Origin of the sequence: Blastococcus sp. KM273128, from assembly GCF_021698975.1 — a bacterium.
Lineage (GTDB): Bacteria > Actinomycetota > Actinomycetes > Mycobacteriales > Geodermatophilaceae > Blastococcus.
On the sequence record NZ_SSXA01000019.1, the window covers coordinates 1 to 51,285 of the forward strand.

45 protein-coding genes and 1 pseudogene are annotated in these 51,285 nt (G+C 75.1%); 20 read left to right on the forward strand and 26 right to left on the reverse strand.

Features of this window, described 5'->3' with window-relative positions:
• Positions 1–305 precede the first annotated feature (305 nt).
• Positions 306–872: pseudogene (locus E9529_RS07900) on the forward strand (hypothetical protein); the annotation flags it as partial.
• Here E9529_RS07900 and E9529_RS07905 read toward each other — a convergent pair.
• Entirely contained in the window at positions 873–1,430 is a 558-nt protein-coding gene (locus tag E9529_RS07905; protein ID WP_236830598.1) for a DUF421 domain-containing protein, read from the reverse strand.
• Positions 1,431–1,550: 120 nt separating this feature from the next.
• Positions 1,551–1,967: a MarR family winged helix-turn-helix transcriptional regulator gene (locus E9529_RS07910; RefSeq protein ID WP_236830599.1), complete on the reverse strand. Its 417-nt coding sequence runs from the start codon at positions 1,965–1,967 to the stop codon at positions 1,551–1,553.
• 62 nt (positions 1,968–2,029) lie between these two features.
• Between E9529_RS07910 and E9529_RS07915 the strand changes: the two genes are divergently transcribed.
• A complete protein-coding gene (locus tag E9529_RS07915) occupies positions 2,030–3,892 on the forward strand; it encodes an ABC transporter ATP-binding protein (RefSeq protein ID WP_308195263.1) in 1,863 nt (620 codons plus the stop codon).
• Between the two features lie 152 nt (positions 3,893–4,044).
• Here E9529_RS07915 and E9529_RS22650 read toward each other — a convergent pair whose 3' ends face one another.
• Positions 4,045–4,368: a nuclear transport factor 2 family protein gene (locus tag E9529_RS22650; protein ID WP_236830600.1), complete on the reverse strand. Its 324-nt coding sequence runs from the start codon at positions 4,366–4,368 to the stop codon at positions 4,045–4,047.
• Between the two features lie 261 nt (positions 4,369–4,629).
• Here E9529_RS22650 and E9529_RS07925 point away from each other — a divergent pair, with 261 nt between their 5' ends.
• Positions 4,630–5,712 carry an alkene reductase gene (locus E9529_RS07925; protein WP_236830601.1) on the forward strand — a complete coding sequence of 361 codons (1,083 nt, stop codon included), beginning with the start codon at positions 4,630–4,632 and terminating at the stop codon, positions 5,710–5,712.
• Positions 5,713–5,755: 43 nt separating this feature from the next.
• On the opposite strand, the gene E9529_RS07930 is transcribed toward E9529_RS07925, so the two are convergent.
• A complete protein-coding gene (locus tag E9529_RS07930; protein ID WP_236830602.1) occupies positions 5,756–6,964 on the reverse strand; it encodes a globin domain-containing protein in 1,209 nt (402 codons plus the stop codon).
• 161 nt (positions 6,965–7,125) lie between these two features.
• Here E9529_RS07930 and E9529_RS07935 point away from each other — a divergent pair, with 161 nt between their 5' ends.
• Together E9529_RS07935 and E9529_RS07940 are read left to right on the forward strand one after the other, a co-directional pair.
• A complete protein-coding gene (locus E9529_RS07935; protein ID WP_236830603.1) occupies positions 7,126–8,031 on the forward strand; it encodes a sensor domain-containing diguanylate cyclase in 906 nt (301 codons plus the stop codon).
• Between the two features lie 73 nt (positions 8,032–8,104).
• Entirely contained in the window at positions 8,105–8,728 is a 624-nt protein-coding gene (locus E9529_RS07940; RefSeq protein WP_236830604.1) for a dihydrofolate reductase family protein, read from the forward strand.
• A gap of 45 nt (positions 8,729–8,773) precedes the next feature.
• Here the strand turns inward: E9529_RS07940 and E9529_RS07945 are convergent, their stop codons facing one another.
• The 4 genes from E9529_RS07945 to E9529_RS22395 all read right to left on the reverse strand — a co-directional run bounded on the left by E9529_RS07945 (position 8,774) and on the right by E9529_RS22395 (position 13,673).
• Positions 8,774–9,415 carry an NAD(P)-dependent oxidoreductase gene (locus E9529_RS07945; protein WP_236830605.1) on the reverse strand — a complete coding sequence of 214 codons (642 nt, stop codon included), beginning with the start codon at positions 9,413–9,415 and terminating at the stop codon, positions 8,774–8,776.
• Positions 9,416–9,494: 79 nt separating this feature from the next.
• Positions 9,495–10,145, reverse strand: coding sequence for an ABC transporter ATP-binding protein (locus E9529_RS07950; protein ID WP_236830606.1), 651 nt, complete (start codon positions 10,143–10,145; stop codon positions 9,495–9,497).
• Positions 10,142–10,972: an ABC transporter ATP-binding protein gene (locus E9529_RS07955; protein WP_236830607.1), complete on the reverse strand. Its 831-nt coding sequence runs from the start codon at positions 10,970–10,972 to the stop codon at positions 10,142–10,144. Before E9529_RS07955 ends, E9529_RS07950 begins: the two co-directional genes overlap by 4 nt.
• On the reverse strand, positions 10,962–13,673 hold the full coding sequence (locus E9529_RS22395) for a hypothetical protein (protein ID WP_304505597.1): 2,712 nt from the start codon (positions 13,671–13,673) through the stop codon (positions 10,962–10,964). The genes E9529_RS07955 and E9529_RS22395 overlap by 11 nt, the downstream gene beginning before the upstream one ends.
• A 147-nt stretch (positions 13,674–13,820) precedes the next feature.
• Between E9529_RS22395 and E9529_RS07965 the strand changes: the two genes are divergently transcribed.
• Together E9529_RS07965 and E9529_RS07970 are read left to right on the forward strand one after the other, a co-directional pair.
• Positions 13,821–14,954 (forward strand): serine hydrolase, encoded by a 1,134-nt coding sequence (locus tag E9529_RS07965; protein WP_236830608.1) that lies wholly within the window; start codon positions 13,821–13,823, stop codon positions 14,952–14,954.
• Positions 14,954–15,508, forward strand: a complete 555-nt coding sequence (locus E9529_RS07970) for a hypothetical protein (RefSeq protein ID WP_236830609.1) — start codon at positions 14,954–14,956, stop codon at positions 15,506–15,508. Before E9529_RS07965 ends, E9529_RS07970 begins: the two co-directional genes overlap by 1 nt.
• A gap of 213 nt (positions 15,509–15,721) precedes the next feature.
• Here the strand turns inward: E9529_RS07970 and E9529_RS07975 are convergent, their stop codons facing one another.
• On the reverse strand, positions 15,722–16,189 hold the full coding sequence (locus E9529_RS07975) for a helix-turn-helix domain-containing protein (RefSeq protein ID WP_236830610.1): 468 nt from the start codon (positions 16,187–16,189) through the stop codon (positions 15,722–15,724).
• 87 nt (positions 16,190–16,276) lie between these two features.
• Between E9529_RS07975 and E9529_RS07980 the strand changes: the two genes are divergently transcribed.
• Positions 16,277–17,701 (forward strand): MFS transporter, encoded by a 1,425-nt coding sequence (locus E9529_RS07980; protein ID WP_236830646.1) that lies wholly within the window; start codon positions 16,277–16,279, stop codon positions 17,699–17,701.
• Positions 17,698–18,450, forward strand: coding sequence for a thioesterase family protein (locus tag E9529_RS07985; protein WP_236830611.1), 753 nt, complete (start codon positions 17,698–17,700; stop codon positions 18,448–18,450). Before E9529_RS07980 ends, E9529_RS07985 begins: the two co-directional genes overlap by 4 nt.
• Before the next feature lie 10 nt (positions 18,451–18,460).
• On the opposite strand, the gene E9529_RS07990 is transcribed toward E9529_RS07985, so the two are convergent.
• Positions 18,461–19,126: a hypothetical protein gene (locus E9529_RS07990; RefSeq protein ID WP_236830612.1), complete on the reverse strand. Its 666-nt coding sequence runs from the start codon at positions 19,124–19,126 to the stop codon at positions 18,461–18,463.
• Entirely contained in the window at positions 19,123–19,569 is a 447-nt protein-coding gene (locus E9529_RS07995; RefSeq protein ID WP_236830613.1) for a MarR family winged helix-turn-helix transcriptional regulator, read from the reverse strand. Before E9529_RS07995 ends, E9529_RS07990 begins: the two co-directional genes overlap by 4 nt.
• Before the next feature lie 358 nt (positions 19,570–19,927).
• On the opposite strand from E9529_RS07995, the gene E9529_RS08000 reads away from it, so the two are divergent.
• Positions 19,928–21,721, forward strand: coding sequence for an FAD-dependent monooxygenase (locus tag E9529_RS08000; RefSeq protein WP_236830614.1), 1,794 nt, complete (start codon positions 19,928–19,930; stop codon positions 21,719–21,721).
• Between the two features lie 55 nt (positions 21,722–21,776).
• Here the strand turns inward: E9529_RS08000 and E9529_RS08005 are convergent, their stop codons facing one another.
• The 6 genes from E9529_RS08005 to E9529_RS08030 form a co-directional block, all read right to left on the reverse strand.
• Positions 21,777–22,607, reverse strand: a complete 831-nt coding sequence (locus E9529_RS08005; RefSeq protein ID WP_236830615.1) for an SDR family oxidoreductase — start codon at positions 22,605–22,607, stop codon at positions 21,777–21,779.
• A 298-nt stretch (positions 22,608–22,905) separates the two neighbouring features.
• Entirely contained in the window at positions 22,906–23,577 is a 672-nt protein-coding gene (locus E9529_RS08010) for a CoxG family protein (protein ID WP_236830616.1), read from the reverse strand.
• The gene (gene cutA / locus E9529_RS08015; RefSeq protein WP_236830617.1) at positions 23,574–25,997 is read right to left on the reverse strand and encodes an aerobic carbon-monoxide dehydrogenase large subunit; all 2,424 of its coding nucleotides are present in this window, start codon (positions 25,995–25,997) and stop codon (positions 23,574–23,576) included. The genes E9529_RS08010 and cutA overlap by 4 nt, the downstream gene beginning before the upstream one ends.
• A gap of 103 nt (positions 25,998–26,100) precedes the next feature.
• Positions 26,101–26,616, reverse strand: a complete 516-nt coding sequence (locus tag E9529_RS08020; RefSeq protein WP_236830618.1) for a (2Fe-2S)-binding protein — start codon at positions 26,614–26,616, stop codon at positions 26,101–26,103.
• Positions 26,613–27,482 carry a xanthine dehydrogenase family protein subunit M gene (locus E9529_RS22655; protein WP_236830619.1) on the reverse strand — a complete coding sequence of 290 codons (870 nt, stop codon included), beginning with the start codon at positions 27,480–27,482 and terminating at the stop codon, positions 26,613–26,615. Before E9529_RS22655 ends, E9529_RS08020 begins: the two co-directional genes overlap by 4 nt.
• Before the next feature lie 192 nt (positions 27,483–27,674).
• Positions 27,675–29,150 carry a uracil-xanthine permease family protein gene (locus tag E9529_RS08030; protein ID WP_236830620.1) on the reverse strand — a complete coding sequence of 492 codons (1,476 nt, stop codon included), beginning with the start codon at positions 29,148–29,150 and terminating at the stop codon, positions 27,675–27,677.
• 182 nt (positions 29,151–29,332) lie between these two features.
• Between E9529_RS08030 and E9529_RS22400 the strand changes: the two genes are divergently transcribed.
• Together E9529_RS22400 and E9529_RS08040 are read left to right on the forward strand one after the other, a co-directional pair.
• Positions 29,333–30,838 (forward strand): FdrA family protein, encoded by a 1,506-nt coding sequence (locus E9529_RS22400; protein WP_304505598.1) that lies wholly within the window; start codon positions 29,333–29,335, stop codon positions 30,836–30,838.
• Entirely contained in the window at positions 30,835–32,253 is a 1,419-nt protein-coding gene (locus tag E9529_RS08040) for a DUF1116 domain-containing protein (RefSeq protein ID WP_236830621.1), read from the forward strand. The genes E9529_RS22400 and E9529_RS08040 overlap by 4 nt, the downstream gene beginning before the upstream one ends.
• An 84-nt stretch (positions 32,254–32,337) precedes the next feature.
• Here the strand turns inward: E9529_RS08040 and E9529_RS22660 are convergent, their stop codons facing one another.
• Both E9529_RS22660 and E9529_RS08050 read right to left on the reverse strand, forming a co-directional pair.
• A complete protein-coding gene (locus tag E9529_RS22660; RefSeq protein WP_236830622.1) occupies positions 32,338–33,060 on the reverse strand; it encodes a flagellar brake protein in 723 nt (240 codons plus the stop codon).
• Positions 33,061–33,200: 140 nt separating this feature from the next.
• A complete protein-coding gene (locus E9529_RS08050) occupies positions 33,201–33,956 on the reverse strand; it encodes a DUF2470 domain-containing protein (RefSeq protein WP_236830623.1) in 756 nt (251 codons plus the stop codon).
• 62 nt (positions 33,957–34,018) lie between these two features.
• On the opposite strand from E9529_RS08050, the gene rpsD reads away from it, so the two are divergent.
• The 3 genes from rpsD (at position 34,019) to E9529_RS08065 (ending at position 37,105) form a co-directional block, all read left to right on the forward strand.
• Entirely contained in the window at positions 34,019–34,621 is a 603-nt protein-coding gene (gene rpsD, locus E9529_RS08055; RefSeq protein WP_236830624.1) for a 30S ribosomal protein S4, read from the forward strand.
• A gap of 130 nt (positions 34,622–34,751) precedes the next feature.
• Entirely contained in the window at positions 34,752–36,491 is a 1,740-nt protein-coding gene (locus tag E9529_RS08060) for a SpoIIE family protein phosphatase (RefSeq protein WP_236830625.1), read from the forward strand.
• 17 nt (positions 36,492–36,508) lie between these two features.
• Complete coding sequence (locus E9529_RS08065) at positions 36,509–37,105, forward strand: RNA 2'-phosphotransferase (protein WP_236830626.1); 597 nt, start codon at positions 36,509–36,511, stop codon at positions 37,103–37,105.
• Here the strand turns inward: E9529_RS08065 and E9529_RS08070 are convergent.
• From E9529_RS08070 to E9529_RS08080, 3 genes are all read right to left on the reverse strand, one after another.
• The gene (locus E9529_RS08070; RefSeq protein WP_236830627.1) at positions 37,062–38,027 is read right to left on the reverse strand and encodes a tripartite tricarboxylate transporter substrate binding protein; all 966 of its coding nucleotides are present in this window, start codon (positions 38,025–38,027) and stop codon (positions 37,062–37,064) included. The genes E9529_RS08065 and E9529_RS08070 overlap by 44 nt on opposite strands.
• A 102-nt stretch (positions 38,028–38,129) precedes the next feature.
• Positions 38,130–39,221 carry a PP2C family protein-serine/threonine phosphatase gene (locus E9529_RS08075; protein ID WP_236830628.1) on the reverse strand — a complete coding sequence of 364 codons (1,092 nt, stop codon included), beginning with the start codon at positions 39,219–39,221 and terminating at the stop codon, positions 38,130–38,132.
• An 89-nt stretch (positions 39,222–39,310) separates the two neighbouring features.
• Positions 39,311–40,561 carry a Cache 3/Cache 2 fusion domain-containing protein gene (locus E9529_RS08080; protein WP_236830629.1) on the reverse strand — a complete coding sequence of 417 codons (1,251 nt, stop codon included), beginning with the start codon at positions 40,559–40,561 and terminating at the stop codon, positions 39,311–39,313.
• A gap of 315 nt (positions 40,562–40,876) precedes the next feature.
• Between E9529_RS08080 and E9529_RS08085 the strand changes: the two genes are divergently transcribed.
• Positions 40,877–41,281: a hypothetical protein gene (locus E9529_RS08085; RefSeq protein WP_236830630.1), complete on the forward strand. Its 405-nt coding sequence runs from the start codon at positions 40,877–40,879 to the stop codon at positions 41,279–41,281.
• 63 nt (positions 41,282–41,344) lie between these two features.
• Positions 41,345–43,039, forward strand: coding sequence for a signal peptidase I (locus E9529_RS08090; protein ID WP_236830631.1), 1,695 nt, complete (start codon positions 41,345–41,347; stop codon positions 43,037–43,039).
• Between the two features lie 83 nt (positions 43,040–43,122).
• Here E9529_RS08090 and E9529_RS08095 read toward each other — a convergent pair whose 3' ends face one another.
• Genes E9529_RS08095 through E9529_RS08105 form a run of 3 tightly spaced genes read right to left on the reverse strand, consistent with a single transcriptional unit; the run spans position 43,123 to position 45,779 of the window.
• A complete protein-coding gene (locus tag E9529_RS08095) occupies positions 43,123–44,226 on the reverse strand; it encodes a ring-opening amidohydrolase (RefSeq protein WP_236830632.1) in 1,104 nt (367 codons plus the stop codon).
• An 11-nt stretch (positions 44,227–44,237) separates the two neighbouring features.
• The gene (locus E9529_RS08100; RefSeq protein WP_236830633.1) at positions 44,238–45,191 is read right to left on the reverse strand and encodes a carbamate kinase; all 954 of its coding nucleotides are present in this window, start codon (positions 45,189–45,191) and stop codon (positions 44,238–44,240) included.
• 54 nt (positions 45,192–45,245) lie between these two features.
• Positions 45,246–45,779, reverse strand: a complete 534-nt coding sequence (locus E9529_RS08105; protein WP_236830634.1) for a GNAT family N-acetyltransferase — start codon at positions 45,777–45,779, stop codon at positions 45,246–45,248.
• A gap of 94 nt (positions 45,780–45,873) precedes the next feature.
• On the opposite strand from E9529_RS08105, the gene E9529_RS08110 reads away from it, so the two are divergent.
• Positions 45,874–47,043 carry a benzoate/H(+) symporter BenE family transporter gene (locus E9529_RS08110; RefSeq protein ID WP_236830635.1) on the forward strand — a complete coding sequence of 390 codons (1,170 nt, stop codon included), beginning with the start codon at positions 45,874–45,876 and terminating at the stop codon, positions 47,041–47,043.
• Positions 47,044–47,046: 3 nt separating this feature from the next.
• Here E9529_RS08110 and E9529_RS08115 read toward each other — a convergent pair whose 3' ends face one another.
• Positions 47,047–47,868 (reverse strand): PHP domain-containing protein, encoded by an 822-nt coding sequence (locus E9529_RS08115; RefSeq protein ID WP_236830636.1) that lies wholly within the window; start codon positions 47,866–47,868, stop codon positions 47,047–47,049.
• Positions 47,869–47,972: 104 nt separating this feature from the next.
• Here E9529_RS08115 and E9529_RS08120 point away from each other — a divergent pair, with 104 nt between their 5' ends.
• On the forward strand, positions 47,973–50,195 hold the full coding sequence (locus E9529_RS08120) for a RecQ family ATP-dependent DNA helicase (protein WP_236830638.1): 2,223 nt from the start codon (positions 47,973–47,975) through the stop codon (positions 50,193–50,195).
• A 128-nt stretch (positions 50,196–50,323) separates the two neighbouring features.
• Complete coding sequence (locus E9529_RS08125; RefSeq protein WP_236830640.1) at positions 50,324–50,953, forward strand: alpha-ketoglutarate-dependent dioxygenase AlkB; 630 nt, start codon at positions 50,324–50,326, stop codon at positions 50,951–50,953.
• Positions 50,954–51,285 lie beyond the last annotated feature (332 nt).

Below are 51,285 nucleotides of genomic sequence, written 5' to 3' on the forward strand. Positions count from 1 at the left end.
GACCCCCGGGGCGGCGGCCGGGGGTGGTCTGCTGCTCAGCGGGGGTGGTCACGTCGGCTTCCTGCTTCTCGTCGTCGGTGGTTCTCCTCGATTCAACGACCGCGCTGCCGTCGACCTGAGCCTTTTCCCTGTGACTCCCGGCACGACCGGGCCGCACGGGGGGTGAGTTCGGCCACCCGGCGCCGCCCCGGGGGTCTGTCTACCGTGGGCCGATGGACACCGCCGACCTGCTCGCGCTGCGGTCCGACGACCGCGCGGCCCTGCTGCTGATAGGTCTGCGGGGGGACTGGTAGCCGTACTGCTGCGCCCAGGCGGTCCGCCTGGCCCCGTCCCTGCCCCGTCTCGCCACCGCCGGCACCGAGGTGGTGCTCGCCTCGGTGGACCCGCCCGAGGTCCAGCTGGCGTTCGACCGCACCTGGCGCGTGCCCTACCGCTGGGTGAGCGATCCCGACGGCTCCCGGCTGGCGAAGCCGCTGGGCGCCTGGGACGAGGAGGCCTCGATCTTCCGGCCGGTCGTCGTCGCCGTGGCCCCCGACGGCCGCGAGGTCTTCCACGAGCTCTCCCGCGACTTCACCGACCGCATCGACGACGAGCCCTTCCTCACCGCGCTGGAGGGGCTGGGCCTGTCCGCGCTGCCCGAGCCCGGGCCGTGGGCGCCCGAGGGGGTCGAGCCGCGGCCGTCGAAGCGCGCCTTCACGCCCGGCTCGTTCATCCCCTACTTCCGCGCCATCAAGTTCAACACCATGGCGCTGGCCGACCGGATGCGCGACGACCGGGACCGGGAGGAGGTGCTCACCGAGAACCGGATGGCCGCCTCGTTCCTGGAGGCGTTCGACGGCTGGCGGGCCGAGCACCCGCCTGACCGGCAGTAGTCAGCCCGACGCCGGGCCGGGTGCCTCCGCCGCGGGGAGGCGCCCGGCACCGGGCACGTCGGAGAACAGCCACGGGTCCAGCCGCTCGGACCGGCGCACCACGCTGACCGCCCCGGTGCGCTCGAGCACGACGCAGCCCACCTCGGCGAGGTCGCGGATGCCGGCCAGCCGCAGCTTCTGCCGCAGCTCGTCCTCGCCGACGTGCGCCGCGCGCATGTTCTCCGGCAGCGGCACGCCCCCGGCCATGAGCAGCACGGGTGGCCGGTTCAGCAGCCGGTCGACCCAGCGGCTGCGCCGGACCCGCACCAGCACGATCTGCGTGGCGAAGAGCGTGACGATCGCGACGACCCCGGTGAGCAGCGTGGGGTCGAGCAGCAGCGCGGTCCGGCCGATGACGGCGCCGAGCGCGATCGCGCACCCCAGGTCGAAGCTGGACATCGTGGCGAGGCTGCGCTGGCCGACGAGCCGGACGCAGAGGACCAGCACCAGGTACATGGACACGGTGGTCAGGACGACGAAGCCGGCCGTCTGCCAGTCGATCCCCAGCTGGTCCCTCATCGGGCCTCCCCGGACGGCGGTGTGGGTCAGCCCCATTCTCGGGGGCGTCCGCCGCCGCGGCTGTGCGCTTCCCGGGCCCACGGGGCGGGGTGCGGCCCCGTCAGGTGCACAGCGGAGCGCTCAGTCGGCGAGGGAGCGCAGGATGCGGGCCAGCGCGGCGCGGTCCTCGGGTCCCAGGCGGGCGAAGAGCTCCGCGGAGTCGGCGTCGCGCGCCCGCCCGATCTCGCCGCGCACCCGGCGGCCCTCGTCCGTGGGTCGCAGCAGCACCGCCCGGCGGTCGGCGGGGTCGGGCGTCCGCTCGGCCAGCCCGCGCTCCTGCAGCCCGTCGGCCACCTCGGTCGCCGACCGGGGTGCGATGTGCAGCGCCTCCGCCAGGTCGCTGAGCCGGACGCCCTCGCGCTCGCACACCACCCGCAGCGCCCGGGCCTGGTGCGGGGAGAGGTCCCAGGGCGCCAGCGCCTCGCGCCAGCGGCGGCGCTGGGTGCGGGCCACTCGCATGAGCAGGTCGCCCAGCTCGCCGGTCCGGTCCTCCGCCACGGGGGAATGGTAACGGTGTTGCTCCGGTTACCGGACAGTGAGGTAACCTCAGCAACCTGGAGGTGGGCGGGATCGACGAGATGATGACCGGCGGCGGGGGCCGTGGTGGCGGTGGCGGGGGGAGCTCCGGCCGCCGGCCCGACCCGGCCGACCTCGCCCAGCTGGCGCGCTCCCCGGTGCGCTGGAGTCGCGTGGCCGCGTTGTTCCGGCCGCACCGCACCCAGCTCGCCGTCGTGGTGGCGCTCATCGTGGCGTCCTCGGTGGTCGCGCTGGCCACCCCGTTCCTCATCCGCCTGGTCATCGACGAGGCGATCCCCGGGGAGGACGTGCCGCTGCTGCTGTGGGCGGTCGGCGGGATGCTCGCCGTCACCGTGGTCACGGCGGTCTTCGGCGTCGTCCAGACCTGGCTGTCCACCACCGTCGGCCAGCGGGTCATGCACGGTCTGCGGACGGCGGTCTTCACCCACCTGCAGCGCCAGTCGCTGGGCTTCTTCACCCGCACCAGGGGCGGTGAGGTGCAGTCGCGGCTGGTGAACGACATCGGCGGGATGCAGTCGGTGGTGACCTCGACCGCCACCTCGTTCGCGGCGAGCGCCACCACCGTCGTCGGCACCGTCGTCGCCATGGTGGTGCTGAGCTGGCGCCTCTCGCTGCTCTCGCTGGTCGTGCTGCCGCCGGCGATCTGGCTGACCCGCCGGGTGGCCCGCATGCGCCGCGCGATCACCGCCCAGCGGCAGCGGCACCTCTCCGACCTGCACTCCCAGGTCGAGGAGGGGCTCAGCGTCAGCGGCGTGCTGCTCGGCAAGACCCTCGGCGCGGGTCCCGCGCAGTCGCAGCGCTTCGCCGGCACCTCGGAGTTCCTGGTCGACCTCGAGGTGCGCTCGCAGCTGGCCGGGCGCTGGCGGATGGCCACGATGAGCGTCCTGTTCGCCGGCATCCCGGCGCTCGTCTACCTGGCCGCGGGGCTGCCCGCGACGTCGGGCGGGATGACGATCGGCACGCTGGTCGCCTTCACCACGCTGCAGGGTGCGCTGTTCCGCCCGCTGATGCAGCTGCTGGACATCGGCGTCTCGCTCACCGCCTCGATGGCGCTGTTCAGCCGGGTGTTCGAGTACCTGGACCTGCCCGTCGACATCGACGACCCCGCCTCCCCCGTGCCGCTGGACCCGGCGGCGGTGCGCGGCGAGGTGCGCTTCGAGCACGTCGGCTTCCGCTACCCCGACGGCGTGCGCCCCGCGCTCGACGACGTCGACGTCACCGTGCCCGCGGGCTCGACCCTGGCGCTGGTGGGCGAGACCGGCTCGGGCAAGAGCACGCTCGCCTCGCTGGTGGCCCGGCTGAACGACCCCACCAGCGGCCGGGTGCTGGTCGACGGCGTCGACGTCCGCGACGTGCGGCTGGCCGACCTCGCGCGGCTGGTCGGCGTCGTCTCCCAGGAGACCTACCTGCTGCACGGCACGGTGCGGGAGAACCTGCTGCACGCCAAGCCCGACGCGACCGACGCCGAGCTGGTGGACGCCGCCCGCCGGGCCCAGGTGCACCACGTCATCGCGGCGCTGCCCGACGGCTACGACACGGTGGTCGGGGCGCGCGGGCACCGCTTCTCGGGCGGGGAGAAGCAGCGGCTGGCGATCGCCCGCACGCTGCTGCGCGACCCGCGCGTGCTGGTGCTCGACGAGGCGACCAGCGCCCTGGACAACGAGACCGAGCGGGCGGTGCAGGCCGCGCTGGACGAGGCCGCCCGCGGCCGCACCACGATCACCATCGCGCACCGGCTCTCCACCGTCCGCGGCGCGGACCGCATCGTCGTCCTCGACGCCGGCCGGGTCGCGGAGGAGGGGACCCACGAGGAGCTCATGGCGCTCGGCGGCCGGTACGCCCGGCTGGCCGGGCTCGCCCAGCGGGACGCCGCCCTCGCCGGCTGAAGAAGGACCCCGCTGCCCCCCGCCACTCGCGAGCTCGCGGCGGGACCCTGCAGCGGGGCCGTTCCAGGGCGGGCGCTGTCCCCCCGATGCGCACGGCTGCGGTTCTGGCGCGCGCAATACCGCAGCCGTGCGCACGGGGGCGGGATCGTCGGTCAGCCGGCCACCGGCTGCGCGGTCGCCGGGACGGGCTCGCCCCAGAACTCGTCGACGGCGTACTGGTCGCGGCTGTGCAGCCAGGACTCCGCGATCCGCCCGTCGCGCAGCCGGGCCACGTGGGCCAGGTTGTTCTCCAGCGGCCGGTCGCGGTCGGGCCGGGTGGCCGTGTAGGTGGCCAGCGCCACGCCCCACTCGCCGTCGTCCAGCACGCGGTGGACCGTGAGCTGCAGCGTGCCGCCGGTGACCTCGGCGGCGTGCCCGACGAACGCCAGGACGGCGTCGCGGCTGGTCGACGCCGCGGTCACCGACCACGTGGCCACGCTCGACCGGCTGCTCGCCGACCTCCCGGGCGCCGACCGACCCGGGTTCACCGCCGCGCTGGCCGCGGTGGAGCGCAACGCCGCCGGCTGAAGAAGGACCCCGTCGTCCCCCGGCACTCGCTCCGCTCGCGCCGGGTCCCTACGACGGGGCCGTTCCAGCACGTCACCTGCTCGCGGCGGGACCCTGCAGCGGGGCCGTTCCAGCCGTGACGAACGACGCATCGCGGAATCCTGGTCGCGCGGCGGGCGGTTGCGCCCGGCATGGACCTGTTCTCCCCCGTGCGGCTGGGCGATCTCGAGCTCGCCAACCGCGTCGTCATGGCCCCGCTCACCCGCATGCGCTCCGGGCGGGCCGCCGTCCCCCGCGACGTCGTCGTCGAGCACTACGAGCAGCGCGCCGGCGTGGGCCTGATCATCACCGAGGGCACCTTCCCGAACGACGAGTCGCGGGCCTTCGCCGGCCAGCCGGGCATCGTCACCGACGAGCAGGCCGCCGGCTGGCGGCGGGTCGCCGACGCCGTGCACGCCCGCGGCGGCCGCATCGTCATGCAGGTGATGCACGGCGGGCGGGTCTCCCACCCCGAGCTGACCGGCACGCGGGTCGTCGGCCCGAGCGCGATCGCCATCGACGGCGAGGTGCACGTCGGCGGCGGGGTGAAGAAGCCCTTCCCGGTGCCGCACGCGCTCACCACCGAGGAGGTGCGGGCCACGGTCGCCGACTTCGTCGCCGCCTCGCGCCGTGCCGTCGACGCCGGCCTGGACGGCGTGGAGCTGCACGGTGCCAACGGCTACCTGCTGCACGAGTTCCTCTCCCCGGCGTCCAACCGGCGCGAGGACGTCTACGGCGGCAGCCCGGAGAACCGGGCCCGGCTCCTGCTGGAGGTCGCCACCGCCGTCGCCGCGGAGATCGGTGCCGGGCGGGTCGGGCTGCGCATCTCCCCGGAGCACAACATCCAGGGCGCGCTGGAGACCGACCGCGCCGACGTGCTGGCCACCTACGGCGCGCTCGTGGACGGGCTGCGCCCGCTGGGCCTGGCCTACCTCAGCGTGCTGCACGTCGAGCCGGCCGGTGACCTGGTGCAGGAGCTGCGCCGCCGCTTCGGCGGGCCGCTGATCGCCAACAGCGGCTTCGGGACGGTCACCACCCGCGCGGAGGCGGTGCAGCTGATCGAGGACGCGCACGCCGAGGCCGTCGCCGTCGGCCGGCCGGTGCTGGCCAACCCGGACCTGGTCGAGCGGTGGGCCGGCGAGCACCCGGAGAACGAGGCCGACCCGCGCACCTTCTACACGTCGGGGTCCGAGGGCTACACCGACTACCCGACGCTGGCGGCCGCGGGGCGCTGAGCGGTGAGGGGGCCGGGCGGGACGCCGCCCGGCCCCCTCACCGTCAGTCCAGGTCCGCCTGCCAGAGGTCGGGGCCGAACACCTCGTACTGGATGTCCTTCGGCGGGACGCCGCGGTCGATGAGCCGGCTGCGCAGCGCCTGCATGAACGGCAACGGCCCGCACAGGTAGTACAGCGCGCCCCACGGGAGCTCGACCTCGTCGAGGTCCACCTGCCCGGCGTGCAGGCCGTCGACCGGCAGCGAGCACTCGCCGCCGTGCTCGAACCAGACGTCGATCCGCCCGTTGGGCAGCTTGCGGATGTCGTCGAGCACCTGCTGGCGCAGCGCCCACGAGGGCTCGTCGAGCGCCGCGTGCCACAGCCGGATGTCCAGGTGCGAGCCGGCGTTGACCAGGTGCGACAGCATCCCGGCCATCGGGGTGATGCCGATGCCGGCGCTGGCGAAGACCACCGGCCGGCCCGAGTCGTCGAGGACGACGTCGCCGAAGGGCAGGGACATCTCGATCCGGTCGCCCACCTGGACCCGGTCGTGCAGCAGGTTGGACACCTCGCCGTCGGGCTTGCCGCCGCCGTGCACCCGCTTGACCGCGAACTGGCGGTGCTCCCCGTCGTCGGCGGCGGTGAGGCTGTACTGCCGCGGCTGGCGGACGCCGTCGGGCATCACCGGGCGCACGGTCACGTACTGGCCGGGCAGCGAGGTCTTCACCAGCCGGTCGTCGACCCGCTTGACCTTGAAGGTGAGGACGTCGTCGGTCTCGCGGATCTTGTCCGTGACCTCCCACTCCCGCCAGACCGTCTCGGGCCGCACGCCGCGGGCGCTGTAGAGACCGCGCTCCTGGTTGATCAGCGCGTTGGCCATCAGCCAGTAGACCTCGTCCCAGGCGGCGGCCACCTCGGGCGTGACCGCGTCGCCCAGGACGTCGGCGATCGCCCAGAACAGGTTGTCGTGCACGACCTGGTACTGCGCCGGCGTGATGCCCAGCGAGGCGTGCTTGTGCGCGATCCGGCTCATGAGCTGCTCGGGCAACCGGTCGGGGTGGTTGACCAGCGCGCTGGCGAAGAACGCCACGGAGCCGGCGAGCGCCACCTGCTGGGTGCCCTCGGCCTGGTTGCCCCGGTTGAACGTGCCGTCGAGCAACCCGGGGTGCTCGCCGAACAGGTGCGCGTAGAACCGCCGGGCGATCTCCTGGATGTTGTCGGCGACCACCGGCAGCGTGGCCTGGATGACGGGTGCAGTCCTCTCGGAGAGCATGCGGAATCCCTTCCCCCTCGATTTCTCTTACCACGGCCACGTTAGGCAACACGGGGTGCGGGGGCAGTCCGGACCGGTCGCCGCGGGGGCCTCCCGCCGTACGGTCACCGCCCCGGGCGCGGGAACCGGTCCGTCCGACGAGCAGCGGGGGTGGGTGCGCGATGGCTGCGCGGGAAGGAGGGGCGTGCGGCGATGCGGCCGACGGGCTCCCGGACGCCCACCTGGCGTGCGCCTTCGTCCAGGCGGTCGACGCGCTGCTGTGCATCATCGACGCCGAGGGCAGGATCGTGCTCGCCAACCCGGCGCTGCAGCGGTTCACCGGCCTCGGGCGGGACGAACTGCTCGGCCGGCGGTTCGTCGACGTGTGGGTCATCCCGAGCGACGTCCCCTACGCCGAGGACGCCGTGCGGCTGGCCATCGCGAGCGGGACGGCCCACCCGCTGGAGGCCGACTGGGTCGACGGGCGCGGCGAGCTGCGGCGGATCACCCTGCGCAACACCGTGCTCCGGGACGAGGCGGGCCGGCCGTACGCGATCGCCTGCGCGGGGCTCGACGTCACCGAGGAGCGGGCCCGCGAGGCGTGGCTGCACGAGCAGACCCGCACCGACCCCCTGACCCGCATCGCCAACCGGGGGGCGCTGTTCGACGTGCTGGGGCTGCGGCTGGAGATGACCGGCTGCGGGCTGCTGTTCTGCGACCTGGACGACTTCAAGGAGGTCAACGACCGGTACGGGCACGGGGTGGGCGACCGCCTGCTCGCCGAGGTGGCCACCCGCCTCGTCGAGGTCGCCGGCGCGGAGCACCTGGTGGCGCGCTTCGGCGGCGACGAGTTCGTGATCGTCTGCCCCGTCGGGAGCGAGACCGAGCTGGCCGACCTCTCGCGTCGCGTCCTCGCCCGGATGGGTCTGCCCTTCCCCGGGCCCGACGGGCCCCTGTCGATCGGGGTGAGCGTCGGGGCGACCGTCGGGCGTCCGGGGGAGCCGGCGGACGACGTCATCGCCCGCGCCGACCGGGCGATGTACGGCGCCAAGAGCACCCAGCGACGGCGGGCGCGGCGCCTGCCCTGACCCTCCGGCGATGAGTTCCGGGGCGGTCGGTCGTCTACCCCGGCGACCGACCCTCCCAGGCAAGGAGCACCCCATGCGCCCGCTCGTCGTCACCACGTTCCTGACCCTCGACGGGGTCATGCAGGCCCCCGGCGGCCCGAAGGAGGACACCGCGGGCGGCTTCCGCTGGGGCGGCTGGCTCGTGCCGCACTTCGACGACGCCATGGGTGCGCAGATGGAGCGGTGGTTCGCCCCGGCCGGGGACTTCCTCCTGGGCCGCGGCACCTACGAGATCTTCGCCGCCCACTGGCCGAAGGTGCCGACCGAGGGCGACCCGGTGGGCACGGCGCTCAACACGCTGACCAAGCACGTGGCGTCGCGGACGCTCACCGCGCCGCTGGAGTGGGAGACCGCGCGGCTGATCGAGGGCGACGTGCCCGCGGCGGTGCGCGAGCTCAAGGCGCGGGACGGCGGCGAGCTGCAGGTGCACGGCTCGGCCGGGCTGGTCCACACGCTGCTGCGCGAGGACCTCGTCGACGAGCTGCGGCTGATCACCTTCCCGGTGGTCGTGGGTGCGGGCAAGCGGCTGTTCGCCGACGACGCGGCGCCGCGGTCGTGGCGGCTGACCTCGTCGGAGGTGACGTCGACGGGCGCGGTCATGGCGGCCTACCAGCGGGTCGGCGAGCTGGAGACCGGGGACCTCACGCTGCCGGAGTGAGCCCGCGGCGGAGGGTTCCACGTGGAACCCTCCGCCCCGGCCGGGTCAGTAGGCGACGGTGAAGTGGGCCCGCCGGTGGGCCGGCTGCTCGATCTCGTCGACCAGCGCGCGCGCGAAGTCGGCGCCGCTGATGAACGAGCCGCCCTCGTCGTCGGTCAGCAGGACCTCGCCGCCGACGCGGTAGGTGCCCCGGGCCTCCCCGGGGGCGTAGGCGCCGAAGCCGGCCGGCGGGCTGACGTAGAACCAGTCGAGGGCCCCCGTCGCCCGCAGCTCGGCCAGGGCGCCGGCCATCTCGACGCTCTCCGGGCGGTACTCGGCCGGGAAGTCGGGGGTGTCGTACACCAGCGGGCCGTCCTCGCTGACGCGGAGCGAACCGGTGCCCCCGACCACACCCAGCCGGACGCCGGCCCGCTCCGCCTCCCGGGCGAGCCCGGCGACGCCTCCGCGCACCTCGCCGGCCATGTCCCCGCGGGGCGCCACGGCGACGACCACGACGTCGACCGCCCCGACCGCCGCGGCACGGGTACCCGGGTCGAGCAGCGAGCCCTGCTCGTAGCGGACGCCGTCGGCCCGCTGATCGGGGAGCGACCGGCTCCAGGACGTCACCTCGTGGCCCCGGCGGGCCGCCTCGGCCACCAGGTGGCCACCTGCGTACCCCGTGCCGCCGAACACGCCGATCCGTGCCATGTCGTCTCCTCGCCGCCTCGACCGGTTGCCGTCGGACGCAGGAACTCGCGCCGGCGGCCGGGCATTCCACTCCTCCGCGTCACGCGGCGGCGACAACCGCGCCGTCGTGCAGCCGCACCAGCCGGTCGGCCGACGCGATCACCGCCGGGTCGTGGCTGGCCAGCAGGACGCCGGTGCCCCAGGCGGCGCACTGCTCGCGCAGGGTGGCCAGGACGTGCGCCGTGAGCTCCTCGTCCAGCCGGCCGGTCGGCTCGTCGGCGACGAGGAACGACGGGCGGACGACGAGCGCGCGGGCCAGCGCCGTGCGCTGTTGCTCGCCGAGGGAGACCTCCTCGGGGAGCCGGCTCGAGAGGTGGCCCAGGCGCACGGCCTCCAGCGCGCCGTGCGCCGCCGCGAGAGGGTCCGGCTGCCCGGCGAGCCGGGCGGGGAGGGCCACGTTGTCGGCGAGGGTCAGCTCCTCCAGCAGTCCGAAGCGCTGCGGCACGACCGCGACGGTCGTCCAGGGAGCCTGCTCCGGCGCTTCCACCCCCGGCACCCGCACCTCGCCGGCGTCGGGCGTCTCCCACCCCAGCAGGCAGTTGAGCAGGGTCGTCTTGCCCGAGCCGGAGCGACCCAGCAGCGCCACGGTCTCGCCCGGGTGCACCTCGATGCCGACCCCGCGGAGCGCGTGCACCCGTTCGCGGCCGCGGCGGTAGCTCTTGTGCAGGCCCGACGCCTGCAGCGCGGTCACGACGGCTCCCGGAGCACGACGCCGTCCGCGGTGAGGTCGATGAGCACGCGGCGAGCGGCGAACCGGGCCAGCGCCTCCTCGGGCAGCTGGACGCGGCCGTCGCCGTCGATGACGGCCAGCCGCCGCCCGGCGACCTCCTCGTGGGCGACCGCCCCGGAGCGCAGGTGGACGACCTGGTCGGCGGCCCCCGCGGCCAGCGGGTCGTGCGTGGCCATGACCACGGTGGTGCCGGTGCGGGTGAGCTCGTGCACGGCGGCGAGCAGGTCGCCGGTGGTGGCGCTGTCGAGCTCGCTCGTCGGCTCGTCGGCGACCACGAGCGCGGGGCGGCCGATGAGGGCCTGCGCGAACGCCAGCCGCTGCTGCTCGCCGCCGGAGAGCTGCCCGGGCAGGTGGTCCGCGCGGTCGGCGATCCCCAGCAGGTCGAGCAGCTCGGCGCCGTGCCGCTGCGCCTCGTCGCGGCCGACGCCCCGGAAACGGGCGGCCAGGGCCAGGTGCTCGCGCCCGGTGAGGTGGGGCAGCAGGTTCTGCGGTGGCCGGGCGAAGACGTAGCCGATGTGCCGCCGGCGCAGCGCCCGCAGCCGGCGCGCGGACAGACCGGTGAGCGCGTGCCCGGCGACCTCGGCCCGCCCGGCCGTGGGCCGGTCCTGCGCGGCGAGGATGCGCAGCAGCGAGCTCTTCCCGGAGCCGGAGGGGCCGGTGATCGCGGTCAGCCGCCCGGCCGGAACGACGACGTCGACGCCCTTGAGCGCGTGCACCTCGCCGCTGGGCGACCAGTAGATGCGGACCAGCCCCTCGCAGGCGGCCGCGGGCCCGCCGTCACGTCGCATCGCGCATCACCTGGCCCCCGGTGGCCCGCCGGGCGGTGCGGCCGACCAGCCACGACCCGACGGCGGTCACGAGCACGACGCCGCCCGCCACGACGGCGAGGGCGGCCCTGGGCACGGCGAACACGGCCCCCGGCTGCAGCGCGGGCAACGGGTCCAGCACCCGCAGCACCAGCGCCGAGGCGGGGAGGGCGACCAGGACGGCGACGAGCGCGGCGAGCCCGGCGAGCAGGCCGATCTCCGCTCCGGAGGCCGCGTCGGATGCCCGGCGGTCCAGGCCCATCCGCCGGAGCAGGAGCGCCGCCACCGTGCGGCGGCGCTGCTGGGCGACGGCGTGCATGGCCAGCCCGACCAGCCCCAGCACGCCCGCGGCCAGCGCGACCGCGCGCAGGTAGGCCAGCGACCACGTCTGCGCCGCCAGCTCGGGCCGGGCGGCGAACTCGGCGGCCGTCCGCACCGCGCGGGCCGGGTCGGCCTGGTACCCCGCCGCGGCGAGGGAGTCGAGGGCCGCGCCGGGGGTGCCCCGGACCCAGGCCTCGCGCGCCAGCACGAGCGCCGGGTCGCGGCCCGCCGTCTCGAGCGCGGCGACGTAGGCGTCCCAGTCGGCGACGGCGAGCGGCTCGCTGGACCCCTGGCCGGGGAAGGCGGCGGTGCGGCCGACCACCTGCACCGGCAGCGAGTAGTAGTCGAAGTCCAGGGTGAGCTCCCCGCCGGTGGCCTCGAGCAGGCTGTCGGGGACGGGGCCGGCCAGCAGCACCGGCACCCGGTCACCCCGGTAGGCGGCCAGGTCGGCCATGAGCTCGTCCAGCGGGCGGTCGGCCAGCCCGTCGTCCCACCGGACCACGCCGGCGACCTCCTCCGGCCGGACCACCAGCACGTCGGTCCCGGTGTCCCCGGGCAGCAGCGCGGCGTCGTTCTCGGTACCCACCACGGCCGTGCCGTCCGGCGGTCGCAGCCCGGTGGCACCCTGCCCGCCCAGCGGGACCACGACGTCGCTGCCGGTGGCCACGGCCGCCTTGACCTCGACGGTGCGGGCGGTCGAGCTGGCCAGCGCCCCGGCGTAGACGACCAGCGCCAGCGACAGCGCCGTCGTCACCACCACCACGCGGGCGGCGCCCTGACCGGCGAGCACGCGGCGGACCGCGAGGAACGCGCCGACCGGCAGCCCGCGCAGCCGGCCGCCGGCGGCCACGGCCAGCCGGGGGAGCACGGCGGTGAGGGCGCCGGCCACGACGACGGTGACCAGCAGCGGGACGACCAGCGCCAGGACGTCGATCCGGCCGGCCCGATCGGCCGGGTCCCCGACGACGAGGGGGACGGCGGCGACGACGGTGACCACAGCCGTCACCGCCAGCCACGGCACCCGGCCCAGCAGGTGCGCCGCCGCGCCGCTGCCGATCGAGTCCAGGCGGGCGGTCAGCCCCGCGGTCACCAGGGCCACGACGGCCAGCGCGGCCGCGCCACCGGCGGCGAGGAACGCGAGGGCCTGCGGCAGGGCGCCGGAGGGCAGGGTCGTCGACGGGCCCAGCTCGCGCACCAGCGCCCACCCGGCCAGGCCCCCGGCCGCGAGACCCGCGGCCACGGGGAGGGCCGCCTCCGCGGCGGCGTGCAGGGCGGCGCGGGCGGGGGAGAGGCCGCGGACGACCAGCGACCGGAGCTCGTCGTCCCGGCGCCGCACCCGGTGGGCCGCCCAGGCGCCGACCAGGACCAGCGCCGCCGCCCCGCCGCCGATGCCGACGGCGCGGACCGGGGGCTCGAGCAGCGCGCGGGTGGTGTCCACGCGGTCGAGGACCGTGGGCAGCCCGGACCGGGCCACCGGGGCCTGGTACCCCTCCTCGTCCAGCAGCTGGGCGACGGCGGAGTCGGGCGAGGCCATCGTCACCTGGAGCCGCTCGACGGCGCCGACCGCGGTGCGGACGCGGGCGACCGGCAGCCCCGGCTGCAGCGGGAGGAACCACTCCAGGAAGAGGTCGCGGTCCAGCGTCGCGGCGGTCGAGACGGCGAGGTCGAGCGGCGCGATCACCACCGGCGGCGGGTACTCGAGGTTCCCGCTCTGCGGGTTCCACACGGGGCGGTGGAGGTAGCCGTAGGGCGCCCAGAAACCGGGGTAGGGCGCCTGCGGTGCGGCGTAGACCCCGCTCACCCGCAGCTCCGGGGAGTCCGGCGAGCCCTCCGCGGCAACGGTGAGCCCGTCACCGGGCCCGACACCGGCGGCGGCCGCCAGTTCCTCGGGCACGAGCACGCCGGTGCCGTCTGCGGCGCCCGCGACGACCTCCACGTGCTCCGCGGCGCCGGTGAGGGACACCAGCTCGACCGGGCCCGCGCCGCCAGGTGCGAACCAGGCCATCGGGTCCATCAGCCGGGTGAAGGTGGTGGGGGCGCCGAGCCCGTCCCGCCCCACGCCCGCCTGGCGGGCCGCGGCGGTGACCGCGTCGGCGAAGTCGGTGGCCCGGGAGACGGGGGCGTCCCCGGGGCGCAGCCGGCGGGCCTGCGTCGAGCTGCCCAGCGTGGCGCCGACGACGGTCTCGCCGAGCCGCTCGCGCTCCTGCTCCCAGGCGCCCTGCTCGGCGCCGGCCACCATGAGCGGCGCGGACACCAGCGTCGCGGCCAGCACGACGACCAGCAGGGCCAGGCCGAGGGCCTGCGCCGGCACCGGCACCAGCCGGAGCCGCAGGCGGCGCAGCGCCGGTCGCAGGGTGGTCATCGCGGGAAACCTAGCGGTGCCGGATGACCGTTCCCAGCCCCGCGGCCGCGAGACCCGGACGGGTGGCGCGCCGCGGCCGGGCCGGGGAGTGTGTCCATGATCGGTTCCGGGCGCGACGACGAGGTCGCGGGCGAGCGAGGAGGTCCCATGGCGGAGGTCCACGGCAGGTGCGACGAGCGGTTCGCGGGGGTGCGCGAGGCGCTGGCGCAGCAGCTGGACGGCGAGGAGCTCGGTGCGTCGGTCGCCGTGGACCTCGACGGCGAGACCGTCGTCGACCTCTGGGGCGGCTACCGCGACGAGGCGCGCACCCTCCCGTGGTCCGAGCACACGATCGTCAACGTCTGGTCGACGACGAAGTGCGTGCTGGCGCTGGCCGCCCTGGTGCTGGCCGACAGCGGCGAGCTGGACCTCGACGCACCGGTGGGCGACTACTGGCCGGAGTTCTGCGCCAAGGGCAAGAAGGACGTGCGGGTGCGGCAGCTGCTCTCGCACACCTCCGGCGTCTCGGGCTGGGAGCAGCCCTTCTCCATCCGCGACATGTACGACTGGCCCTCGGCCACCGAGCGGCTGGCCCAGCAGCGGCCCTGGTGGGAGCCGGGGACGGCGTCGGGCTACCACGCCAACAACCAGGGCCACCTGGTCGGCGAGGTGATCCGGCGCATCACCGGCACGACGTTCAAGAAGTTCGTCGCCGACCGGATCGCCGACCCGCTGGGCGCGGACTTCCAGATCGGGGCCCGCGAGTCCGAGGTGTCGCGCATCGCGCCGGTGGTGCCCCCGCCCCGCCCGGACGTCGACCCCCGCACGCTGGACCCCGAGTCGGTGTCGGTGAAGACCTTCACCGGCCCGCTGGCCTCGGCCAAGGCCGCCAACAGCCCCGCGTGGCGGGCCGCCGACCTCGGCGCCCTCAACGGGCACTCCAACGCCCGCGGCGTCATGCGGGTGCTGCGCACGCTCGCGCTGGGCGGCGAGGCCGGCGGGGTGCGGCTGCTGCGGCCGGCCACCGTGGAGCAGGTCCTCGAGGTGCAGGCCGACGGGGTCGACCTCGTGCTGGGCGCGCCGTTCCGGTGGGGGACGGGCTTCTGCCTCGGCTCGCCGACGGTGCCCTACGTGCCGGCGGGCCGGACCTTCTTCTGGGGCGGCTGGGGCGGCTCGCTGGCGGTGGTGGACCTCGACCGGCGGCTGACGATCACCTACATGATGAACAAGATGGGCGGTGGGCTGATCGGCTCGCCGCGCAGCGAGGCCTACGTGCGGGCCGTCTACGACGCGCTGGGCTGATGGACCTCGACGACGTCCTGCCCCGGCCGGAGCACGTCACCCGGCAGGCGCGCTGGATCGCGGCGGAGCCGGCCGCCGTCTGGGATGCCCTGCACGCGGTCCGGCTCTCCGAGCTGCCGGTGACGCTGGTGCTCGGCGCGGCCCGGTTCCTGCCGGTGGTGCTCTCCGGCCGCGGGTCCGGGCAGCTGCACGACCGGCCGTTCCTCGACGCGCTGCCGGTGCCGCTGCTGGGCGCCGAGGCGCCGTCGTCGGTGGTCTTCGGCGGCCCGCTGCAGGCCTGGCGCCTGGACGGCGGCGAGGACGGGCCGGTGCTCGACGCGCAGGGTTTCCGCCGGTTCACCCAGCGCGGCTGGGTCAAGGCGGCGATCGACTTCCGGCTGACCCGCCACGGCGGCGGGACCGAGCTGAGCTCGGAGACCCGCGTGGCCTCGACCGACGAGGTGACCCGGCGCCGGTTCGACCGCTACTGGCGGCTGATCCGGCCGGGCAGCTCGGCGGTCCGCTGGGAGGTGCTGACGGCGGTCGAGCTCAAGGCCACCGGCCGCCTGCCCTGACCCCCGTACGGGTGCGCAGGCGCCGGGTCCTGGGGCCTGGAGGTGCCGCCCGCCTGCCCCGCCCGCCTGATCCGCCCGCCGACATCCGGGAAATCGGGGCCAGGCTGCCGGCTGGAAGCCCGATTTCCCGGAAGTCGGTCACTTCCCGGGGTCAGCCCCCGGAGCCGGCCCGCCTGGTCGACCTCGGGCGGTCCCGGAGGCCGGTAGCGCGGGTCAGCGGGGGAGCGGGCCGTGCCCGGGTTCGCTGCCGTCGGGGACGTGCCGCTCGGTGCCCCGCCCGACCCGCTCCCCGCAGACGTCGCACACCCACGAGGCGCTGATGCGGTGCCCGTGGTGGTGCAGCTCGACCGGGGGCGTGTCCGCCACGTGGCGGTCGCCCCACTGCATGAGCGCCTGCAGCACCGGCAGCAGGTCCAGGCCCGCCCGCGTGAGGTGGTAGTCCGCACGGGGCGGGGTGCGGCTGTACTCGCGCCGCTCCAGCACCCCGGCGTCGACGAGGGCGGCCAGCCGGGCGGCCAGCCGCTCCCGCGGGGCGCCGGTGCCGCGCAGGATGTCGCTGAACCGGTGCGCCCCCAGCGACACCTCGCGCACGATCAGCAGCGCCCACCGGTCGCCGACGACGTCGAGCGCGCCGGCGATGGAGCAGCGCCGGCCCGGGAGCTCGTCCAGCCGCGTCGTCATGCCTACAGGTTCGCAGATCGAACCGGGTCGTGTAGCGTCCGGCGCATCCGGTTCGGAAACCGAACCAATGAGGACGCAGGGGTGCCCATGCGCACGACGGCGGAACGGCAGGCGTCCCGGGCGACCCGGCCGGGGCTGGTGCTCCTGGTCGTGTCGGCGGCGGTGTTCCTCGCCGCCCTCGACCTGTTCATCGTCAACGTGGCGTTCCCCGCGCTGAGCCGGTCGCTGGACGCCTCGACCACGGCGCTGTCCTGGGTGCTCAACGGCTACACGATCGGCTTCGCCGCGCTGCTCGCCCCGGCGGGCCGGGTCGCCGACCGCATCGGCCGGCGGCGGGTCTTCCTCGCCGGCCTCGCCACCTTCGGCGCAGGCTCGCTGGGCTGCGCGCTGGCGTGGGACGTCGGCAGCCTGGTCGCGTTCCGCGTCGTCCAGTCCACCGGTGCCGCCCTGGTGACGGCGACGTCGCTGGCGCTGCTGCTGCACACCTTCCCACCGGTCCGGCGGGCGCAGGCGATCGCGGTCTGGTCGGCCGTCGGCGGGGTCGCCGCCGCGCTGGGGCCACCGATCGGCGGGCTGCTGGTCGAGGCGTCGTGGCGGTGGGTGTTCCTGGTCAACCTGCCGGTGGTCGTGGCCGCCCTGGTCGTGGGCCTGCGGGTGCTGCCCGAGTCATGGGACGAGGCCGAGACCCGCCGTCCCGACGTCGTCGGCACCGCCCTGCTCGTGCTGGCCGTCGGTGCGCTGGCGTACGCGCTGGTCGACGCCCCCGAGCGGGGCTGGGCCGACGCGGTCGTCCTCGGCTCCTTCGCCGTCGCTGCGCTCGCGGGTGGGCTGGTCGTCGCCCGGGCGGCGCGCGCCCCGCGCGGGACGGTGCCCGTGCTGCCCCTGCCGCTGTTCCGCGCCCGGGCGTTCGCGCTGGCCTGCCTGTCCATCGCGGCGTTCATGGCCGCGTTCGCCGCGATGCTGCTGGGCAACGTGCTGTGGCTGACCGGCGGCTGGGGCTACACGGCCGTCGAGGCCGGCTTCGCGCTGGTGCCCGGGCCGCTGCTGGCCGCGCTCGCCGCGGTGCCCGCCGGCCGGCTGGGTGCGCGGGTCGGCTGCGGCGTCGTGGCCGCGGCGGGGACGGCGCTGTTCGCCCTCGGCGGGCTGTGGTGGCTCACCCGGGTCGGCGCCGAGCCGGGCTACCTGGCCGACTTCCTGCCCGGGCAGCTGCTCACCGGCCTCGGCGTGGGGCTCACCCTCACCAACCTGTCGGCGGCGGCGTCCTCCGCGCTGCCCCCGGGCGCCCTGGCCACCGGAACCGCCACCTTCGGGGCGTCCCGGCAGCTGGGCGCAACGCTCGGCGTGGCGCTGCTGCTGGCCGCCGTCGCCCGCAGCGGCGGGGAGCTCCCCGGTTCCGACCGGGGGTGGCTGCTCGTCGTCGTCCTCGCCGCCGCGGCCAGCGCGCTGTCGCTGGCGATCGGCCGCGCCCGGCACCCCGACCTCACCCCCGTCGCGCGAGAGGGAGCACCGTGACCACCACGACCACCACCGGACGCCGGCTCACCTTCGACCCGACCTGGCGCTCGTTCACCGCGACGCAGGGCGGGCTGGTCGTCGGCCACCTGCTCGACGCCGCCGCCGCGCTGGCGGGCGCGCCGCCGCGGGCGGGCACCGCGCACCTGCTCGGCGGGGTGGCCGCCGGCGTCGAGGCGGAGGTGACCGCCGCGGCGGACCGGACCGGCCGCACCGGCAGCGTGCGCAGCGAGCTCCGGCAGGACGGCGAGCTGCGAGCCGTGGCCCAGGTGCTCACCCTGGCGCGCCCGGCGTCGGCTGGCGTCGAGCACGGGGCGCCGGTGGAGCGGCCGCGGGTGGCCGACGGCGTGCCGTTCGAGCTGCCGCGCGAGTACGTGCCGGTCGCCGAGCACACCGAGATCCGGGCCCTGGGCACGTCGCGGCCGCTGGCCGGGGGCAGCGAGCCGCGGCTGCACGCCTGGGTGCGCGTCCGGGGTGCGGAGCTCCCGCCGCTGGTGCAGCTGGGGGTGCTGCTCGACGCGCTGCCGCCGTCGCTGTTCGCCGTCCGCACCACCCCGGCGGCGATGCCGACGGTCGAGCTGACCGCGCACCTCGCCGGGCCGGTGCCGGCGACGGGGGCGTGGGTGCGGGTGGACCAGCGGACCGTCTGGTGCGACGACGACGTCGCCGTCGACGACGTCGAGCTCCGGGCGGAGGACGGCGCACTGGTCGCCCGCGGCCGGCAGACGCGGCGGCTCCTCGCCGGCTGACCGGCAGCGCTCAGCGGGCGGGCGCCTGCACGTCGGCCGACGGCGGCTGGGTGAACTGGCGGACCGCCGCCAGGAACGCCGCCGGGTCGTCGGCGAACAGCCCGACCCGGCGCACCACCGCCTCGCCCTCGGGGAGGCGGACGGCGACCGGCCGGTCGAGCTCGATCTCCACGTTGGTCCGGTCCTGCATCCAGAGGTCGAGGGACCCGGCGCCCCGGTCCAGCCGGGGGGCCTTCTCCTCCCGGGTGCGGAGCCGTCGGGAAACGGCGTCGACCGCGTCCCAGGGGAGGTCGACGTCGACGTCTGCCGTGAAGCGGGCGCGGATGCCGTCGGGACCCACGGCGTGCGGCCGGGTGACGTGGGCGGCGAGGAACCCGATCATCCAGGTGAGCCCCCAGATGCCCAGGACCAGCAGCGGGATGCGCACGGCCGGCCAGCGGTGCACGAGCACGTCGACGACGACCAGCTCGATCGCCGACACGACGATGAAGGTGATGATCACCGGCAGCACCGACCGGTGGTAGGTGAACGCGGCCGCGCCGGCCGGTACCCGGGGGCGGCGGAAGGTCCACCGGTACAGGCTCTGCCAGATGCCGACCTCCATCCGCACCGCGCGGACGGCCAGGTGGCGGGCGAGCTGCCCGGTGGTGCGGCGGCCGGGGTCGGTGGTGGTCACGGTCGGACCTCCGGGTCCATCAGCTCGTGCAAGCGGGCGGCGACGGCGTCCAGGTCGGCGCGGAACCGCTCCAGCCGGTCGGGGTCGAAGCCGTCGACCAGGTGTGCGGCGATGCGGCGGTGGTCGTCGTCCATCTGCGCCGTCGTCCGGACCCCGAGGTCGGTGAGGGTGACGAGCGTGATCCGCCGGTCGCTCGGGTGCGGCGCACGGCGGACGTAGCCGCGCTCCTCCAGGGCGTCCACCAGGCCGGTGACGTTCCGCGGGGTGACGTCGAGGGCGGTGGCGAGCGCGCGCTGGCTGGAGGGGCCGCGCCGGTGGACCTCCCACAGCAGGTGGGTGCGGGCCGGGGTCAGCCCCGAGGGCTCGAGCTCCCGGGCCATGTCGGCCTGCACGAGCAGCGCGATCTCGAGCAACCGGTCGAAGACCGCCACGTCGGAGGGCACGACCGTGAAGGTACTACATGGTTACCGACGTTCCCGACTCGCCGCTCGCGGCGGGCGGCGGGATCGGCCGTGCGCCGCTCGCCCCACGCGAAGCGGGTCTCGCAGACCCGGTCCTCCAGGTGGTCGGTTAGGCGCTCGGCCACCGGCCGCGGTGCGGCCCGGTCGAACCCCTCCCACGACGGGCTGCTCAGCACCTCGCAGAACTCGTCGCCTCGCCGTCCAGCGGGCGGGGTCGGCCGGGACCCGGGCTTGCTCGCACCCGGTGACGTGGACCACAATCCGGGGAGGCTGGTTGAACATTCCACTACCTCGGCCGGTCCTGTGCCAGGGCCTCGGCCGCTCCGTCGAAGGGATCCCGATGACCGCTCTCCCCACGGACGCCGCCGAGCCGGAAGCCTCCGTCACCACCGACGTCCTGGTCGTGGGGTCCGGCCCGGCGGGGGCGTCGGCCGCGCTGTTCCTCGCCTCGTACGGCACGTCGACCCTGCTGATCACCAAGTACGGCCGGCTGTCGGACACGCCCCGTGCCCACATCACCAACCAGCGGACGATGGAGGCGATGCGCGACATGGGGCTCGAGGAGCGCCTCATGCGCGAGGCGACGCCCTGGGAGTCCATGGGCAACACCACCTTCTGCACCAGCCTGGCGGGCGAGGAGCTGGGCCGGATCCCGTCCTGGGGCACCGACACCGTCCGGCACGCGGACTACGAGCTGCAGAGCCCGTGCACGATGCTGGACGCGCCGCAGACGATCACCGAGCCGGTCCTGGTGCAGGCCGCCCAGGAGCGCGGCGCGCGGGTGCGGTTCGACACGGACTACCTCGGTCACGTCCAGGACGCCGACGGCGTCACCACGACCGTCCGCGACCGGCTCACCGGCGCGGAGTTCACGATCCGGTCGAAGTACCTCGTCGGGGCCGATGGCGCGCGCAGCAAGGTCGCCGCCGACCTCGGCCTGCCCTTCGAGGGACCCGGTGCGGTCGCCGGGGCGCTGAGCATCGTCTTCGAGGCCGACCTCTCCCGGTTCGTCGCCCACCGCCCGTCGGTCCTCTACTGGATGCTGCAGCCCGGCGCGGAGAAGGAGGGGGTCGGGCTCGGCGTGCTCCGCATGATCAAGCCCTGGGACGAGTGGATGCTCATGTGGGGTTACGAGGTCGCGGCCGGGCCCCCGGAGCTCACCGACGACGTCGTCCGGGAGCTGGCGGTGAAGCTCGTCGGCACCGACGACTTCGAGATGCGGGTGAAGTCGCGCTCGCCGTGGACGGTCAACCACCACTTCGCGACGACGCTCGCCCGCGGGCGGGTCTTCTGCGCCGGCGACGCCGTCCACCGGCACCCGCCGACGAACGGGCTGGGGTCCAACACCTCCATCCAGGACTCCTACAACCTCGCCTGGAAGCTCGCCCACGTCGTCGCCGGGACCGCCTCCCCGGCCCTGCTGGACAGCTACGACGCGGAGCGGGCCCCCGTCGCCCGGCAGATCGTCGAGCGGGCCAACCAGAGCATCGCCGACACCTGGAAGATTCTCACCGCCCTCGACCTGGAGCACACCGAGGCCGACGCGCTCGAGCGCCAGCTGACGCTGTGGAAGTCGCCCGGGCCGGAGGGGGAGAAGATCCGGACGGCGCTGCGCGAGGCGATCGCCTACAAGGCCTACGAGTTCGACGCGCACGGGGTCGAGCACAACCAGCGTTACGCCTCCTCGGCCGTCGTCCCCGACGGGACCCCGATGCCGGAGTACCGCCGGGACCCGGAGCTCTACGCGCAGCCCACGACGTGGCCGGGCGCGAAGCTCCCGCACACCTGGGTGACCCGCGACGGCCACCGGGTCTCCACGCTCGACCTCGTCGGGCACGGGCGGTTCAGCGTCGTCACCGGCATCGGCGGCGAGGCGTGGGTGGACGCGGCGCGGGCGCTCGGCGGGGAGTGGGGCCTGGCGATCACGACGGTCCCGATCGGCCCAGGGCAGGAGTTCGAGGACCCCTACGGCACCTGGGCCGAGCTCCGGGAGATCGAGGACGGCGGCGTGCTGCTGGTGCGGCCGGATGAGTACGTCGCGGCGCGGCACGCGTCCGCGCCGTCCTCGCCGGAGCAGGCCGCCGGCTGGCTCCGGGACGCGCTCGGCGCGGTCCTGGGCCGCGCCTCCGGCTGATCGCCCGCCGGTGCGGCAGGGGCCCTCCCCGGTGGCGGGAGGGGCCCTGCCCGCGTCAGCGCTCCCGGCCGTGCGCGGCGACGGACAGCGGCTCCCAGGCGCGCCACTCGGCCAGCCGGGACTCGTAGTCGCGGGTGGCGATCGCCAGGGGGCCGTCGCCGAAGAAGATCCGCAGCGGCGGATCCGCCGCGTCGACCAGCTGCAGCACCGCCTCGCGGGTGGCGAGCGGGTCACCGGGGTTGCCGGCGCGGGCCTTGCGCGCTTCCGCGGCCTTCACCCGGAAGTCGTCGTAGGCGGGGTTCGCCGCTGCGTGCTTGGCCGAGGCACCGCCCCAGTCGGTGGAGTAGGCGCCGGGCTCGATGATCGTGACCTTGATGCCGAAGTCGGCGACCTCCGCGGCCAGCGACTGGCTGAACCCCTCCAGGGCCCACTTCGAGGCGTTGTAGATGCCGATGTTCGGGAACGCGCTGATCCCGCCGATGCTGCTCACCTGCAGGATGTGACCGGAACCCTGGGCGCGCAGGTGGGGCAGCGCGGCCTGGGTGACGAACAGCGCGCCGAAGACGTTGGTGTCGAACTGGGCACGGGCCTCGGCCTCGCTGATCTCCTCCACCATGCCGAACTGGCCGTAGCCGGCGTTGTTGACGACGACGTCGAGGCGGCCGAACCGGTCGTGGGCCCGGTCCACCGCGGCGACGACGGCGTCGCGGTCGGTCACGTCGAGCCGGAGCGGCAGCACCCGGTCGCCGAACCGCTGCACCAGGTCGTCGAGGCTCGCGGTGTCCCGGGCGGTGGCGGCGACGGTGTCACCGCGCTCGAGGGCGGCGATCGACCACTCGCGGCCGAAGCCGCGGGATGCGCCGGTGATGAACCAGGTCCTGGCCATGCGGGGGTCTCCTTCGTCGGGCGTCCGCCGTCGTCGGCGTCCGTCCACCGTCCTGCCCCACCGCGGGCGTGCCGGAAACCGGCGCACGTTCCCGCGGATCGCTGCGACGCCGGCCGCCTGGCGTCCCGCGGGAACGCCCAGGCGGTGCCCGGCGCCGCTCGACCCCGATCCGGCGGGCAGTCGACCTCTGCCCACGCACGCGGGCCAGAGGCCGACTGCGCCCGGACGCGCCTCGGTCAGGGTCGGCGAGGCGCGGGGGTGAGCCCGGTGCGGGGCTCCCGTGGCCCGGTGCCGGTGCTCAGCGGCGGCCGAGCCGGTAGCCGACGAGCACGCCGATCAGGGTCAGGGCAGCACCGCCGAGAGCACCCAGCGCGAGGGTCTGCACGTCGCCGGACGGCCCCGCGGGAACGCCGGCGCGGCCGGTGAAGACCTGCGGCGCGCCCTCGGGAGCGGGGGCGGCGCGCGTGCCGGCCGGCTCCGCGTCCATCGAGCTCACGGCGGCGGCGGACGGGACGGCCACCGGCACCGCGGTCCCGGTCAGCTCGGCGTCGATCGCCTTGAAGAACTGGCCGGCCATCCGCTTTGCGACGCCGGTGATCATCCGCTGACCCACGCCGGCCACCGGCCCGCCGATCACGGCGTCGGCCGAGTAGCTCAGGTTCGTCTTCCCGTCCCCGGCGTCGTCCAGGCCGATCGTCACCGTCGCCCGCGCGTTGCCCGGCGCACCGGCGCCCGACGCGTGCATGACGTACGACTTCGGGTGCTCCTTGTCCGACAGGCGCACCTCGCCGGCGTAGGTCCCCTTGATCGCGCCGACGCCGACGGAGACGTTCATCTTGTACTCGTCGTCGCCGACCTGCTCCAGCGACTCGCAGCCGGGGATCGTCCGCGCGAGCACCGCCGGGTCGGTGATCACGGCCCACACCTTCTCGGGGTCGCCGTGCAGCACCGCAGAGCCGTCGAGCTTCACGCCATCACTCCAGTCCCCGCGCGGCGCCCGGCCGTCGCGGTCATCTCCGAATCAGGGGAACGCACCAGGTCGTACAGCTCGGTCGGCGAGATCGGCATCGACGCGATCCGCCGCCCCACCGCGTCCTCGATCGCCGAGGCCAGCGCCGCCGTCCCCGGGATCACGCCGGCCTCGCCGGCGCCCTTGATCCCGAGCGGGTTCAGCGGCGAGGGGGTCTGCTGGTGGTCGATGTCGATGTCGGGCACCTCGGAGGCGTACGGCATCAGGAAGTCCATGAACGAGGCGTTCTGCAGCTGCCCGTCGGCGTCGTAGGCCATCCGCTCGTACAGCGCCCCGCCGACGCCCTGGGCGACCCCGCCGTGCACCTGGCCCTCGACGATCATCGGGTTCACCACGTTGCCGCAGTCGTGCACGACGGCGTACTTCACGACATCGATCTCCCACGTCGCCGGGTCGATCTCCACGATCGCCGCGTGCGCGCCCGAGGCGAACGTCGAGCGGATCGGCGAGTAGTAGTCGCGGTGCTCCAGCCCCGGGGCGTCGCCCTCGGCCACCGGCGGCTTGTCGTCGTCGCCGGGCTTGGCGAACTGCGTCGCCTGCTTGGCCGCCTCGTCGAACGCGTAGCGCAGCGGGTTGGACAGCACCGCGACGGTGCGCAGCGGGATCGACGTCCCCGGCACGCCCTTCACCTGCACCAGGCCCGCGTCGATCTCCAGGTCCTCGGGCGAGGCCTCCAGCACGTCGGCGGCGATCCGCAGCGCCTTCTCCCGCACGCCGCGGGCGGCCAGCGCGATCGCGTTGCCGCTCATCACCGCGGCCCGCGAGGCGAACGTGCCGACGGCGTACCCGAAGCGGCGGGTGTCGCCGGTGGTCACCTCGACGTCCTCGATCGGCACCCCGAGCTCGCTGGCCACGATCTGCGCGAACGCCGTCTCGTGGCCCTGGCCCTGCGAGGTCAGGCCGGTCGAGACCAGCACCTTGCCGCTGCCGAGCACCTGCACGTGCCCGCCCTCGTACGGCCCGGGCCCGGTGCCCTCCACGTACAGCGCCATGCCGACGCCGAGCAGCTTCCCGCGCTCCGCGGCCTCGGTGCGCAGCTTCTCCGCCTCGTCCCAGCCGACCAGCGCGCGGAGCTTGTCCAGCAGCCCCGGGTAGTCCCCGGAGTCGTAGATGACCGGCCGGCCGTCCTGGAACGTCAGGTGGTGGTCGTACGGGAACTGGTCGGGCTGGATCAGGTTCCGCTCGCGGACGACGGACCGGTCCAGGCCCAGCTCGTCGGCGATGCGGTCCATCGTCCGCTCCATCGCGTAGCAGCCCTGCGGCCGCCCGGCGCCGCGGTACGGCGTCACGATGACGGTGTTCGTGAACACGGACTCCACGACGACCCGGTACACCGGGATCGCGTACGGCCCGACCAGCTGGGTCGCCGTCACGATCGGCACGATGATCCCGTAGGGCGTGTAGGCGCCGTTGTCGTGCCAGACGTGCACGTCCAGGGCGGTGATCCGGCCGTCGTCGTCGTACCCGACGGTGATCTCCTGCCGCTGCTGGCGCTCGTGCGCGGAGCCGATGAAGTGCTCGCGCCGGTCCTCGGTCCACTTCACCTCGTGGCCGAGGGCGATCGCGGCCATCGGCACCAGCAGCTCCTCGGGCCACGGGTGCACGATCTTCACGCCGAAGCCGCCGCCGACGTCCGGCGCGATGACCTCGACCTTGTCCAGGGAGAGGTCCAGCTTCGCCGCGATCGCCGCGCGCACCGACGTCGACGCCTGGGTGCTCGTGTACACCCGCAGCGAGCCGTCGTCCGGGTCGAAGCGGGCGTGCACGCCCTTGCCCTCCATCGGCATGCAGGCGCTGCGCTCGATGTACTGGGTGAAGCTCAGCGTGCGCGGCGAGGCGGCGAGCACCGGCTCGACGTCCCCGGTCTCCTGGTGGTGCCGGGCCGCGACGTTGTCCGGGATCTCCTCGTGGACCGTGTGCTGGGCCTCGCGGGCGGCGTCCACCCCGACGACGACCGGCAGCTCCTCGTAGGTGACGACGATGCGGTCGCAGACGTCCTCGGCGACGTACCGGTCGGTCGCGATGACCATGACGACCGGCTCGCCGACGTGGTTCACCTCGCCGTTGGCAAGTGGGAACCCGGTGCGCGGCGCGTGCAGCTGCGGGTGGGGGATGAGCACCGGCAGCGGCTCGGCCATCGGGCCGGTGAGGTCCTCGTAGGTGTAGATCGCGACGAGGCCCTCGACGTCGAGCGCCTCGTCGACGTCGATCGACACGATCCGGGCGTGAGCGTGCGGGGAGCGCACGAACGCCGCAGCCAGCGCCTTCGACCCGATGTCGTCCAGGTAGCGGCCCCGGCCGGTGATCAGCCGCTGGTCCTCCCGCCGGCGGACCGGCTCACCGAACAGCTTCGTCGTCACGCCCGACCCCCCTCCTGTGCGTTTTGTGCACATAACGCCGCCCGCGGGACGCGCGGCGGGCGACAGAGTGCGGCGTTATGTGCACAAAACGCCGTCGGAGCCGTCACGCGTCGTCCTTCATCGCGGCCGCCGCGTGGTGCACGGCCTTCTTGATGTTGGCGTAACCGGTGCACCGGCAGAGGTTGCCGCCGACCATGTCGTCGACCTCCTCCTCGGTGAGCTCGACGGAGTTGTCGCGCCCCTCGAGCCCCGCCGCGATCGTCATGAGGAAGCCCGGCGTGCAGAAGCCGCACTGCAGCGCGTGGCACTCGCGGAAGGCCTCCTGCACCGGGTGCAGCACCTGCCCGCCCTGGTGGTCCTCGCGCGCCAGCCCCTCGACGGTGCGCACCTCGGCGCCGTCCACCTGCACGGCGAGCATCAGGCACGACCGCACCGGTGCGCCGTCCACGACCACCGTGCAGGCGCCGCAGACGCCGTGCTCGCAGCCGACGTGGGTGCCGGTCAGCCCCAGGTCGTGGCGCAGCGCGTCGGAGAGCAGCCGGCGCACCGGCACCGTGGCTTCACGTGGAACACCGTTCACGGTGACGGTGATGGTGCGCTCGCTGTCGATGCTGGTCATGCGGCCCTCCCGGCTGCCTCGGCGGCGGCGTCCGCCAGCGTCCGCTCGGTCAGCACCCCCACCAGCAGCCGGCGGTAGTCGGCGCTGGCGTGGATGTCGGTGTCGGGGTCGACCAGGGTGCGCGCGAGCGCCCCGGCGGCGGCCCAGTCGGCCTTCTCCACCGGCGAACCGGCGACGGCCTCGGTCAGGTCGTGCACCTCGGGGGTCAGGCCCACCGAGACGTAGGAGGCCAGCACCCGCTCGACCTGCCGGTCCTCGGACAGGGTGACGACGACGCCGGCGCCGCAGACCGCGTAGTCGCCCTTGCGCCGGGCGACCTCGGCGAACGCGGTGCCCGAGCGCGGCGGCAGGGCCGGGAACGTGGCGGCGGTGACGACGGCGCCCGCGGGGATCGACGTCTCCAGCGGGCCGACGAAGAAGTCCCGCCAGCCGACGACCTCGCTGCCGGCCGTCGTCGCCACGGTGACCGTGCCGTCGGTGAGCGCGAGCACCGAGGTCATCTCGCCCGACGGGTCGGCGTGCGCGATCGAGCCCACGGTGGTGCCGCGGTTGCGGATCGCCGGGTGGGCGACGTTCGCGGTCGCCCGGCCCAGCAGCGGCTGCACCTCGGCCGCGCCCTCGTGCCGCAGCAGCGCGTCGTGCCGGACCAGCGCGCCCACGGTCACGGCGTCCCCGGTGACCTCGACGGCGTCCAGGCCGGGGATGCGGTTGATGTCGACCAGCGTGGCCGGCGCGGCCAGGCGCATGGAGAGCAGGGGCAGCAGGGACTGGCCGCCGGCGAGCACCTTGGCGCCCTCGTCGGACAGGACCGCCAAGGCCTCTCCCAGGGTGCTGGGATCGGCGTAGCGGAAGGGGGCGGGCTTCACCGGCTCCGGTCACCTCCGTGCTCGCTGCGAGAGGTCACTCTGTCACCGGCGGGAGGGTCGGCGAAAGTACCTCACCGCTAAAACTTCGTCGGGTGTCCGTGGAGCGCTGCTGACCGGCCGCCGTCCCGGACGCACGCCGCCCCCGGCGCCCGGACGCAGCGGTCCGGGTGCCGGGGGCGGCGGGGGAGCGGATCAGCGGTTGCGCGTGTCCGTCCCGGGGGTCTTGCCACCGAGCACACCGGGGCGGCCCACCTCGTCGACCGAGGACGGGTCGGGGCTGACGTCGTCGCCCGCGTCGTGCCCGAAGGTGCTGCCCGCGGCCGGGTGCGCGCCCTCGCGGAGCAGTGCCGCCTTCATGTCGGCCGGGGCCAGTGCCCGCGCGATGTGCCAGGCCGCGACCGCGACAATCGAGCCCAGCGCGATGCCGTTGAGCACGAACTCGTCGGAGAAGACCAGGGTCACGTTGCCGATGCCGATGATGATCCCGGCGGCCAGCGGCACCAGGTTGATCGGGTTGGCGAAGTCGACCCGGTTCTCCTTCCAGATCTTGGCGCCGAGCAGGCCGATCATCCCGTAGAGGACGACGGTGATCCCGCCGAGCACGCCGCCCGGGACGATGTTGATCAGCGCGCCGAACTTGGGGATCAGGCCCAGCAGGATCGCCACCAGCGCCGCCACGTAGTAGGCCGCGGTCGAGTACACGCGGGTCGCGGCCATGACGCCGATGTTCTCGGCGTAGGTGGTGGTGGGGGAGCCGCCGACCGAGGTGGCGACGACGGTCGCGATGCCGTCCGCGGCGACAGCGCGGCCCATGTACGGGTCGAGGTCGCGCTTGGTCATCTCCGCGACCGCCTTCACGTGGCCGGCGTTCTCAGCGACCAGGGCGATCACCGCGGGGATGACCAGCAGGCTGAAGTTCAGCGAGAACGACGGGGCGGTGAAGTCGGGCAGGCCGAACCAGTCGGCGTCGGCGACCGAGTCGAAGTTGATGCGGTCCCGGGTGGACACCGCGCCGGTGCCGTCGACCGAGGTGATCTGGCCGGCCGTGGCGTCCAGCAGCACGGAGAGCAGGTAGCCGAAGATCAGGCCGAGCAGGATCGAGATGCGGGCGAGGAAGCCGCGCAGCGCCAGCGAGGCGACGATGACGAAGGTCATCGTGGCCAGGGCGACCCACTGGTCCTGCGGCCAGTACACGCCGGCGGCGACCGGGGCGAGGTTGAAGCCGATCAGCATGACCACGGCGCCGGTGACGGCCGGGGGCAGCACCTTGTTGATCAGCCCGAGCCCGGCGAAGTGGATGAGCACACCGACGAGCGCCAGGACGACGCCGGCGACGAGCAGCGCGCCGACGACGTCGCTCGAGTCGCCACCGTTCGCCCGGATCGCGGCGACACCGCCGACGAACGCGGCGCTGGTGCCCAGGTAGCTCGGTACCCGGTTCTTCACGATCAGCAGGAAGATGATCGTGGCGACGCCGCTCATCATGATGGCGAGGTTGGGGTCCAGGCCCATGATGATCGGGAAGACGAAGGTCGCCCCGAACATGGCGACGACGTGCTGCGCGCCGATCCCGGCCGTGCGCGGCCAGGAGAGGCGTTCGTCAGGGGCGACGGCCTCGCCCAGTGGGGGCGTCTTCCCGTCCCCGTAGAGCTTCCACCCGAACGACATTGAGTGCCTCCTCGACGTGCACTTCCGACGCGGTCCGGTGCTGGTGGGCACGGGTGTCCCCGCACCGGAGGCGCCAATGTGGCACGGCTCGCACCGGGGCGGAAGTACCTCAGTGCTAAATCGTTGTTGCAACGAGATGCCGATACTTCACCGCTGAGAGATCTGTCGGTACGGTGCCGAGGATGAGCCCTTCAGCTTCCTCCGGCGGAGACGCCGCGGTCTCGGTGCAGCTGCGATCCGGCGTCTACGCCGACTCGGTGAAGCTGATGCAGGTGAGCCGCCGGATCGGTGCCCGGGAGGGCGTCTCGGCCGTCCTCGTCGCCATGGCCACGCCGCTGAACCTGGAGCTCGCGGCGAACATGGGGCTCGCGCCCGAGGAGCCGACGAGCCCCGAGCAGCTGCTGATCGCCGTCCGCGCGGACGACGACGAGGTGCTCGCCGAGGCGCTCGCCGACGTCGACGCCGCCCTGGCCGAGCGGGAGCGCTCGACCGGCACCGCCACCGCCGTCCCGCACCGCACCACCGCCGCCGGGCTGGACGAGCTCTCCCCCGAGGCGCCGGCGCTGGCGATCGTCAGCGTGCCCGGCCAGTACGCCGCCGCCGAGGCCGCCGACGCGATCGCCGCCGGGCGCAGCGTGCTGGTGTTCTCCGACGGCGTCCCGGTCGAGCAGGAGGTCGCGCTCAAGCGCGCCGCCTCCGCCGCCGGGGTGCTGGTCATGGGGCCCGACTGCGGGACGGCGATCGTCTCGGGTGTCGCCCTCGGCTTCGCCAACGTCGTCCGCCCGGGCCCGGTGGGGCTGGTCGCGGCCTCCGGCACCGGCGCCCAGCAGGTCTCCTGCCTGCTCGACATGGCCGGTGTCGGGGTCTCGCACGTGCTGGGCGTAGGTGGGCGGGACCTCAAGGAGGAGGTCGGCGGGCTGGCCACGCTCGACGCGCTCGCCGCCCTCGACGCCGACCCCGCGACCGAGCGGGTGCTGCTGGTGTCCAAGCCCCCCGCCCCCTCGGTGGCGGCCGCGGTCACCGAGGCCGCCGGGAAGCTGTCGGTGCCGGTGCGCTCGGCCGTCCTCTCGCCGGACAGCCCCGACCTGACCGCCGCCGTCGAGGGGCTGCTGGCCGACATGGGGCTCGACGTGCCGGTGTGGCCGTCCCGCCCCGGGCCCGCCGAGGCCGCCGTCCCCGGTGCGGCGCTCAAGGGCCTCTACTCCGGCGGCACGCTGGCCGACGAGGCGATGCTGCTGGCCTCCCCGGCGCTCGGCGGCATCCGCTCCAACATCCCGCTGCAGCCGGAGCTCGACCTCGGTACGGACCTGTCCGCTCCCGGCCACCTGGTCGTCGACTTCGGCGACGACGCCCTCACCGTGGGCCGCGCGCACCCGATGATCGACCCGACGCTGCGGCTGGAGGCGATCGAGGCGCTGGCCGCCTCCGACGAGCCCGCCGTCCTGCTGCTCGACGTCGTCCTCGGCTTCGGCGCGGACCCCGATCCGGCCGGCGCCCTCGTGCCGGCGCTGACCGCCGCCCGCGCGCGCCGCTCGCTGCCGGTCGTCGTCGCGCTGATCGGCACCGAGGGCGACCCCCAGGGCTGGTCCCGCCAGGCCGACGCGCTCGCCGCCGCGGGCTGCGCCGTCTTCTCCTCCAACGCCGCGGCCACGCGGTACGCCCTCGACCTGCTGGGAGCCTCGGCATGAGCCTGCAGAACCTGCTCTCCGGCCCGCCGGCGATCGTCGCCGCCGGCGTCGACGTCTTCTCCGATGCGCTGCGCGCCCAGGGCGCCGACGTGCACGACGTCGACTGGCGCCCGCCGGGCTTCGGCGACCCGGCCGACCTCGCCGCCCTGGCGCTGGACCCCCGCCGGGCCGCGGCGAACCGCACCGCCGTCGAGCGGCTCATGGCGGCCGGCTCCGTGCTGGTCGACGTGCGGCCCGCCCGCGAGGTCATCGGCCTCACCGACCGCACGCTGCTGCACTCCGGCCCGCCGCTGGAGTGGGAGAACGCCTCCGGGCCGATGCGCGGGGCGCTCGTGGGCGCCTGCCTGTTCGAGGGCTGGGCCGCCGACGTCGAGGAGGCCGAGATCCTCCTCTCCACCGGCGCGGTCACCCTCGAGCCCTGCCACCACCACCGCACGGTGGGCCCGATGGCGGGCGTGACCAGCCCGTCGATGTGGATGTGGTGCCTGGAGGACCCGGTCACGGGTGGGCAGGCGTTCTGCAACCTGAACGAGGGCCTGGGCAAGGTGCTGCGCATGGGCGCCTTCAACGAGGAGGTGCAGGCCCGGCTGCGGTGGATGCGCGACGTCCTCGGCCCGGTGCTGTCGACGGCCGTGCGCGGCTCGATCGACGCCGGCAACGACCCGCTCGACGTCAAGGCCGTGCTGGCCCAGATGCTGCAGATGGGCGACGAGGCGCACAACCGCAACCGCGCCGGCTCCCTGATGGCGCTGCGCGAGCTCTCGCCGGCGATCGTGGCCAGCGGCGCCCCGTCGTCGGACATCGCCGAGGTGCTGCGCTTCATCGGCGGCAACGAGCACTTCTTCCTCAACCTCGGCATGCCGACGGCGAAGCTCGCGCTCGACGCCGCCCGGGGCATCCCGGGCTCGACGATGCTGACGGTGATGTCGCGCAACGGCACCGAGTTCGGCATCCAGACCTCCGGCACCGGCGACCGCTGGTTCACCGGCCCGGCCAACACCCCGGTCGGCCTGTTCCTCGGCGACTACGGCCCGGACGACGCCAACCCCGACATCGGCGACTCCGCGATCATGGAGACCTACGGCATCGGCGGCTTCGCGATGGCGGCGGCGCCGGCGATCGTCCGGTTCGTCGGTGGCACCGTGCCCGACGCCCTGGCGACGACGGAGCGCATGTACCAGCTGACGCTGGCGGAGAACCCGGCGATGCAGATCCCGATCCTGGGCTTCCGCGGCTCGCCCACCGGGATCGACGTGCTCAAGGTGGCGCGCACCGGCTGGCTGCCGCAGATCAACACCGGCATGGCCGGGCGGGTCGCCGGTACCGGGCAGGTCGGCGCCGGGCTGGTGCAGCCGCCGCAGCAGTGCTTCGAGCAGGCCCTGGCCGCGCTCGCCGAGGAGGCCCGCACCGCCTGACCGGGCAGCGGACGCGACGAACTCGTGGCCATCGACAGCTGATGGCCACGAGTTCGTGGCATGCGAGGGGTGGCCGCTCCCGGGTCAGAGCATGCCGCGGGCGCGCAGCGACCGGAGCCCGGCGAAGACGTGCCGGCGGATGAGGTCCTGGGTCTTCTCCGGCATGTCGACGAACCGCAGGCTGAGCTCGATGCCGCGGTCCTGGCGCGGGATCCGCCGGACGACCTCGCCGCGGCAGGGGATCTCCTGCTGGTCCTCCAGGCGGACCACCAGCGGGAGGACGGCGCCGGCGCGCAGCGGGTTGCCGGCGTCGCTGCCGCCGTCCTGCAGCCGCTCCGCCGCGGGCTGCTCGGCCGGCGTCCCCGGCGTGGTCGTGCCGGCCGGGTCACGGGGTGCGAACAGGACCCGGATGCCGCCCTCGCTGACGTCCACGGTCAGGCCGCGCAGCTCGTCCGCCCCGACCGTCATCTGCACCTGCAGGCTGAGCGGCGCGCGCACCGCGGAGCGCCGCTGCCCCCGGGTCGAGGGGCCGACGGGGCGCAGCCGCCACTGCGGCGGGTGCAGCTCCGCGGCGATCAGCTCGGTGGGGAGGGAGCGGAGCTCCTCGGGCCCGCGCCAGATCACCTCGACGTGCTCACCGGCCTCCAGCCGGACCCGTCGTCGCGTGCGGTCCTCGCCGATCGACACCACGATCTCGGTGGGATCGGCCGACTCGACCAGGCTGATCAGCACGTCGCCCCGGCTCGTGGCCAGCAGGTCCACCACCGTGCGTTCCTCCGGGAAGTCCACCCCTGGGTCCTGCGGCACGTCCGGCCCCTCCTTCTTCTAGAACGGAGTCGTCTTGGATCGCGGGCAGGCTAGCGGGGCGAGGTGGGAACGGGGCCGTCCAGCCGGCGAAGCGCCGTCCGGCGTGTCGTCCTCCGGCGGTACGGGGTGCCGGGCCTGGCTCAGGCGGGCCCGCAGGTGAGCAGGTGGTCCACGGCGGCGGCGAAGCCGTCGACGCCGGCCAGCGACTCGGCGAACGGCACCCGCAGGTCGTAGCACCCGTCACGGCCCTGCACCCGGAACCGGACGCCGAAGCGGTCCAGGCCGAGCAGCCGGACGTCGTCGTGCCGCCCGGCCCAGTGCTGCACCCGCTCGCGCAACCGGCCCAGCGGTGCCCGGTGGGCGGCCAGCAGCTCGGTCTCGGCCGCGCTCACGGCGTCCGGGCGGGCGGAGCGGAAGTCGTCGGGGTCCACGTCGGCGCGGGTCCCGGACTCCTCCAGCTCAACCTCGGCGAGGTCCAGCCGCACCAGCGACGCCCCGAGGCCCACCTCGAACAGCACGTCGGCCGGGGAGCTGTCGGCGAAGTCGAGCAGCAGCCGGGGCACGTCCTGCTCGTGCACCGGCGTGAGCCACCCGCTGAGCTGCACCAGGCCCCGCACGGGATGGCGGAGGGGGAACGGGGCCCGGTCGGCGACGGTCAGCCGCGCGGGGACGTCGCCCAGCGGCGAGCTGTGCAGCGCCGCGGTCACCCCGCCGCCGGTGGGGACGACGAGCAGGACGTCGCCGTCGGCCGTCGCGGTCGCGGCCTGCACGGCGCAGGACCCGGTCCCGGCCACGTGGAGCGCGGCGGCGGAGCGCAGCGCGACCGTGCGGGCGCGCTCGGCCGCCGGCGGCTGCCGGTCGACGGCCGCGGACGAGGGGGTGGGGCCGGCCGTCATGGACCACCTCGGGTGCTCGTGGGCGAGTAGTAAGGTGAGCCTAACCAAACCGGAGGTCTCGAGTGAACACGCCCCGTCCCAAGGTCCGGCTCAGCCGCGCGCTGGGCATCCCGCTCACCCCGAAGTGCGTCCAGTACTTCGAGCGCCGCCCCTACCCGCCGGGCGAGCACGGGCGGAAGCGTCGCAAGGACAGCGACTACTCCACCCGTCTCAAGGAGAAGCAGCGGCTGCGCGCCCAGTACGACATCAGCGAGACCCAGCTGCGCGCCGCCTTCGACCGCGCGAAGCGCTCGGGCGGCAAGACCGGCGAGGCGCTGATCCAGGACCTCGAGTCGCGGCTGGACGCCACGGTGCTGCGCGCCGGCTTCGCCCGCACCATCTACCAGGCCCGCCAGTTCGTCACCCACCAGCACGTGCTGGTCAACGGCAAGCGCGTCGACCGCCCCTCCTACCGGCTCCGGCCCGGCGACTTCGTGCAGATCGCCGAGCGCTCGCGCCGCAAGGAGCCGTTCGTCGTCGCCGCGTCCGGGGCGCACGCCGCGGCGCCGACGTACCTCGAGGTGCGGCTGGCCGACCTGGTGGCCCGCTACGAGCGGACGCCCTCCCGCGACGAGGTGCCGGTCGTCTGCGAGGAGCAGCTGGTCGTGGAGTACTACTCCCGCTGACCGGTCGGTGCAGGGGCATCCGGTCGGGTGGCTCCCGGTCGCGCCCGATTCACCTGCCGCGGGTGCAGGTGCGAGGATTCGGGCGGCGCGCGGACAGCCACCGGTTCGGTGGTGCCGGCGTGCCCGTCCGGTGGGGGAGCGAGCGCTGAACAGCCAACTGGCGGAGCTGATCCCCGGGCACCCCCGGACGGAGCTCCAGCGGAGGGTCCTCGAGCACGACTGGGCGGGCACCCCGCTGGGTCCGCAGCGGGACTGGTCGCCGACGCTGCGCACCGCCGTCAGCTTCTGCCTGAACTCGCGCTTCCCCATGCTGCTCGTGTGGGGCCCCGAGCTGGTCATGGTCTACAACGACGGCTACGCACCGATCCTGGGCGGGCGGCACCCGGCGGCCCTCGGGCAGCGGCTGGCCGAGGTCTGGCCCGACGTCTGGTCCGACATCGAGCCGCTGATCAGCGAGGTCTTCGCCGGGGGCGCCACCTACGACGAGGACCTCCCGCTGACCATGACCCGGCACGGGTACGAGGAGGAGACCTACTTCACCTTCGCGTACAGCCCGGTCGTCGAGCCCGGCAGCGGGGTGGTCGGCTTCCTGGACACGGTCGTCGAGACGACGTCCCGCGTGCTCGTCGCCCGGCGGCTCGGCATCCTGCAGCGGCTGGGCAGCCTGCCGCGCGCCGCGCACGGCGACACGACCGAGGCGATCCGCACCGCGCTCGGCCTGCTCGCCGACGCCCGGACGGACTGCCCGTTCGCCCTGGTCTACCTCGCCGACGACGACGGGGTGCCGCGGTTCGTGGCCGGGCAGGGTCTCGCCGGGCACGAGGGGCCGGCCGCCGGGCCGGCGCCCGAGCAGGTGGTGCGGGTGATGGCGACCGGCGAGGCGCGGACGGTCACCGACCCGGCGGAGCTCCTCCCGGGTCTCCCGGCGGCCGGTGCGGGATCGGCCGGCACCGCCGTCGTCCTCCCCCTCACCGCGGCGGGCGCCGAGCGGCCGATCGGCGCCGTCGTCCTCGGTGCCAGCCCCCACGTCCCGCTCGACGACGACTACCGCATCTTCATGGCGCTGGTCGCGGGGCAGGTCGCCGCGACCGTCGCCGATGCGCAGGCGGTCGCGGCCGAGCGCCGCCGGGCCGAGGAGCGGGCGCGGTCCGAGCGCGCGCGGGCGCAGTTCTACACCGACGTCGCCGTCACGCTGCAGCGCGCCGTCCTCGGCCCCACCGTGCTGCCCCCCGGCTTCGCCGTCCACTACCAGCCGGCCACCGGCACCCTCGAGGTCGGAGGCGACTGGTACGACGTGGTCGACCTGCCCGGCGACGGCTACGGCGTCGTGGTGGGCGACGTGGTCGGCCGCGGGCTGCCCGCCGCCGCGGTGATGGGCCAGCTGCGCAGCGCGGGGCGGGCGCTGCTGCTGGAGAGCCGGTCGCCGGCCCAGGTGCTCGCAGCGCTGGACCGGTTCGCCGCCACGGTGCCCGGTGCCGCGGTCAGCACGGTGTTCTGCGCGGTCCTCGACCCGTGCACGGGCAGGCTGCGGTACAGCAGCGCGGGGCACCCGCCGGCGGTCCTCGTCGACGCCGACGGCCGGACCGGCCTGCTCGAGGAGGCGGAGTCCCTGCCCCTCGCCGTCGTCGACGAGCTGCACCGGCCCGAGGCCGAGGTCGTGCTCCCGGCCGGCTCCACGCTGCTGCTCTACACCGACGGCCTGGTCGAGCGGCGGGGCGAGGTCGTGGACGAGGGCATCGAGCGGGCCGCGGTGGCGCTCGCCGAGGAGCGGCACCGCAACCCGGCCGAGCTGAGGGCGCGGCTCACCCAGCGGCTGCTCGCGGACGCCCCCGACGACGACGTCGCCTTCGTGCTCGTCCGGCGGAGCTGAGGCGGGCGGAGCGGGCCGTGGACGTCGTCCGGACGAGCAAGCGGCTGTCGTTCGTGCTGCGCCACCGCCCCGACTCGGCGGGCCTGACCCTGGACGAGGCGGGCTGGGCCGACGTCAGCCGGCTGCTCACGGCGCTCGGGATCACCCGGGAGGAGCTCGAGCACGTGGTGGCCGCGAACGACAAGCGCCGGTTCGCGTTCGACGGCACCGGCACGCGGATCCGGGCCAGCCAGGGGCACAGCGTCCCGGTCGACCTCGGCTACCTGCCCGAGCCGCCGCCGCAGGAGCTGTTCCACGGCACCGTCGAGCGGTTCCTCCCGGCCATCCTGGCCGAGGGGCTGCGGCCGGGCCGCCGGCACGCGGTGCACCTCGCCGCCGACGTCGCCACCGCGCGGGCCGTCGGGGGACGACGCGGCCGCCCGGTCGTGCTCCGGGTGGACGCGGCCGGCATGGCCGCGGACGGCGCCGGCTTCCGCCGGTCGGCCAACGGCGTCTGGCTGGTCGACGCCGTCCCTCCCCGGTACCTGACCGTGGTGGGCGCCGCCCCGGGCGGGGGAGCGCAGCCGTCGCTCAGCCGTCCAGGACGCCGCGGAAGGTCTCCTCGGTCTCGGTGAACAGCTCCGCCAGGCCCTCGCCGTCGATGAACTCCTCGGGCACGTAGCGCTCGCCCAGCGCCTCGACCACGCTCGCCTCCTCCGTCGCGCTGCGCAGCGTGTCCTCGAGGGTCTGCCGCACGTCGTCCGGGAGCCCGGCGGGGGCGATGACCCCGAAGGTCGTCGTGCTCTGGACGAGCTCCGGGTACCCCTCGTCGACGAAGGTGGGTGCGTCGACGTAGGGCAGCGGCTCCTCGCTGCCCACGGCCAGGACCCGCAGGTCGCCCGACTCGATGGCCGGCAGCACGTCCTGCGAGAGGTTGAGGAAGCCGGCGGTCACGTTGCCGCCCAGTAGCGCCGTCTGGACCTCCGAGTTGCCGTCGAACGGGACGACGGTCAGCGGCACGTCGTAGAGCTGGGTGATCCGCCGCGTCTCGGCGGCGTGCGTGTTGGTGGCTCCGGGCGTGCCCACGGTGACCGAGCCGGGCTCGTCCTGCGCGGCACCGAACAGCGAGGCCAGGTCCTCGTGCGGGGAGTCGGCCGGTACCACGATGCCCGACGGCACACGGGTGACGACACCGACCGGGGTGAAGTCCTCGCGGGTGTAGCCGACGTCGTTGCTCAGGTAGTTGAGCACCGCCGTCGGGAGTGCGGTCATCGAGAGCGTGTGCCCGTCGGCGTCCTCCTGGATCAGCTCCTGGTAGGCGGTCGCCCCCGAGGCGCCCGGGAGGTTCTCGACGAGGACGGACCTGCCCAGCTCCTCCTCCATGTGCGCGGCCAGGGCGCGCGCGGCGATGTCGGTCGGCCCGCCCGCGGTGTACGGGACCAGCAGCCGGACGTTCTCGGACGGGAAGTCGCCCCCGCCCGGAGCCGGGTCGTCGGAACCGCACGCGGCCAGGGCCGTGGCGGTGAGCAGGGCGACGAGCACGCGGGCGGATCGCATGGCAGCTCCTCACGTGGAGGACGGCGGCGTCGCCGTCGCCCCGTGGCCGGCGGTGCGCCCATCGTGCGGCATCCCGGCCGGCCCGGCATCCGCGCCGCCGGGTCAGGCGGGGAGCCGCACCGCCAGCAGCGCGATGTCGTCGTCGCCCCGGCTGCCCAGGGCGCTGAGCAGCCCGTCGCACACGCGGTCCAGCGGCTCCCGGCCGATCTCCCGCAGCGTGCGCACCAGCCAGGTGGTGCCGTCGTCGAGGGTCATGCCGCGGCGCTCGACCAGCCCGTCGGTGTAGAGCAGCAGCGTGTCGCCGCGGCCCAGCAGCACGTCGTGGTCGGTGCGGGTCGGCCCGTCGCCGGGGCCGGCGCCCAGCAGCCGGTCGGGCATGCGCTCGAGCACCTCGACCCGCCCGTCGGCCCGCACGACCACGGGCGGCGGGTGCCCCGCGTTCGACCACTGCAGCGGCACCGCGCCGCCCACCTCGCCCTGCGGGTCGACGGTGGCCACCGCGACGGTGACCAGCGTGTCCAGGCCCAGACCGGCGAGGACGTCGTCCAGCGCCGTGAGCGCGGCCGCGGGGGAGCCGTGCCCCGCCCGGGCGAGGGCGCGCAGCATGCCGCGGGTCTGCGCCATGGTGGCCGCCGCCGGGGCGTCGTGCCCGGCGACGTCGCCGATGACCAGCATCGTCCGCCCGTCGGACAGCGGGAAGGCGTCGTACCAGTCGCCGCCCACCTGGGCGTCCCGTGCGCCGGGCAGGTAGCGGGCCGTGGTCTCCAGCCCCGGGACCTCCGGGATCCGGCCCAGCAGGGCCCGCTGCAGCGTCTCCCCGGTCCGCACGGCGGCACGGGTCGCCGCCGCCTCCGCGCCGAGCCGGGCGACGTGGGCCTCCCGGCGCAGCCGCAGCTGGCAGGTGACCACGGCCAGGGCGCCGCCGAGGGCGACGGCGACCAGGCGGATGGTCTGCGCCACCGCGGTCTCGGCGGTGTACTGCTGGCTGTACAGGCCCAGCAGCGTGGTGACGACGAAGGCCGCCGCGGCGTAGGCGACCGTGACCCGCCGGCTCAGGAAGGTCGCCGACGCGAGCGGGGCGATGACGCTCAGTCCGAGCACCACCTGCCCGCGGCCGCTGACGACCTCGGCGACGACGACGAGCAGCAGCACGAGGGTCGGCAGCGCGGCGTTCACGCGCCGTGACCGCTTCACCGCATCCCCCTCGTGCCGTCCAGTGACGCGGCGCGCCCGGCGCTCAACCTAGAGGACGCAGCCCGGTGGTCAGGCTCCCGCGGGCGCGGTCACCTGTCGGTGCCCGGCATCGCGTCCAGCGGCAGCCCGACGTAGAGCATGCCGATCAGGGCGCCCGCGTCGTCGTGCAGCCCGGTGTAGGCGGTGAAGTACGGCCGGTCGGCCACCGTGGCGGCACCGGTGTAGGTCTCGCCGGCGAGGACGGCGGCGAGCACGGGGTTGGGGCGGCCGTCGGGGTCGGTCCGGGCGATCGCGGTGCCGACGTTGCGCCGCCCGGCCGGGTTGAGCACCGTCGTCGCCACCCGCACCATGCCGCCGTCGCCGTCCAGGCGCTGGAACAGCGTGCAGCTGCCCCCGACCTCGCGGACCACGTCGTCGACGAGCACCGCCGGGCGCCTGGGGTCGTCGCTGCGCTCCAGCGGCCGGTCGCCGACGAGCAGGTCGGGCAGCTCCGCCGTGCGGGTGGCGCCGGTGGTCTGGTCGCGCACGGCCAGCCGGCCCCGGCCCTCGCCGAGCCGTGCGCCGCCGAGGTCGGCCAGCCGGCGCTCGGCCACCGCCAGCGCCCGGCGCACGTAGACCACCCGCTGGCTCTCGGCCAGCTGCCCGACGGCCTCGCTGATCCGGGCGGAGCCGCCGGCGGCGCGCTCGACGTTCTCCACGACCCGGTCGGTGGCCGCCCGCTGCTGCTCGACGGCGGCCGCGATGGTGTCCTGGGCCTCGGCGATGGAGCCGAGCGTGCCGGTGATCCGCCGGACCGCCTCGACGGCCTGCTGCGTCTCCCGCTGCACCGCCGTGATCTGGGCGTCGATGTCGCGGGCGGCCTGTGCCGTGCGGTCGGCGAGCTCCTTGACCTCGTCGGCGACGACGGCGAACCCGCGGCCGAGCTCGCCGGCGCGGGCGGCCTCGACGGAGGCGTTCAGGGCGAGGAAGCGGCTCTGCTGGCTGATCGCGCCGACCAGCCGGACGAACTGGGTGATCGACTCGCTGGCGGCCTGCAGCGCGGCGATCCGCTCGTCGACGGCGCGCGCGTCCTGCACGGCCTCCTCGGCGACGGTCGAGGCGCGGCTGGTGCTGGCGGAGATGTCGCCGATGGCCGCGCGCAGCTCGGCGAGGGAGGCGGCCGCCTCCGCCGAGGTGTCGGAGACCTCGCGGGAGGCCTGCGCGAGGACGCCGGCCTGCCGGGCGGCGTCCTCCATGCTGGTGTCCCGCTCGGCGGTACGCCGGGGGGTGCGCGGCGCCGGGACGGCCGCCGCCTGCGCGGCGGCGACCGGAGCGGGGCCTGACGACGCGGACGGACGCACGACCCGTTCCCTCCTGCAGCTGCACCTGCCCGCGGCCCGGGCAGGTTCCGAGACACGCTAGGCCGCACGGGCCGCAGCCCCGGAAGGCGCGCCGATCGACCACCGGGCCCGCGCCCCGGGCGCCATTCCGCAACCATTCCGGTCATCGTCCCGGAATTGTCGACTCGGCGACCCGAGTTTCTTTTGGGACAGGAGTTGAGAATGCGCTGGGCCCTGCCGAGAACAGGGGCGTCAATGAATCGGCGCAGCCAGCACGTGGACCGGGTGACCAGCATCCCGGCGGGTCTGGGCCACTGAGAGAACAGGACCACTGCAATGCGCCTGTCGCGCGTTCTGCTCGCCGGTGTCGCGGTCGCCGGCATCGCCGCCACCACCTCCGCCTTCACCGCCAGCAACACCTTCACCGGTCTGGACAACAACGTCGCCGGTTACGGCGAGGTGACGGCGACCGGTGTCAACGTCAGCAACATCGCCTACTCGCCCGTCACCGGCGACAGCGGGCGGCTGCAGTCGGTCGCCTTCATCGTCGACCAGGCCGTCGCATCGCCGGGCATGACGGCGCGCATGACCCTCTACAGCGGCACCACCCCGATCGCCTCGGGGGCCAACACCTGCAGCTACGCGCTGTCCGGCTCTGACCACGTCGTCACCTGCACGCTGTCGTCCCCGCCGCTCATCTCCTCCTTCGACAAGACCTCCCTGACGGTCACCTCGAACTAGCAGTCCCGCCTGGGCGAGGCGGCCCCTCGTGGCCGCCTCGCCCGAACCACGATCGGTGCCCCCATGACCGCCGCATCCCGTGTCGCCAGCACCAGCGCCGTCGTCGCGCTGGTGCTCGCGACCATGTGGCTGTTCTGGCCGGCCGGCCTCGGTGGCGGCACCACGTACGTCACCACCTACGGCGAGAGCATGGAGCCGGAGTTCTCCGCCGGGGACCTGGCTGTGCTGAGCAGGGCCGGTTCCTACTCGATCGGCGACGTCGTCGCCTACCGCAGCGAGTCCCTCGACACGATCGTCATGCACCGCATCGTCGCCGCGGACGCCGAGGGCTTCGTGACCCAGGGCGACAACAACGACTGGCTCGACGAGGACCGCCCCACCCGGGGGGAGATCCTCGGCCGGCTCTTCGTCCGCATCCCCCAGGGTGGCAAGGCGCTCGAGGCGGTCGGCTCCCCGTGGGTGCTCGGCGCCGTCGGCCTCGCCACCTCCCTCGTCCTCGGCGCATCCCGCCGGAAGCGCGGCGGGCACCGCGCCCGGGCGCTCCGCCGCCGGCTGCCCGCCGTGCGCCGGCCGTCCTTCGCCGTCCCCTCCTTCTCCGTGCCCTCCGTCTCGGTGCCCCCGGTGCGGCTGCCCCGGGTCCACCGCAGCACGGCGACGCCGCTCGTGCGGGCCCGCGCCCGGCAGGTCGCGATGGCCTCAGGGGCGGTCGCGCTGGTCGCCGCCCTCGGCGCCGCTGTCCTGTTCGCCGTCCCCGGCACCGAGACGGTCGAGGAACCGGTCACGGTGACCCAGCAGGGGCGCTTCTCCTACACGGGGACCGCCGAGCGCGGCACCACCTACCCCGACGGGACGGTCGCGACCGGCGACACCGTGTGGACCCGGCTCTCGACCGGGCTCACGGTCTCCTACGAGGACACCGTCACCGGCCCCGAGCTCGCCGGCCTCCAGGGCGCCCTGCGCCTCGACGTGACCGTGCAGGCCGCCGACGGCTGGAGCACCTACCTCACCAGCGGCCCCGTCGTCGGCTTCACCGACGGGGTGGCGACGACGTCGGTCGACGTCGACGCCACCCGCGCCGCCGAGGTGCTGGCGCGGCACTACGCCGAGGTCGGCGTCTCCGGCAGCACCGCGACGCTGACCGTCACCCCCACCGTCGCGCTGTCCGGCAGCGTGCGCGGCACCGCCTTCGAGGCGGGCTCCCCGGCCGGCCTTAACTTCGCGCTCGACCCGACGGCGCTGCGCCTGGCCGGCGACCCCGGAGCCGTGCTGACCACGACCACCCCGACCTCCGTGGAGGTGACGACGGTGGGTCCCCGCTCGTTCGACGTCCTCGCGCTCGCGGTGCCGATCGGGGTGGCCCGGGGCGCCGCCCTCGCCGTGCTGGCGCTCGCGCTGGCCGTCGCCGGGGTCGGGGCCGTGCTCGGCCGGGCGGGCCGCGGCGACGCCGCCGACGAGTTCATCGTGCGGCACGCCGACCGGATCGTCCCCGTGGCGGGTCTGGCCACGGGCGGCACCGTCATCGACGTCTCCGACGCGGACTCCCTCCGCCGCGTGGCCGAGCGCTTCGACACGGTCGTGCTGCACCACGCCGGCCCGGACGCGGACGTCTTCGCCGTCCGCGACGTGGACGCCACCTACCGCTTCGTCGTCCCCGGCGGCGCCGAGCGCCGCGGGCGGCCGCCGGTCCCGGCGCCGTCCCGGCCGGTCGCGGACGAGGAGCTCACCTCACCGGCGACCGGCCTGCGCGGCGTGGCCTGAGGCCCGGGGACGACTTCGGGGAAGCGGGGCTCCGGACGACGTCCCGGAGCCCCGCTTCCCCGAAGAAGGCGTGCCGCTGAGAACTACGCCTTGACGATCGCGGCGACCGGGCCGCCGCCGGACGGGCCCTGGTGCACCGCGGCCACCGACACGAACACCGCCGGGTCGCCGGTCACCGAGGCGGTCACGCCGCCGACGCAGGCCTTGATCTGCCGGTGCCAGGAGACGTCCGAGTCGTCGAGCATCGCGTTGCGGCGCCCGCGCACCTTGCCGTCGGGCGAGGCCTCGCACTTGAGGAACACGTTGACCAGCCGGTCGCCCAGGTCGGTGTGGTGCGGGCGCTCGGGCAGCTCGAGGCCGGCGTCGCGGATGGCGTTCCAGATGCCGTCCTGGTCGAGGGCGTCCGTCATCACCGAGTGGCCGACGCGGTAGCTGCCGCCGTGACCGCGGGCGTTGCCGACGACGACGATCTGCGCCCGGTCCAGCTCGACGCCCGACGAGCAGGACGCGACCGAGGAGTACAGCGACAGGTCGCGCATGATCTGCTCCTGCGTCGGCAGCTCGATCTCCCCGAGCGCCACCGCGATCCCCAGCGCCGTCGTGCCGTTGGAGATGTCCATCGAGCCGTGCGGCTCCTCGAGGATCGTCGTCTCCCCGCGCTGGTGGGCGTCGCGGATCGTGTCGATCGTCAGCAGCGGCGTCTTGGTCTGCACGTAGTGCACGTCGGCCGGGTCGGTGATGCCCGCGGCCGCCATCGCCTTCTTCACGCCCTCGGCGACCTTCTCCACCATCGCGACGCGGCCGATGTCCTCGGGCAGCAGGACGTCGCTCATCGCGTAGCCCACGGTCAGCCGCGGCTCGTCGGTCTTCTCGACGGCGTCCTCGGGCAGCGTGGCGAAGACCGTGGCATGCGGGCTGATGACGCCGTCGGTGCCACCGGACCACACGATCGGGATGTCCCCGACCTCCTCCTTGCTCCGCGAGCCCTTCTCGAGCAGCACCTCGCGGAAGGCGCGGTCGGCGATGATCCGCGTGTAGTCGTTGATCCCGCCGTTGCCCTCGGTCTTGCCGATGACGGCGATGACGCGGTCGGCCTCCATCACGCCGTCGTCGATGAGCTTGGCGAGCTCGGAGGCGTCGCTGACGTTGTGCAGCGGGACCTTGCGGACCTCGATCGGTGCGGGCATGCGGGTTCCCTTCAGGTGATGGTGACGACGGTGCCGACGTCGTCGCCGCGGACGGCGTCGGCGATGTGGTCGAGCGAGGTGATGACGGCGCGGGTGCCGCCCGCCTCGACGAAACGTAGGGCGGCCTCGACCTTGGGGCCCATCGAGCCGCGGGCGAACTCACCGGCGGCGCCGAGCTCGCGCAGCTCCGCGACGGTCACCCGGCCCAGCGGGCGCTGCGCGGGCGTCCCGAAGCCGACCATCACGTTCGGCACGTCGGTGGCGATGACCAGGGTGCCGGCGTCGACGTCGCGGGCCAGGATCGCGGCGGTCAGGTCCTTGTCGATGACCGCCTCGACGCCGCGCAGCGCGTGCCCGTCCACGTGGTCGTCGACGACGGGGATGCCGCCGCCGCCGGCGCAGACGACGACGAACCCGGCCGCGGCCAGCGCGTGGATGGCGGCGGAGTCGACGACGGACAGCGGCTCGGGCGAGGCGACGACCCGGCGCCAGCCCTTCTCGCCACGGTCCTCCCAGGTCTGCCCGAGCGAGACGAACCGTTCCGCCCGCTCCCGGGGGAGGAAGCGGCCGACCGGTTTCGAGGGCTCGGCGAAGTGCGGGTCGTCGCCGTCGACCAGCGTGCGGGTGACCAGTGCGGCGGTGCGCTGGGGGAGGCCCCGCGCGGCGAGGGCGGCGTCGAGCTCGTCGGCCACCGTGAAGCCGATGGTGGCCTGGGTCTGCGCGACGTTCCAGTCCAGCGGCACCGGCGGCACCTCGTGCGCGGCGAGCTCGTTCTTCACCAGCAGGTTGCCCACCTGCGGGCCGTTGCCGTGGGTGAGCACGACCTGCACGCCGGCGGCGACCACCTCGGCGACGTGCCCGGCGGCCTGGCGGATGGCGTCGCGCTGCGCCTCGGGGGTCGCGGAGCCGTCGGCGCCGGTCATGGCGTTGCCGCCGAGGGCGATCACCACGCGGTTCGACGTCACCCCGGGAACCCTAGCGGCATTTTCCTTAGCGGTGAAGTAGTTGGTCGCAGGAGGTCAGGTCGGCTCGACCGGGTCGTCGTCGTAGCGGCCCAGCGGCCGCTGCGCCCACAGCACGTCCCGCCACCGGCCGTGCTTCCAGCCGATCCGCCGGTAGGTGCCGATCGGCTCGAAGCCCATCGCCGCGTGCAGGGCCTCGCTCGGCTCGTTGGGCAGCGTCATACCGGCGACGGCGGTGCGGTAGCCCCGCGCGGCCAGCCGCTCGAACAGCGCGGTGTAGAGCGCCCGCCCGCCGCCGCGCCGCCCGCGCCCCTGCGCCAGGTACACGCTCACCTCGCACGACCACCGGTAGGCCGCGCGCTCCTTGTACGGCCCGGCGTAGGCGTACCCGACGACGGCGCCGTCGTCCTCCAGCACCAGCCACGCGTGCGTGCGCGAGGCCGCGGCCATCCGGCCGGCCATCTGCTCCGGGGTCGGCGCCTCCGCCTCGAAGGTGATCGCGGTGCCGGTGACGTAGGGCGCGTAGATGGCGGCGCAGGCGGCGGCATCGGCCGGCGTGGCGTCCCGGATCGTCGGAGCGGCGGCACCCATGGCCAGCAACGTAGGGCCGCGACGCCGTCGCGCGGGCGTGAGGTCGCCCGCCGCGGTCCGGCCGGCCCGACCGGCTCGGCTAGCGTGCCGCGCCGTGCCCGCCGCTCCCTCCTCGACGACCGTCGCGGGGCTGGTGACCGCGCTGGTCGGCTTCCTCAGCTCCTTCGCCGTCGTGCTGACCGGGCTCCGGGCGGTCGGCGCCACCCCGGGGCAGGCGGCCTCGGGCCTGGTCGTCCTCTCCGTGGCGATGGGGCTGGCCACCGTGCTGCTGGCGCAGCGGACCCGGATGCCGATCACCGTCGCGTGGTCCACCCCGGGTGCGGCACTGCTCGCGACCGCCTCCGCGCCGTCCTGGGACGAGGCGGTCGGCGCCTTCGTCCTGGTCGGCGCGCTGGTGCTGCTCACCGCGGCGTGGCCCCGGCTGGGCACGGCGATCGGGGCGATCCCGCCCGTGCTGGCCCAGGCGATGCTGGCCGGCGTCCTCGTCCCGCTGTGCCTGCAGCCGGTGCGGTCCGCGCTGGAGATCCCCTGGCTGGTGGTACCGGTCGTTCTGGTCTGGGCGGTGCTGCTGCGGTTCTCCCCGCGCTGGGCCGTGCCCGCGGCCTTCGCCGTCACCCTCGGCATCACCGGCTGGCTGGCCTGGCGCGACGGCGGGCTCGACGCCGCCGCCCTGGTCCCGGCCCTGGAGTGGACGACGCCGGACGTCGCCTCGACCGCCGCCGTCGGCCTGGCGCTGCCGCTGTTCCTGGTCACCATGGCTTCGCAGAACGTGCCGGGCATGGCGGTGCTGGCGGCCTACGGCTACCGGGCGCCCTGGCGGCCGGCGATGGCCGTCACCGGTGCGGGGACGCTGCTCGGCGCCCCGTTCGGCGGGCACGCGGTCAACCTCGCCGCCATCAGCGCGGCGCTGGCCGCGGGACCCGAGGCCCACCCCGACCCGTCGCGGCGCTGGCTGGCCGCCCGCACCGCCGGCCTGGCCTACATCGGCCTCGCGCTGGTCTCGGCCGCCGTCGCGGCCCTGGTCGTCACCGCCCCGGCCGGCTTCGTCGCGGCGGCTGCGGGCCTGGCGCTGTGGCCGGTGCTGGCGGCGTCCCTGAGCGGCGCGCTGGCGCGGGCGGAGGACCGGATCCCCGTCGTCGCCACCTTCCTCGTGGCGATCAGCGGCGTCACCGTGGGCGGCGTCGGGTCGGCGTTCTGGTCGCTCGTCGTCGGCCTGGCGTTCTGGGCCTGGTACCGGCCGCAGCCCGCCGCCGCCCCGGCCTGACCGTCAGCGGCGCCAGAAGTCGAAGCGGTCGCGCCCCGGCCGGAATCCGGCGGCCTCCGCGACGGCGACGGCGAGGTCGAACTTCTGCCCCACCGCGGTGGGCGCGTGGGCGTCGCTCCCGAAGCTGACCGCCTCGCCGCCCTCCTCGTGGAACCAGCGCACCTGGTCGGCGGAGGCCAGCGGGCTGCTGGTGTTGATCTCCAGCGCGCGGCCGCTGCCGGCCAGCGCCCGGAACACCGCCCGGTACTCCTCCTCGTAGTCCTTCTCCACGTACCGGTGCGAGCCACCCGGCCAGTACCGGCGCGGGAAGTCCACGTGCGCCAGCACCTGGAAGACGTCGCTGCTCTCGATCATCCCGACCATCTCGCCGAGGTAGCGGCGCATCGTCGCGTCGGCGTCGACGTGCAGCAGCCGTCCCACCCCGACCAGCCGGCCCTCGTCGGAGAGCGAGTGCAGCGAGCCGAGGATCCGGTCCACGGGGGAGTCCTCGAGGTGCTGGGCGATGCTGGCGGCGAACAGGTGCGGCTCGCCGGTCTCGATGCCCGACCAGATGCGCAGCTCCGGGAAGCGGTCGCGGACCTCGGCCAGCTCGGCGAAGTAGCCCTCGACGTCGATCGGCAGCTGGTGGGCCGGGTAGCGGTCGACCAGGCCCTCCTCGGTGGCCCGGTCCTCGTCGTGCCAGACGGTGAAGTCCAGGTGCTCGGTGAACGCGATCGCCGGCAGCCCCTGGGCGACCGCCCGCTCGCAGGCGCGGCGCATCGTCGAGGAGTCGGGTGTGTCCCACGACCAGTGGGTGTGCACGTGGTTGTCGGCCGGCAGCTGCACTTGGTGTGCCCTCTCGAGTGCCATCGCCTGTGGATTGTCCTCCGCCGTCCCCAGGTCGCGCGCGGCCACCCGTTCCGTCCCCGCCCGTGCCTACTGTCGTCGGCATGAGCACCGCCGCACCGCCGACCTCGATCGCCGACGAGGCCCTGGAGATCCTCCGGGAGCTCACCGGCCGCCCCGACGCCGTCTTCCGCGAGGGGCAGGACGCCGCCGTCGCCGCGCTCGTCGAGCGCTCCCAGCGCGCGCTGGTCGTCCAGCGCACCGGCTGGGGCAAGTCCGCGGTGTACTTCGTCTCCACCGCGCTGCTCCGCCGCCGCGGTGCGGGCCCGACGCTGCTGGTGTCGCCGCTGCTGGCGCTGATGCGCGACCAGGTGGCCGCCGCGGCCCGCGCCGGCATCCGTGCGGTGGAGATCTCCAGCGCCAACATGACCGAGTGGGACGACATCGCCGCCCGCCTGGCCGCCGACGACGTCGACGTCCTGCTCGTCTCCCCCGAGCGGCTGACCAACCCGCGCTTCCGCGAGGAGCAGCTGCCCGGCCTCGTCGCCCGCTGCGGGCTGGTCGTCGTCGACGAGGCGCACTGCGTCTCCGACTGGGGGCACGACTTCCGCCCCGACTACCGCCGCATCCGCGACCTGCTCGGCACGCTCCCCGACGGCACCCCCGTCCTGGCGACGACGGCGACGGCGAACGAGCGCGTGGTCGCCGACGTCGCCGAGCAGCTGGGCGCCGGCGGCGTCGAGGTGACGACGGTCCGCGGCCCGCTCTCGCGGGACTCGCTGCGGCTGGGCGTGCTCCGGCTGCCGTCGGACCGCGCGCGGCTGGCCTGGCTGGCCGCCCACCTCGGCGACCTGCCGGGCAGCGGCATCGTCTACACGCTCACCGTCGCGGCGGCGGAGGAGACGGCGAACCTGCTCCGCGACGCCGGCCACGAGGTGCGCGCCTACACCGGCCGGCTCGACGACGCCGACCGCAAGGACGCCGAGGAGGCGCTGCGGGAGAACCGGGTCAAGGCGCTGGTCGCCACCTCCGCCCTGGGCATGGGCTTCGACAAGCCCGACCTGGGGTTCGTCGTGCACCTCGGGGCGCCGTCCTCCCCGGTGAGCTACTACCAGCAGGTCGGTCGGGCCGGCCGCGCCGTCGAGCACGCCGACGTCCTGCTCCTGCCCGGCCCCGAGGACATCGCCATCTGGCAGTGGTTCGCCACCTCGTCCATGCCGCGGGAGGACCACGCCGCCGCCGTGCTCGGCGCGATGGCCGACGGCAGGGCCTGGTCGGTGGCGCGGCTGGAGACGGTCGCCGACGTCCGCCGGTCGCGGCTGGAGCTGCTGCTCAAGGTGCTCGCCGTCGACGGCGCGGTGGAGCGGGTGCAGGGCGGCTGGCGCTCGACCGGGCAGCCGTGGGTCTACGACGCCGACCGCTACGCCCGCGTGACCCGCACCCGCGAGGCCGAGCAGCGCGCGATGCTCACCTACGCGAAGCCCGTCGACGAGGCCGAGTGCCGCATGGCGTTCCTCCAGGCCGCGCTCGACGACCCGACGGCGGCGCCCTGCGGGCGGTGCGACGTCTGCGCCGGCCCCTGGTACGCGACCGACGTGCCCGAGGGCGCGGCCGAGAAGGCGTCGGCGGCCCTGGACCGCCCCGGGGTGGAGCTGGCACCCCGCGCGATGTGGCCGACCGGCGCCGACCGCCTCGGCGTGGGCGTCAAGGGCAAGATCCCGCCGGGGGAGCAGCTGCAGACCGGTCGGGCGGTCGCCCGGCTCACCGACCTGGGCTGGGGTCAGCGGCTGCGCACCCTCCTCGGTGACGACGGCGTGGGCGGTGTGGTCGAGCTGGACCTCGAGGCGCCGGGCCTCGAGGAGGACCCCTACGCGGCCTTCGACGTCCCGGTCCGGCGCTCGGTCGCCGATGTGCCGCCGGACGAGGAGCTGCTGCGTGCGTGCGGCCGGGTGCTCGCCGCCTGGGACTGGGCGCAGCGCCCCGCAGCGGTGGTGGCGATGCCGTCCCGACGCCGCCCGCAGCTGGTGAGCGGCGTCGCCCAGGGCCTGGCCCGCATGGGGCGGCTGCCCTACCTCGGCGAGCTCTCGCTCGCCCACGGCGGCCCGACCGGGCAGCCCGGCGGGAACAGCGCCTTCCGGCTCGCCGCTGTGTGGGACCGCATCGTGGTCGGGCCGGAGCTCCGCGCCCGGCTGGCGGAGGTCCCCGGTCCGGTGCTGCTGGTCGACGACCTGGCGGACTCCCGGTGGACCATGACCGTCGCCGGGCGGGAGCTGCGCCGGGCCGGGGCGTCGTCGGTCCTGCCGTTCGCCCTGGCCCTCACCGCCTGAAGAAGGACCCCTGTGCCCCCCACGTCTCGCGCGCTCGACGCGGGGCCCTGCACAGGGGCCGTAGCGCACGACCACGTCATCCACAGGTTTTCGCACACATGTGCGAAAAGTCGGGGTAGCGTGCCGGCATGCAGCTCGCGCACCAGCCCTCGATCTGGGACCTGGCCGAGGAGGCCGCGCTCACGCCCCTCGCCGGCCGCGTCGTGCGGCACGAGCTCTCGGCCGGTGCCTGGGTCGACCACCTGCCGGGCTGGGTCACCGGCTCCGACGAGGTGCTGGACGTGCTTCTCGGCGACATCGGGTGGCGTGAGGACCGCCGCCAGATGTACGAGCGGGAGGTCGCCGTGCCGCGCCTGCTCCGCTGGTACTCCGGGCAGGAGGGCCTGCCGCACCCGCTGCTCACCGAGGCCCGCACGGAGCTGAACCGCCACTACCTGCCGGAGCTCGGCGAGCCCTTCGTCTCGGCGGGCATGTGCCTCTACCGGGACGGCCGCGACAGCGTCGCGTGGCACGGCGACCGGATCGGCCGGGGCCGGTCGGCGGACACGATGGTGGCGATCGTCTCCTTCGGTTCGCCCCGGCCGCTGCTGCTTCGCCCCGTCGGCGGCGGGGAGTCGCTGCGCTTCCCCCTGGGGCACGGGGACCTGGTGGTGATGGGCGGCTCCTGCCAGCGCACCTGGGAGCACTGCATCCCGAAGACGACGAAGCCGGTGGGCCCACGGGTCAGCGTCCAGTTCCGCCCGCGCGGCGTCGCCTGAGGGCCGGAAAGCCCGGAACGGCGGGCTCCGGGCAGTGCTCGGAGAGGCCCGGGGACCCCCCCTGCAGACCCGCTCCGAGGGCGTGTACTGTTCCTCCTGCACCGAGCGAGAACGGACCGGGCCGCGAGGCCCGGGAAACCGCCGGCAGAGCCCCTGAGGCCGAGCTGCTGCGGAGCCCGGTGTACAGTGGAGAAACCGCCTCGAACGAAGGCCGAGAATTCGGCCGGATGTCGTGCGCGTCCGCTCCTTGAGAACTCAACAGCGTGCCGAAAGTCAGTGCCAAGTAATACCCCGTGCCGGCTCTTTGTGGGTCGGCTGGGATTCCTTTGGTT

What these genes read in the sequence shown, in the direction of transcription:
- E9529_RS08030 (WP_236830620.1), bottom strand. Translation starts at nt 29,150, where the DNA reads ATGTCGTTCGGGTGGAAGCTCTACGGGGACGGGAAGACGCCCCCACTG.
- E9529_RS08105 (WP_236830634.1), bottom strand. Translation starts at nt 45,779, where the DNA reads ATGGGTGCCGCCGCTCCGACGATCCGGGACGCCACGCCGGCCGATGCC.
- E9529_RS07940 (WP_236830604.1), top strand. Translation starts at nt 8,105, where the DNA reads ATGCGCCCGCTCGTCGTCACCACGTTCCTGACCCTCGACGGGGTCATG.
- E9529_RS07945 (WP_236830605.1), bottom strand. Translation starts at nt 9,415, where the DNA reads ATGGCACGGATCGGCGTGTTCGGCGGCACGGGGTACGCAGGTGGCCAC.
- E9529_RS08005 (WP_236830615.1), bottom strand. Translation starts at nt 22,607, where the DNA reads ATGGCCAGGACCTGGTTCATCACCGGCGCATCCCGCGGCTTCGGCCGC.
- E9529_RS08125 (WP_236830640.1), top strand. Translation starts at nt 50,324, where the DNA reads ATGCAGCTCGCGCACCAGCCCTCGATCTGGGACCTGGCCGAGGAGGCC.
- E9529_RS22395 (WP_304505597.1), bottom strand. Translation starts at nt 13,673, where the DNA reads ATGACCACCCTGCGACCGGCGCTGCGCCGCCTGCGGCTCCGGCTGGTG.
- E9529_RS07965 (WP_236830608.1), top strand. Translation starts at nt 13,821, where the DNA reads ATGGCGGAGGTCCACGGCAGGTGCGACGAGCGGTTCGCGGGGGTGCGC.
- E9529_RS08020 (WP_236830618.1), bottom strand. Translation starts at nt 26,616, where the DNA reads ATGACCAGCATCGACAGCGAGCGCACCATCACCGTCACCGTGAACGGT.
- E9529_RS07970 (WP_236830609.1), top strand. Translation starts at nt 14,954, where the DNA reads ATGGACCTCGACGACGTCCTGCCCCGGCCGGAGCACGTCACCCGGCAG.
- E9529_RS07955 (WP_236830607.1), bottom strand. Translation starts at nt 10,972, where the DNA reads ATGCGACGTGACGGCGGGCCCGCGGCCGCCTGCGAGGGGCTGGTCCGC.
- E9529_RS22400 (WP_304505598.1), top strand. Translation starts at nt 29,333, where the DNA reads ATGAGCCCTTCAGCTTCCTCCGGCGGAGACGCCGCGGTCTCGGTGCAG.
- E9529_RS08070 (WP_236830627.1), bottom strand. Translation starts at nt 38,027, where the DNA reads ATGCGATCCGCCCGCGTGCTCGTCGCCCTGCTCACCGCCACGGCCCTG.
- E9529_RS07905 (WP_236830598.1), bottom strand. Translation starts at nt 1,430, where the DNA reads ATGAGGGACCAGCTGGGGATCGACTGGCAGACGGCCGGCTTCGTCGTC.
- E9529_RS08090 (WP_236830631.1), top strand. Translation starts at nt 41,345, where the DNA reads ATGACCGCCGCATCCCGTGTCGCCAGCACCAGCGCCGTCGTCGCGCTG.
- E9529_RS07925 (WP_236830601.1), top strand. Translation starts at nt 4,630, where the DNA reads ATGGACCTGTTCTCCCCCGTGCGGCTGGGCGATCTCGAGCTCGCCAAC.
- E9529_RS07975 (WP_236830610.1), bottom strand. Translation starts at nt 16,189, where the DNA reads ATGACGACGCGGCTGGACGAGCTCCCGGGCCGGCGCTGCTCCATCGCC.
- E9529_RS07980 (WP_236830646.1), top strand. Translation starts at nt 16,277, where the DNA reads ATGCGCACGACGGCGGAACGGCAGGCGTCCCGGGCGACCCGGCCGGGG.
- E9529_RS08120 (WP_236830638.1), top strand. Translation starts at nt 47,973, where the DNA reads ATGAGCACCGCCGCACCGCCGACCTCGATCGCCGACGAGGCCCTGGAG.
- E9529_RS08085 (WP_236830630.1), top strand. Translation starts at nt 40,877, where the DNA reads ATGCGCCTGTCGCGCGTTCTGCTCGCCGGTGTCGCGGTCGCCGGCATC.
- E9529_RS08000 (WP_236830614.1), top strand. Translation starts at nt 19,928, where the DNA reads ATGACCGCTCTCCCCACGGACGCCGCCGAGCCGGAAGCCTCCGTCACC.
- E9529_RS08040 (WP_236830621.1), top strand. Translation starts at nt 30,835, where the DNA reads ATGAGCCTGCAGAACCTGCTCTCCGGCCCGCCGGCGATCGTCGCCGCC.
- E9529_RS07930 (WP_236830602.1), bottom strand. Translation starts at nt 6,964, where the DNA reads ATGCTCTCCGAGAGGACTGCACCCGTCATCCAGGCCACGCTGCCGGTG.
- E9529_RS08050 (WP_236830623.1), bottom strand. Translation starts at nt 33,956, where the DNA reads ATGACGGCCGGCCCCACCCCCTCGTCCGCGGCCGTCGACCGGCAGCCG.
- E9529_RS08095 (WP_236830632.1), bottom strand. Translation starts at nt 44,226, where the DNA reads ATGCCCGCACCGATCGAGGTCCGCAAGGTCCCGCTGCACAACGTCAGC.
- E9529_RS07935 (WP_236830603.1), top strand. Translation starts at nt 7,126, where the DNA reads ATGGCTGCGCGGGAAGGAGGGGCGTGCGGCGATGCGGCCGACGGGCTC.